Genomic DNA, 54649 nt, shown 5'->3' on the forward strand with positions numbered 1-54649 from the left:
GGCGCTGCTCGACGTGCCCGCGCCGAACTCGTACGGCTACCTGGTCAAGATCGACGACCCGGCCGGCTGCGACCGCTTCACCGCCCGTACGGTGACCGGCCTCGACCCCGAGGCGAAGTCCCCGCTCTGGCTCACGCGGCGCCTGCAGAAGGCCGGCATGCGCCCGATCTCGCTCGCCGTCGACGTCACCAACTACGTGATGCTCGAACTCGGCCAGCCGCTGCACGCGTACGACCGCTCCCGCCTGGACGGCGCCATCGGCGTGCGCCGCGCCGAGCAGGGCGAGAAGTTCACCACCCTCGACGGGGTCAAGCGCACGCTCGACGCCGAGGACCTGGTGATCACCGACAACAGTGGGCCGATCGGCCTCGCCGGCGTCATGGGCGGTGCCAACACCGAGATCGCCGACTCCGTGACCGACCCCGAGACCGGCATCGTCTCGGGCACCACGGACGTCGTCATCGAGGCCGCGCACTTCGACGCCCTGACGATCTCGCGCAGCGCCCGCCGCCACAAGCTCGCCTCCGAGGCCTCCAAGCGCTTCGAGCGCGGCGTCGACCCGCAGGCGGCCTCCGCGGCCGCGCAGCGGACCGTCGACCTGCTCGTGCTGCTCGCGGGCGGCACCGCCGAGGCCGGCGTCACCGAGCTCACCGCCCCGGGCGCCCCGCGCACCATCGCGATGCGCGCGGACCACCCGGACCGGGTCGCGGGCATGGACTACGGCCGCGAGACCGTCGTCCGCCGCCTCCAGGAGGTCGGCTGCGACGTCTACGGCCAGGACGAGCTCGTCGTCACCGTCCCGTCGTGGCGGCCCGACCTCGCCGAGCCCAACGACCTCGCCGAAGAGGTCATCCGGCTGGAGGGCTACGGGAACCTCCCGTCGACCCTGCCGAAGCTGCCCTCCGGCCGCGGTCTGACCGCCCGGCAGCAGCTGCACCGCCGGGTCGGCCGCGCGCTGGCCGGCGCGGGCTACGTCGAGGCGCTCAGCTACCCGTTCGTCGGCGAGGGCGTCTTCGACCAGCTCCAGCTGCCCGCGCACGACGCGGCCCGCCAGGTGGTCAAGCTGGTCAACCCGCTCTCCGACGAGGAGCCGGCGCTGCGCACCACGCTGCTGCCGGGGCTGCTGGGCGCGCTGCGCCGCAACGACAGCCGGGGCAGCCACGACCTCGCCCTCTTCGAGACGGGCTCGGTCTTCCGGGCCGGCCCGCAGCCGGGGGTCGCCGTACGGCTGCCCGTCGACCGGCGTCCCACGGCCGAGGAGATCGCCACGCTGGACGCCGCCCTGCCGGCCCAGCCGCGGTACGCCGCGGTCGTGCTGGCCGGTGCGCGCGAGCAGGCCGGCTGGTGGGGCAAGGGCCGCCCGGCCGACTGGGCGGACGCGGTGCAGGCCGCGCGCTCGCTGGCCGTCGAGGCCGGCGTGGAGCTCGTCGTGCGCCAGGGCCGGTACGGGCCGTGGCACCCGGGCCGGTGCGCCGAGCTGCTCGTCACCCTGAACGGGGTGGAGACGGTCATCGGCCACGCCGGTGAGCTGCACCCGCGCGTGGTCAAGGTGATGGGCCTGCCGGTCCGCACCAGCGCCATGGAGCTCGACCTGGACCGCCTCGCGGCGGCCGGCGGCGAGGCCGTGGAGGCGCCCCGGATCTCCACCTTCCCGGTGGCGACCCAGGACGTCGCGCTGATCGTCGACGCGTCCGTCCCGGCGGCCGACGTCGAGGCCGCGCTGCGCAAGGGCGCCGGCGAACTGCTGGAGTCCCTGCGGCTGTTCGACGTGTTCACCGGTGAGCAGGTCGGCGAGGGCAAGAAGTCCCTGGCGTACGCGCTGCGTTTCCGCGCGGCCGACCGCACGCTGACCGCGGAGGAGTCCACGGCCGCGCGCGACGCGGCGGTGGCGCTGGCCGGCGAGCGCACGGGCGCGGTGCTGCGCGGGGCGTGATGGTGTAACTGCCCTGCCGCTGCGGCGGATCGAGGCACTGAGGGGCGTATCCGGACCAGCGGATACGCCCCTCACTCATTTGGGTGAGAACGCCGGTGGCCCGTGTCCATCGATGCGGCGGGTCGACAGAATCGTTGCGGCCGAGGGGAGGGCCGGAACGATGATCACGTGTGGGGAGATGCCTCAGGTGCGTCGGGTGTGCGTCCTCGCATGGGGCGGCGCCGCGGTGTCCTGGGAGCTGTCCACCCCCGGGCGGCTGGGCGCCAGCCTGGCCAGCTGCGCGGCGTTCCTGTTACTGGCCACCGGATGTGCCCTGCACATCCGGCGCGCGCTCATGGCGGAGCTGCGGCGCATGCAGGAGATCGCGGGCGCGGCGCAGCGGGCCCTGCTGCGGCCGCTGCCGGGGCGGATCGAGGGCCTGACACTGGCGGCGGCGCAGCTGTCGGCGAGCCGGGGTGCCGCGGTGGGCGGCGACCTGTACGAGGCCGTGCCGACGGCGTACGGGGTGCGGGCGGTGATCGGGGACGTACGGGGGCACGGGCTGCCGGCGCTGGGCGCGGCGGCGGCGGTGCTCGGTGCCTTCCGGGAGGCGGCGTACGACGAACCCGCGCTGGGCGGGGTGCTGGTGCGGATGGAGCGGGCCCTGGCCCGGCACGTGCGGGGCGCGGAGGGGGCGCCGGAGGAGTTCGTGACGGTGCTGCTGCTCCAGATCGCGGAGGACGGCTCCGTGCTGGCCCTGAACTGCGGCCACCCATGGCCGTACCTCCTGCGCGAGCCGCAGTCGCTGGCACCCTGCGGGGCTGGTTGGCCGGCCTCGCAGGCGTTTGAGGCGCGGATCCGGGCGGAGCCCGGGAAACGGAGAAAGGGCGGGGTGGGGGAAGGCTCCGCGCAGCGGGGCGCGGAAGTGCGGATCCTCGACGGGGGTGAGACGTATCCGCCGCTCGGGGTCGTGCCCGTGCAGCCGGATCTGCAGCCGCAGGACTGCGGACAACTGTGGCCCGGCGACGTGTTGTTCCTGCACACCGACGGAGCCGAGGACGCACGGGACCCCGAGGGGCGCTTCTTCCCCCTGCGCAGCGTGCTCGCGGAGCAGCCCGCGGATACGCCCGCGCGGCTGGTCGCGGGCGTGCACGCCGCTCTGCTGCGCCACACCGGCGGACAACTCACCGACGACGTCGCCCTGCTGGTGCTGCGCAGCGACCGCGGCGACCGCGGCTGCTGACAGGGGGACCGCACACCGGGCCCGGTGGGAGGGCCCGGCGCGCGTTCCACGACCCCTGCCGGGGCCCGGCGACCAACCGGGCGCCGGCGGAGCCGGAGCGCGCCGCCCGCCTGCCATGGAGTGTCGGGCAGACAGCAAGGCGGGCGGCGCGGTGCGGGTCGTCGCACTGTACGAGGGGGAGCCGACGACCCGAGCTGCCTCTTTGGCGAGGCTCTTAAGTGAACCGCCCCCAGGGCTCCTTGCGGCAGAGTGCGTATCGCATTTATGCGCGTTCTTGGTTCACACCCCGTGTGAATCGAGGGGAAGCACACCCCGTGTGAATCAAAAGGAAGTACACCCCGTGTGAACCGCGCACCCTCTAGCCTGAGACCGAAGAGCCCTTGGAGGGGCCCATGCAGCCCAATGCCCTTCTCGACGCCCTCCTCGCCGAGGCGGGCATGTCCCATGCCGGACTCGCGGCGCACGTCAACCAGGCGGGCCGGTCCCGCGGACTCGCCCTGCGCTACGAACACACCGCCGTCACCCGGTGGTTGAAGGGTCAGCGGCCGCGCGGCCAGGTGCCCGACCTGATCTGCGAGGTGCTCGGCGGCCGGCTCCGGCGCCCGGTGTCGCTGGACGACGTCGGGCTCGGCGTGCCGGGCCAGCCCGTCTCCCCGAACGGCTCCCCGCTCAGCGGCTTCGTCGACCGGGCCGCGGCCCTGTGGCGCTCCGACGAGCAGGGCCGCGTCCAGCTGCTCACCGCCGAGGCCGTCACCGGGACGCCGGCGGTGATCCCGGTCTGGGAGTGGGAGAACCCGCCCGAGGACGCCGACGTCTCCCGCGACGGGCCGAACCGGATCGGCCCGGAGCACATCGAGATCCTTCGGGCCGCCCGCGCGCACTACGAGCTGATGTACCGCCGGGCCGGTGGGGTGGCCACCCGGGCCCGGATCATCCGCTTCCTCGGCAGCGAGACCGCGCCGATGCTGCGCGGCAGCTACCCCGACGGTCTCGGCCGTCAGCTGCACCGGGCCACCGGGTCCCTCGTGGCGGTGGCCGGGATCTGCGCGTACGACTCGGACGCCCACGGACTCGCCCAGCGCTACTTCCACCAGGCGCTGCGGCTCGCCAAGGCCAGCGGGGACCGGGGGCTCGGCGCCTACGTCATCGCGCTGATCGTCAACCAGTCCCTGCACCTGCGGGAGCACCGCCAGGCCGTCGCCTTCGCCGAGGCCGCGCTGCGCGCCGCGGGCCGGCACACCACCCCGGCCCTGGCCGCCGACCTGTACGCCATGCAGGCCAAGGCGTACGCCCAACTCGGGGACACGGCCGCCGCGTTGGCCTGCATCCGGAATGCCGAGGCGGCCGCCGAGCGGATCCGGCCCGGCACGGAGCCGGACGAGACGGGGTACGTACAGCCCGGGCTGGTCAACGTACAGGTGGCCGAGGCGCTGCTCAGCCTCGGTGACCTGCACGCCGCCCACGAGCAGGCGACGGCGGCGGTCGGGACGCCGGCGCACGACCGCGGGCGGGTCCACCGGCTGGCGATGCTGTGCGAGATCCAGCTGCGCCAGGGCGAGGCGGACCGGGCGGTGGCGGCCGCCGCCGAGATGGCCGAGAGGGCCAAGGGCATGGAGTCGCTGCGACTGCGGGACCGGCTGCGGGCGGTCCGCGAACAGCTGCTGACCAGCGGATGTTCCGGCGCGGAAGAGACCGCGCAGTTGATCGACGGGGCGCTGCGCGTTCCCCTGTGAGGCCGCGAACTGCTGCCATGTTGCCACCTACTCGAACGGAAGGTGGCACAACCGTGCAGTGGACGAACCTGAGTGAGCAGACCGTGTACAAGAACCGCTGGTTCGACGTGAATCTCGCCGATGTGGAACTTCCCGACGGCCGGCACCTGGACCACTTCGTGATCCGGCTGCGGCCGGTCGCCGTCGCCACGGCCGTCAACGAGGCCAACGAGGTGCTGCTGCTGTGGCGGCACCGGTTCATCACCGACAGCTGGGGCTGGGAACTGCCCGCGGGCGTGGTGGAGGACGGCGAGGACATCGCGGCGGCCGCGGCAAGGGAGATGGAGGAGGAGTCGGGCTGGCGGCCCGGGCCCCTCCACCACCTGATGACCGTCGAGCCGGCCAACGGGCTGACCGACGCCCGCCACCACCTCTACTGGGCGGACGGGGCGACGTACATCGGACACCCCGAGGACGACTTCGAGTCATCGCGCCGCGAGTGGGTGCCGCTCAAACTCGTGCCGGACATGATCGCGCGGGGCGAGATCCCGGCCGCCAACATGGCGGCCGGGCTGCTGCTCCTGCACCATCTGCGGCTCGGCTGACCCCGCCGGCCGCAGGTCCCGGTCCTGCGGGATCAGCCGTACGGGTAGAAGCCCGAGCCGGTCTTGCGGCCGAGGCGGCCGGCGTCGACCATCCGCTGGAGCAGCGGGGGAGCGGCGTACAGCGGCTCCTTGTACTCCGCGTACATCGAGTCGGCGATCGAGGCGATCGTGTCGAGGCCGATCAGGTCGGAGAGCTTGAGCGGACCCATCGGGTGGGCGCAGCCCAGCTCCATGCCGTTGTCGATGTCCTCGCGGCTCGCGATGCCGGACTCGAACATCCGGATGGCCGACAGCAGGTAGGGGACCAGGAGCGCGTTGACGACGAAGCCCGACCGGTCCTGGGCGCGGATCGCGTGCTTGCCCAGGACCTTGCCCACCAGGGCCTCGGCCCGCTTGACGGTCTCCTCGCTCGTGGTCAGCGCCGGGATGAGCTCGACGAGCTGCTGCACCGGGGCCGGGTTGAAGAAGTGGATGCCGATGACCTGGTCGGGCCGCGAGGTCGTGACGGCCAGCTTGACCAGCGGGATCGAGGAGGTGTTGGAGGCGAGGATCGCGTCCGGGCGGGTGATCACCTGGTCGAGGACCTGGAAGATCTCCGTCTTGACCTGCTCGTTCTCGACGACGGCCTCGATGACGAGGTCGCGGTCGGCGAACTCGCCGAGATCGGTGGTGAAGGTGAGGCGGGCCAGGGTGGCGTCCCGCTCCTCCTCGCTGATCTTGCCGCGTTCGGCGGCCTTGGTCAGGGAGTTGTGCAGCCGGGTGCGCCCGATCTCCAGGGCCTCGCCGGTGGTCTCGGCGACCTTCACCTCGAGGCCGCTGCGGGCGCACACCTCGGCGATACCCGCGCCCATCTGGCCACAGCCCACTACGCCGACTCGGGTGATGTCGGAAGGGAGGTCAGTCACTTCGTGCCTTTCGCTGCTCATCCGTCGGCGGGTCCCCCGTGCTGCCCAGTGTCACTGCGCTCCGGCGCCCGCCACGCCCCACGACGTTACCCCCGACCTTGACCTTGACGGGGGGCCGGGGCGGGCATGCTGTCAGATGCAGGGCACTGTCACGCAACGGAACGGAGTCGTCACATGGCGTACATCGGGCGTCGGGGGCTGCTGGCGGGGGCCGCCGGGCTGCTGGCCGCGACGGGCGGGGCAGGAGGGGCGGCCCCTGCGCGGGCGGCGCGGGGGCGCGGTCCGCGCGGGAAGGCGGCCGCCGAGTTCCGCGCGATGTGGATCGCCTCTGTGGAGAACGTCGACTGGCCCTCCGAGAGCGGGCTGGACGCCGGGGACCAGCGGGACGAGCTGGTCAGCCTCCTCGACACCGCCGTCGCCCGCCGCCTCAACGCCGTGGTCCTCCAGGTCCGGCCCGCCGCCGACGCCATGTGGCCCGGGGCCCGGGAACCCTGGTCGCAGTGGCTGACCGGGGTGCAGGGCGAGGACCCCGGCTGGGACCCGCTCGGCACGGCGGTCGCCGAAGCCCATGCCCGGGGGCTGGAACTGCACGCCTGGTTCAACCCGTACCGGGTGGCCAACCACACCGACCCCGACCGCCTGGCCGAGGACCATCCGGCCCGGCGCAACCCCGACTGGACGGTCGCGTACAACAAGAAGCTGTACTACAACCCGGGGCTGCCCGAGGTGCGCGCCTTCGTGCAGGAGGCCATGCTCGACGCCGTCTCCCGGTACGAGGTGGACGGGGTGCACTGGGACGACTACTTCTACCCGTACCCCGTCGAGGGGGAGGAGTTCGACGACGACGACGCGTACGCGCGCCACGGCGACGGCTTCGCCTCCCGCGCCGACTGGCGGCGCGGCAACACCGACGCGCTGGTGCACGAGATGTCCGAGCGGGTGCGGGCGATCCGCCCGGCGGCGCGCTTCGGCATCAGCCCCTTCGGGGTCTGGCGCAACAGCGACCGGGACCCGCTGGGTTCGCCGACGCAGGCCGGCGTCGAAACGTACGACGACCTGTACGCGGACACCCGCAAGTGGGTCCGGGAGGGCTGGATCGACTACATCGTGCCGCAGGTGTACTGGCAGATCGGCCACCCGACCGCCGACTACGCGAAGATCGTCCCCTGGTGGGCGAAGACCGTCGCCGGCACCGCAGTGGCGCTCTACGTGGGCGAGGCCCTGTACCGCTGCGACCGCAACAGCACCACCGCGGCGTGGCGCGATCCGAACGAGCTGTCCAAGCACCTGACGTTCGCCCGCGATTACCCCGAGGTCCGCGGCCACGTCTACTTCTCGGCGAAGCAGGTGGTCGCGGACCCCAATGGTGCGATGGCCAGGGTCGTTGCCGACCATTATCCGACGGCCGTGCCGCCGAGGTGACGCGTTGGCCGTGTCGGCCGCGTCGAGTGGGTGCAGTCACTGCGTGGGCTCCGTCGGGTGCTTCACGACGCAGTCGGGGCCCGGAGACATGACTGCCTCGTGACCGTCCGAGAAACGGACCCGGTAGGGAGGGGTGCCGTTCTCGCCGAGTACCTGAGTGATTTCACCGACCTTGTCGTGCTGGCCCACGATCCTGCCGTGCTGCACCAGCTGGTCGCCCTCGGTCGCGCGCATTTCTGACCTCCTCGGAGGCGGTCTGAATCCGGTGACAGCAGTTTACGGCGGTTTGTACTGATTAGGCCCGCTGGGTCGCGGCGATGCAGACCAGGACCGCGCAGGCGGCGGCCGGGGCGGCGGGGGAGAGGTGCTCGCCGAGCAGCGCCACCGACCAGACCAGGGTCAGCAGCGGCTGGGCGAGCTGGAGCTGGCTGGCCCGCGGCGCGCCGATCTCCGCCATCCCGCGGTACCAGACGTACAGGCCGAGGAAGGTGGAGCCGGCCGCGGCCCAGACGAGGCCGGCCAGCCCGTGGCCCGTCAGGTGCACCGGCTCGTACGCGAGCCCCAGCGCGGAGCCGGCCAGGCTGAGCGGCAGGCACAGCACCAGAGCCCAGCCGATGACCTGCCAGCCGGGCAGGACGCGGGCCAGGCGCCCGCCCTCGGTGTACCCGGCCGCGCAGACCAGCAGGGCCCCGAAGAGGTAGCCGTCGCCCGCCGAGAGCGCGCCGCCGCTCTGCGCCAGGGTGAAGCCGAGCACGACGGCGGCTCCGGCGACGGCCGCGCCCCAGAACCGGCGCGAGGGGCGGGCGCCGGTGCGCAGCGCGGACACGGCGGCCGTGGTGAGCGGGAGCAGGCCGACCACGACGGCGGCGTGCGAGGTGGTGGAGGTGGTCAGCGCCAGGGTGGTGAGCAGCGGGAAGCCGACGACGACACCGGCGGCGACGACGGCGAGGCCCGCCCAGTGCGCGCGGGCGGGCAGCGGCACCCGCCCGGCCAGCAGGAAGCCCCCCGCGATGAGGGCGGCCAGGAGGCTGCGCACGGCGACGAAGGACCAGGGGCCGAAGCTCTCCAGGCCCCAGGCGGTGGCGGGGAAGGTCAGCGAGAAGGCGACGACGCCGAGTCCGGCGAGGGCGGTGCCGCCGGTGGCCCGGCCGCCGAGACCGCCGCGGCCGCGGAGTCCGCCGGGTCCGCCGCGGAGGCCGGACCGGCGCGCAGGGTGCTCGACCGCTATCGCGGTGTGGAGAGTAGCGCTATTCTTTGCTGTCATGTACGAGCGTAGCAGCGTGGCGGAGCTGGCAGAATCCCTGCGGTCGGAGCTCGACCGCTACTCGGTGGGTGGAAAGCTCCCGTCGAGCCGGGCCCTGGTGGAGCGCTACCGGGTCAGCCCCGTCACCGTCTCCCGCGCCCTCGCGCAGCTGGCCGCCGAGGGGCTGGTCGTCACCCGCCCCGGCGCCGGGGTGTTCCGGGCCCGGCCGCGCACGGCGGAGCCCGCGCCCGGGGACACCTCCTGGCAGGAGGTCGCCCTGAGCGCGGAGGGCGCGGGTGACGTGGTCCCGCGTTCGGTGGACGCCTCCGGCGTGCTGGCCTGTCTGGCCGCGCCGCCGTCCGGGGTGATCGGGCTCAACAGCGGCTACCTGCACCCCTCCATCCAGCCCGAGCGGGCCATGGCCGCCGCGCTGGCCCGGGCCGGTCGGCGCCCCGGGGCCTGGGAACGGCCGCCCATGGAGGGGCTGCCCGAACTGCGCGACTGGTTCGCCCGGGAGATCGGCGGGGCGGCCGGGGCCGTCGGCGCCGCCGATGTGCTGGTCACCGCGGGCGGGCAGAGCGCGCTCACCACCGCCCTGCGGGCGCTGGCCCCGCCCGGGGCGCCGGTCCTTGTGGAGTCCCCGACCTACCCCGGGCTGCTGGCCATCGCCCGCGCCTCCGGCTGCCGGCCGGTGCCCATCCCGGTGGATGCCGAGGGGGTCCGGCCGGAGCTGCTGGCCGCCGCCTTCGAAGCGACCGGCGCGCGGGTGTTCGTATGCCAGCCGCTGTTCCAGAACCCGACCGGTGCGGTGCTGGCTCCCGGGCGGCGGGCCGAGGTGCTGCGGATCGCGCGGGCCGCCGGGGCCTTCGTGGTGGAGGACGACTACGCCAGGGCCCTCGGCCACGACGACGCCGGTCCGCTGCCGCCGACGCTGGCCGCCGAGGACCACGACGGGGTGGTCGTCCACGTCCGGTCCCTGACCAAGGCCACCTCGCCCAGCCTGCGGGTGGGCGCGCTCGCCGCCCGGGGCCCGGTGCTGGACCGGCTGCGGGCCATCCAGATCGTGGACTCCTTCTTCGTGTCCCGGCCGCTCCAGGAGGCCGCACTGGAGCTGGTCGGCGCCCCCGCCTGGCCCCGCCACCTGCGGGCCGTCGCCACCGAACTGCGCCACCGGCGAGACCTGCTCGCGGGCGCGCTGCGCCGGGAGCTGCCCGGGCTGACCCTGCCCCATCTGCCCTCGGGCGGCTACCAGTTGTGGGCCCGGATGGCCGAGGGCGACGACGACGCCGCCTTCGCGGCGGCGGCCCTGCGCGCCGGGGTCGCGGTCGCCGCGGGCCGTCCGTACTTCTGCGCGGAACCGCCGGGTCCGTACGTACGGCTCAGCTTCGCCGGGGTCTCGGGCGCGGCGGAGCTGAACGAGGGCGTCCGCCGGCTGCGCTCGCTCCGGGCCCCGGACACCCCCTAAATCGGTGGAGCCGCGCCCTCCACCGCCCTACCCTGCGGCCATGGACGGCATCAAGATCACCACCCTGGCCGAGCGCCCCGAACTGGCCGAGCGGCTCTGGGACATGAAGGACACCTGGCCGCAATTCGCCCAGCACGATCCGCTCGCATGGCTCCTCTACCCGCGCATGACCAAGGAGCTGGCCGACTACGTCCTGATCGCCACCGACGGCGATGCGGTGGTCGCCCGCGGGTTCAGCGTGCCCTTCGCACAGCACGCGCCCGGCCGGGACGGGGTGCTGCCCGCGCGGGGCTGGGACCAGGTCCTCATGTGGGCCTTCTCCGACCTGCGGCGCGGGGTCGCCCCCGACACGGTGAGCGCCATCGAGATCACCGTCGCCACCGACCGGCTCGGCGAGGGCCTGTCCGGGCGGATGCTGTCCGCGATGCGGGAGAACGCCCGCGCCCGCGGCTTCGCCGAGGTGGTGGCCCCGGTCCGGCCCAGCGGGAAGCCGGCCGAGCCGGACACCCCGATCGAGGAGTACGCGTACCGCACGCGCGAGGACGGCCTCCCGTACGACCCGTGGCTGCGGGTCCACGTCCGCGCGGGGGCGGTGATCGACTCGGTGGCCCCGCTGTCGATGACGATCACCGGCTCGCTCGCGCAGTGGCGGGAGTGGACCGGGCTGCCGTTCGACACGACGGGCCCGGTGCGGGTGCCGGGAGCGCTGGCCCCGGTCCGCTGCGAGGCCGAACAGGGCTACGCGGCGTACGTGGAGCCGAACGTCTGGGTCCGGCACGTGCTGGACACCCCCTGAGGGAGTCCGTCAGGGGGTGACGATCGCGAAGTCGGGGTCGGGCTCGGTGAGGTGGCCGGTCAGCTCGGCGAGCCGGGCCGGATCGCCGGAGACCTCGGCCCGGCCCCGGTCGAGCAGGTCGGCGAGCGAGGTCCGGCCGAGCAGGAGGGCGCGCAGCGCAGGCTCGTCCAGGGCGATCTCGACGTCCGGCTCGCCGGCGGCCGGGCCGAGGCCCCGGACGTGGGTGAGCACGCCGTTCTTCAGGCGCAGGGTGCTGGGCTCGCGGCCGTCGGTGAGCCGCCAGCGGACGGTGACGTCCGCGTCCCAGCTGCGCGGGCCGTCGACGCGGATCGCCAGGGAGTCGAAGAGCTGGTCGAGCGTCAGGGTGTTGATCAGGTCCTCGGAGGCGGTGGTGGCGGACGTGCCGACCGGGCCGTGGCGCAGTTCGTGGGCGCCGGTGAGGTAGGAGTTGCGCCAGGTGCCGTTCTCGCTGCCGTAGCCGAGCTGCTCCAGGGCGTCCGCCTGCAGGGCGCGGGCCTCGGCGTCGTCGGGGTCGGCGAACAGGACGTGGCCGACGACCTCGGCGACCCAGCGGAAATCGCCCTGCGCGTAGGACTGGCGGGCGCGGCGCAGCACCTCGCCGGCGCCGCCCATGAACTCGACGTACCGGGTGGCGGCCTCGGTGGGCGGGTGGGCCCACAGGTGGGCCGGGTTGCCGTCGAACCAGCCCATGTACCGCTGGTAGACGGCCTTGGCGTTGTGGCTGACGGAGCCGTAGTAGCCGTGGGTGTGCCAGGCGCGCTCCAGTGCGGGCGGCAGCTGCATCCGCTCGGCGATCTCCAGGCCGGTGAGCCCCTGGTTGATCATGCGCAGCGTCTGGTCGTGCAGGTAGGCGTACAGGTCGCGCTGCTCGGAGAGGAAGGCGAGGGCGTCCTCGCGGCCCCAGACCGGCCAGTGGTGCGAGGCGAACACCACGTCGGTGGCGGCGCCGAAGAGCTGGACGGTCTCGGTCAGGTACCGGGCCCAGTCGTGCGGGTCGCGGACCTGGGCGCCGCGCAGCGTGAGCAGGTTGTGCAGGGTATGGGTGGCGTTCTCGGCGGTGCACAGGGCGGCGTGGCCGGGGAAGTGGATGTTGAGTTCGGCCGGGGCCTCGGTGCCCGGGGTCATCTGGAACACCATGCGGATGCCGTCGACGGTCTCGCTCTGCCCGGTACGGGTGATGGTGAGGGTCGGCGGGACGAGGGTGACCGTGCCCGTCGACGTCGTGGGGCCCAGCCCCGAGCCGATCTGCCCGCGGGGGCCCTTGGGCAGGGCGGCCCCGTACATGTACGTGGCGCGGCGGCTCATGGCGGTGCCGGCGTAGACGTTCTCGCTGACGGCGTGCTCCAGGAACCCCTCCGGGGCGAGCACCGGCACCCCGGCCGCGACCTCCTGGACGCTGATCACGCCCTTGACGCCGCCGAAGTGGTCGGCGTGGCTGTGCGTATAGAGGACGCCGGTGACGGGGCGCTCGCCGCGGTGGCGGCGGTAGAGCGCAAGTGCGGCGGCGGCGGTCTCCGTGGAGATCAGCGGGTCGATGACGAGGATGCCGCGCTCGCCCTCGACGACGGTCATGTTGGAGAGGTCGAAGCCGCGCACCTGGTAGATCCCGGGGACCACCTCGAACAGTCCGTGCCCGGTGACGAGCCTGCTCTGGCGCCACAGGCTCGGGTGGGCGGTGGGCGGGCAGTCCGCGTCGAGGAACCCGTAGGCGTCCAGGTCCCACACCACGCGGCCGTCCACGTCCCAGATGCCGCTCTCCCCGACCGTGCCGACGAATCCGCGGCGCTCGTTCTCCAGGTCGCGGGTGTCGTCGAACGCGGAGTCCCGCAGCGCGGCGCCGTTGGCCTCCGCGACGACGGGTTCGGCATCTCCGGGAGAGTCCTTCATACGCGGTCCTCGGTGCTGGTCGGGTGCTGGTCGGGTGCGGGTTGCGGAACTCCGTGTTCATCTTCCCGTGCTCCGGCGGGGCCCGCAGAGTGATCATCGCGATGCTTTGCATAAACCTGCGGCGATACGTATAGTCATGCCATCGAGGAGGAGGGTCCGATGGTGGTACGTGTAGCGGTGGCCGGAGCGAGCGGGTACGCGGGCGGCGAAGTCCTGCGCCTGCTGCTCTCCCACCCCGAGGTGGAGATCGGCGCGCTGACCGGCAATTCCAACGCCGGGCAGCTCTTCGGCAGCCTCCAGCCGCACCTGGTGCCGCTCGCCGGCCGGACCCTGGAGGCGACCACGCCCGAGGTCCTCGCCGGCCACGATGTGGTCTTCCTGGCCCTGCCTCACGGGCAGTCCGCCGCCGTCGCCGCCGAGCTCGGCGAGGACGTCCTCGTCGTCGACATGGGCGCCGACCACCGGCTCAAGGACTCCGCCGACTGGGATGCCTTCTACGGAGCCCCGCACGCCGGCACCTGGCCGTACGGGCTCCCCGAGCTGCCCGGTTGCCGCGCCGCGCTGGAGGGGTCCAAGCGCATCGCGGTTCCCGGGTGCTTCCCGACCGCCGTCACCCTCGCCCTGTTCCCGGCCTACGCCGCGCAGCTGGCCGAGCCGGAGGCCGTGATCGTCGCCGCCACCGGCACCTCCGGCGCCGGCAAAGCGCTCAAGCCGCACCTGCTCGGCTCCGAGGTCATGGGATCCGTCAGCCCGTACGGGGTGGGCGGCGGGCACCGGCACACCCCGGAGATGGTGCAGAACCTGAGCCCGATCGCCGGGCAGAAGGTCTCGGTCTCCTTCACGCCGACCCTCGTGCCGATGTCGCGCGGCATCCTGGCCACCTGCTCCGCCAAGGCCCTCCCCGGCACCACCGCCGACGCGGTGCGCGCCGCGTACGAGAAGGCGTACGCGGACGAACCCTTCGTGCACCTGCTGCCCGAGGGGCAGTGGCCGGCGACCTCGTCCGTCCACGGTTCCAACGCCGTTCAGATCCAGGTCGCGTACGACGGGTCCGCCCGGCGGATCATCGCGATCAGCGCCATCGACAACCTCACCAAGGGCACTGCCGGTGGCGCGGTGCAGAGCATGAACATCGCCCTCGGCCTCCACGAGGGCCTGGGTCTTTCTTCGATCGGAGTCGCACCGTGAGTGTCACGGCAGCACAGGGGTTCACCGCAGCGGGTGTCGCGGCCGGGATCAAGGCGAACGGCAACCCGGACCTGGCCCTCGTGGTCAACAACGGTCCGCGGCAGGCCGCGGCGGGCGTCTTCACCTCCAACCGCGTCAAGGCCGCACCCGTGCTCTGGTCCGAGCAGGTCCTGCGCGGCTCCGTCGTCAGCGCGGTCGTCCTCAACTCCGGCGGCGCCAACGCCTGCACCGGCCCCAAGGGCTTCCAGGACACCCACGCCACCGCCGAGAAGGTCGCAGAGGCGCTCGGCGGCGAGCACAACGCCGGCGAGATCGCCGTCGCGTCCACCGGCCTGATCGGCGTCCTGCTCCCCATGGACAAGCTGCTCCCCGGCATCGACACCGCCGTCGCGGCCCTCTCCGCCGACGGCGGCGAGGACGCCGCCATCGCCATCAAGACCACCGACACCGTGCACAAGACGGCCGCCGTCAGCCAGGAAGGCTGGACCGTCGGCGGCATGGCCAAGGGCGCGGGCATGCTCGCCCCGGGTCTGGCCACCATGCTCGTCGTCCTCACCACCGACGCCGACGTGGACAGCGCCACCCTCGACAAGGCGCTGCGCTCCGCCACCCGCACCACCTTCGACCGGGTCGACTCCGACGGCTGCATGTCCACCAACGACACGGTGCTGCTGCTCGCCTCCGGGGCCTGCGGCCAGGTGCCCGTGTACGAGGCCTTCGCGGAGGCCGTACGGACCGTCTGCGACGACCTCGCCCGCCAGCTGATCGGCGACGCCGAGGGCGCCAGCAAGGACATCCGCATCGAGGTCGTCGGCGCGCTCACCGAGGGCGACGCGGTCGAGGTCGGCCGGTCCATCGCCCGCAACAACCTGCTCAAGTGCGCCATCCACGGCGAGGACCCCAACTGGGGCCGGGTGCTCTCCGCCATCGGCACCACCCGGGCCGCCTTCGACCCGGACCGGCTGAACGTGGCCATCAACGGCGTCTGGGTCTGCAGGAACGGCTCGGTCGGCGAGGACCGCGACCTCGTCTCCATGAAGGACCGCGAGGTCCGCATCACCGCGGACCTGGCCACCGGCTCCGAGTCCGCCGTGATCTGGGCCAACGACCTGACCGCCGAGTACGTCCACGAGAACAGCGCCTACTCCTCATGAGCGACGACAAGGCCGGGCAGCCCGGCTCCGGCACCGCGCGCAAGCACACCGCCCTGCCCAAGGCGCAGATCCTCATCGAGGCCCTGCCCTGGCTCACCCGCCACAACGGCAAGGTCGTCGTCGTCAAGTTCGGCGGCAACGCCATGATCGACGAGGACCTGAAGGCCGCCTTCGCCCAGGACGTGGTCTTCCTGCGCCAGGCCGGCCTCAAGCCGGTCGTGGTGCACGGCGGCGGCCCCCAGATCAACGCCCAGCTCGACAAGCAGGGCCTGGTCAGCGAGTTCAAGGCGGGCCTGCGCGTCACGACCCCCGAGGCCATGGACGTCGTACGGATGGTCCTGGCGGGCCAGGTCCAGCGCGAGCTGGTCGGGCTGCTCAACCAGCACGGGCCGCTCGCCGTCGGCCTGACCGGCGAGGACGCCCACACCATCACCGCCATCCGGCACACCCCGGAGATCGACGGCGAGCTCGTCGACATCGGCCGGGTCGGCGAGATCACCGCCATCGACACGGGTGCGATCGAGGCGCTGCTGGCGGACGGCCGGATCCCGGTCATCTCCTCCATCGCGCGCAGCGCCGACGACCACCACGTGTACAACGTGAACGCCGACACGGCGGCCGCGGCGCTCGCCGCCGCGCTGGGCGCCGAGACGCTGATGGTGCTCACGGACGTCGAGGGCCTCTACGCGGACTGGCCGAGCAGCGACGAGGTCATCAGCCGCCTCACCGTCAGCGAGCTGGAGAAGCTGCTGCCCGAGCTGTCCAGCGGGATGGTGCCCAAGATGGAGGGCTGCCTGCACGCCGTCCGCGGCGGGGTGAGCACGGCCCGCGTGATCGACGGGCGGGTGCCGCACTCGATCCTGCTGGAGATCTTCACCGACGAGGGAATCGGCACGATGGTCGTGCCCGACGCACAGCCCGACGCACAGGGAGGGGAACCCGCGTGACCGGCAACCAGGACTACGCCGCCCGCTGGCAGGGGGCGCTGACCAACAACTACGGAACGCCCGCGCTGGCCCTCGTACGAGGCGAAGGCGCCCAGGTCTGGGACGCGGACGGCAAGCAGTACACCGACTTCGTGGGCGGCATCGCGGTCAACGCCCTCGGCCACGCCCACCCGGCGATCGTCGAGGCCGTGACCCGGCAGGTCTCCACCCTCGGCCACGTCTCCAACCTCTACGCCTCCGAGCCGGTCCTCGCGCTCGGCGAGCGGCTGCTCCAGCTCTTCGGCCGCCCCGGCCGGATTTTCTTCTGCAACTCCGGGGCCGAGGCCGTCGAGGCCGCCTTCAAGATCGGCCGGCTGACCGGGCGGACCCACATGGTGGCCACCGACGGCGGCTTCCACGGCCGGACGATGGGCGCCCTCGCGCTCACCGGCCAGCCGAAGAAGCAGGTCCCGTTCCTGCCGCTGCCCGGCGAGGTCACGCACGTCCCGTACGGCGATGTCGAGGCCCTGCGGGCCGCCGTCACCGAGGAGACGGCCCTCGTCGTCATCGAGCCGATCCAGGGCGAGAACGGTGTCGTCGTACCTCCGGCCGGATATCTGACGGCCGCCCGGGAGATCACCCGGGCCACCGGCACCCTGCTCGTCCTGGACGAGGTGCAGACCGGGATCGGGCGCTGCGGCCACTGGTTCGAGCACCAGGCCCACGAGGGTGTCGAGCCCGATCTCGTCACGCTCGCGAAGGGTCTCGGCGGTGGACTGCCGATCGGCGCCGTAGCCGCCTTCGGGCCGGCCGCGGAGCTGCTCCAGCCCGGCCAGCACGGCACCACCTTCGGCGGGAACCCCGTCGCGTGCGCCGCCGGCCTCGCCGTCATCGACACCATCGCCACCGAGGGACTGCTCGACCGGGTCAAGGCGCGCGGGGAGCGGCTGCGCTCCGGAATCGAGGGCCTCCGCGAGGGGAACGGCCACCCGCTGGTCTCCCATGTCCGTGGTGAGGGCCTTCTCCTGGGTATCGTGCTGACCGGGCCGCTCGCACCGCAGGTGCAGCAGGCGGCCCAAGATGCCGGCTTCCTGGTCAACGCGCCCGCCCCCGACGTCGTACGGCTCATGCCCCCGTACGTACTCTCCGAGGCCGAGGCGGACGCGTTCGTCCGGGCCCTGCCCGGCATTCTCGACGCAGCCAACGGGGACGGACACACCGGGGAATGAGACGACGATGAGCCACGCGCAGGACCACGAGGAGTGGGGCTCCCCCCGGACCGAGTCCGGGGGAGGGCCGTCCGTTCCGCAGACCCGCACCGCCCGCCACCGCCGGATCGTGGACATCCTCAACCGGCAGCCGGTCCGCTCGCAGAGCCAGCTGGCCAAGCTGCTCGCCGACGACGGGCTGAGCGTCACCCAGGCGACGCTCTCCCGCGACCTCGACGAGCTGGGCGCGGTGAAGATCCGCAACACCGGCGGCGAGCTGATCTACGCGGTGCCCAGCGAGGGCGGTTTCCGCACCCCGCAGGCGCCGCTCGGCGAGTCGGCCAAGGAGGAGCGCATGCGGCGCCTCTCCGGCGAGCTGCTGATCTCGGCGGAGGCCTCCGCGAACCTCGTCGTCCTGCGCACCCCGCCGGGCGCGGCCCAGTTCCTCGCCTCGGCGATCGACCAGGCCGAACTCCGCGAGATCCTCGGCACGATCGCCGGCGACGACACGCTGATGCTGATCAGCCGTGACCCGTCGGGCGGCCAGGCCCTGGCGGACCACCTGCTGAGGCTGGCCCAGAAGGAGAGCTGACCGCCCCGGGGCGACGGATTGACGGTCAGTCCGTCAGGTCCCGTCGTCCTGGGCGGACATCCGCCTGCGCCCCCGGCGTCGCCGCAACCGTGGCCGCCGGCGCCGTGCAGCGATTCCGGCCGGTGTTCAGTAGCGGGTGACGGCGAGCGGTCCTTCCTGCGTCCCGATCGCGATGTGCGGGCGGCGGCGCGGGTCGGCCCAGCGCAGGACCGCGCGCATCGCCCGCTCCGGCACGGACACGCAACCGGCCGTCGCCCCCTTGCCGTTGACGTGCAGGAAGATGCCCGCGCCGCGGCCGTGCACCGGCTCCTCGTAGTTGAAGCCGATGACCAGCGCGTGCGCGTACTGCTTCTCGTACGTGACCAGGTGCTCCGCCTCGCCGGGCGCGCAGTCGGCGGGCAGCGGTTCGGTCCACCGGTTGTACGCGGCCGACGCGTTGTCCTGGCACCACCAGGAATCGGGCGTCACCCGGCGGTAGCGGAACTCCGTCCCGGCCGGCGCGTGCCGGATCCCGAAGGCGTAGGGGAGCTCGTACAGGCCCGTCGGCGTGGTGTTCGTGCCCTGGGTGCGGGTCGCGCCCTCGGTCAGGCCGTTCGCGCCGAAGCGCGCCTCGGCGCTGCCGGCCTCGTACCAGTGCCCCGCCCAGCGGTCCCACCAGGTCAGCCGCCCGGTGGTGGATCCGGGTGCGGGCGCGACGGCGGTGATGAGCTGGCTGCCGCCGCCGGTGTCGGCGAGGCGGGCGGGCAGCGGCGCGGACCCGTACGAGCCCTGCGCGAGCAGGCTGGTGACGATCAGTGAGCCGGTGGCGAGAGCGGTACGCAGCACATGTCAGACGGTACGGGGCGGAAGGGGCAGCGGCAGCGCAGGCAGGCCGTCCACACTCGATCCGATGAACTCCTTCTTCTCGCAGTACGCACCGAACTCCTCGTCCGTCTTGCGGCCGAAGTACTCCGCGTGGAGGGTGCGCTCGCCCTGGTACTCCATGAACGGGACGGCGTATCCGCACACATCGGCGATCCTGCGGGCGTGCACGACGATGATCGCCCGCGCCGAGGGCCCGTCGGCCGCCCCGAACAGACCGATCAGCTCACCCCAGCGGGGGTCGTCGCGGAAGACGGCCTCGCCCTCGCCGTGGATGCGCACGATGTTGGGCGGGCCGCTGAACGCGCACCACATCAGTGTGATCCGGCCGTTCTCGCGGACGTGGGCGATGGTCTCGGCGCCGCTGCCGCCGAAGTCGAGGTAGGCGAGGGTCTGCTCGTCGACGACGACGAGCGTGCCCGCGCGGCCCTTGGGAGACAGGTTGACGTGGCCGTCCCCGGCGAGCGGGGCGGTGGCGGTGAAGAAGACCGGCTGCTCCTCGATGAAGGTGCGGAGCCGGCCGTCTATGCGTTCGTAGAGTTTTCCCATAGGGATCATCATCCGGTCGGGCCGGATGCCGTGCGGGGAATTCCGAGCCGTGAGCGCATCCGGCCCATGACGTACTCGCCGGACACCCCGGTGCAGCGGTCCAGCAGGGCCGCTACCTCCGGGTCGCCCTGCGGCAGCCCGGGCGGCCGGTGGGGGGACCACAGGCTCTGCACGCGCTGCGAGGCGATCCGGCGCAGCGCCGGGTCGGCGTCCGTCGGCAGCTCCACGGAGGCGCGCAGCCCGATGGCCCCGCCGGCCCGCACCAAGGGGAGGTGCCCGCGCAGCAGGGCGTCGATCGCCTCGTCGTCGGGCCCGTCGCCGGCCATCGCGGCCGGCGCCGCTTCGCCCCACAGCCGAGCCGTCGCGGGATCCCGCTGCTCCTCGCCCGCCCGCCGGGCCGGCTCCGGGATCGATTGACGAAACATACGGAACAGTGCATAGTTATGCCTACGGCTGGATGTACCGCTGGACGCACCGTAAGGAGAAGCCCGTGACCGAGCGCGTCGTACTCGCCTATTCAGGCGGACTGGACACCTCCGTCGCCATCGGCTGGATCGCCGAGGAGACGGGCGCAGAGGTCATCGCCGTTGCCGTGGACGTCGGCCAGGGCGGCGAGGACCTGGACGTCATCCGCAAGCGCGCCCTCGCCTGCGGTGCCGTCGAAGCCGAGGTCGCGGACGCCAAGGACGAGTTCGCCGACGAGTACTGCCTCCCGGCGATCAAGGCGAACGCCCTCTACATGGACCGGTACCCGCTGGTCTCGGCGCTCTCCCGGCCGGTCATCGTCAAGCACCTGGTCGCCGCCGCGAAGAAGCACGGCGCCGGCGTCGTCGCCCACGGCTGCACCGGCAAGGGCAACGACCAGGTCCGCTTCGAGGCCGGCATCCAGACCCTCGGCCCCGACCTGAAGTGCATCGCCCCGGTCCGCGACTACGCCATGACCCGGGACAAGGCCATCGCCTTCTGCGAGGCCAAGAACCTCCCGATCGCGACCACCAAGAAGTCCCCGTACTCCATCGACCAGAACGTCTTCGGGCGCGCCGTCGAGACGGGCTTCCTGGAGGACATCTGGAACGCGCCGATCGAGGACATCTACGAGTACACCGCCAACCCCGCCGAGCCGCGCGAGGCCGACGAGGTCGTCATCTCCTTCAAGGAGGGCGTCCCGGTCGCCATCGACGGCAGGCCCGTCACCGTGCTCCAGGCGATCCAGCAGCTCAACGCCCGGGCCGGAGCGCAGGGCATCGGCCGGATCGACATGGTCGAGGACCGCCTCGTCGGCATCAAGTCCCGCGAGGTGTACGAGGCCCCCGGCGCGATCGCGCTGATCACCGCGCACCAGGAGCTGGAGAACGTCACCGTCGAGCGCGAACTGGCCCGCTACAAGCGGCAGGTCGAGCAGCGCTGGGGCGAGCTGGTCTACGACGGCCAGTGGTTCTCCCCGCTCAAGCGGGCCCTGGACGGCTTCGTCGACGAGGCCAGCCAGCACGTCACCGGCGACATCCGGATGACCCTGCACGGCGGCCGCGCCGTGGTCACCGGCCGCAGGTCGGACGCCTCGCTGTACGACTTCAACCTGGCGACCTACGACTCGGGCGACACCTTCGACCAGTCCAAGGCCCAGGGCTTCATCGAGATCTTCGGTCTCTCGTCGAAGATCGCGGCACGCCGCGACCTGGCCTGAGCCCGACTCGTTACGCAGTACGAAGTCGGCCTCCCCGTAACCTCCGCGACGGGGAGGCCGACGCACATCCACGCACGCATTCTTGAGGAGCAGCAGCTGTGAGCAGCAACAACGGTGGTGACGTCCGGCTCTGGGGCGGCCGGTTCGCCGACGGCCCCGCCGAGGCCCTCGCGAAGCTGTCCGCGTCGGTCCACTTCGACTGGCGCCTCGCGCCGTACGACATCGCCGGATCCCGCGCCCACGCCCGCGTGCTCGCCAAGGCGGGCCTGCTCACGGCGGACGAGCTCGACCGCATGATCGCCGGCCTGGACCGGCTGGAGGCCGATGTCGCCGACGGCTCCTTCACCGGCACCATCGCCGACGAGGACGTGCACACCGCCCTGGAGCGGGGCCTGCTGGAGCGGCTCGGCGCCGACCTCGGCGGCAAGCTGCGCGCCGGCCGGTCCCGCAACGACCAGGTGGCCACCCTGTTCCGGATGTACCTGCGCGACCACGCCCGGATCGTCGGCGGCCTGATCGCGGACCTCCAGGACGCGCTGGTCGGCCTCGCCGAGACGCACCACGACGTGGCCATGCCGGGCCGGACCCACCTCCAGCACGCGCAGCCGGTGCTCTTCGCGCACCACGTACTGGCCCACGTGCAGTCGCTGTCGCGGGATGCGGAGCGGCTGCGGCAGTGGGACACCCGGACCGCTGTCTCCCCGTACGGCTCGGGTGCGCTGGCCGGTTCCTCGCTGGGGCTGGACCCGGAGGCGGTCGCCGCCGACCTGGGCTTCGAGCGGGGCTCGGTCGGCAACTCGATCGACGGCACGGCCTCGCGCGACTTCGTCGCCGAGTTCGCCTTCATCACCGCGATGATCGGGATCAACCTGTCCCGGATCGCGGAGGAGATCATCATCTGGAACACGAAGGAGTTCTCCTTCGTGACCCTGCACGACGCCTTCTCGACCGGGTCGTCGATCATGCCGCAGAAGAAGAACCCGGACATCGCGGAGCTGGCGCGCGGGAAGTCGGGCCGGCTCATCGGCAACCTGACGGGCCTCCTCGCCACGCTGAAGGCGCTGCCGCTGGCCTACAACCGGGACCTCCAGGAGGACAAGGAGCCGGTCTTCGACTCCTGCGACACCCTTGAGGTCCTGCTCCCGGCCTTCACCGGGATGATGGCGACGCTCACGGTCAACCGGGAGCGGATGGAGGAGCTGGCTCCGGCCGGCTTCTCCCTCGCCACGGACATCGCGGAATGGCTGGTCAAGCAGGGCGTTCCGTTCCGCGTCGCGCACGAGGTGGCCGGGGAGTGCGTCAAGGAGTGCGAGGCGCTCGGGATCGAGCTGGACGAGCTCACGGACGAGCAGTTCGCGAAGATCTCGGAGCACCTGACCCCGCAGGTCCGTACGGTCCTCAACGTGCAGGGCGCCCTCGCCTCCCGTAACGGCCGCGGCGGCACCGCCCCCTCGGCGGTCGCCAAGCAGCTCGCGGAACTGAAGGCCGACCTGGTCATCCAGCACGCCTGGGCCACCCACAAGCACTAGCAGCCGTTGCGCCCGAGGGGCGGCGGGAGCCCAGGTTCCCACCGCCCCTCGGGCGCGCCCGTTACGCCGCCCAGCGCGCCAGGGCCCCGAAGTCCGCCCGGGTCAGGCCGATCCGCTCGTCGACGCGCATCAGCAGTGCCCGCGCCGGGTGGCGCTGGTCCACGTACTCGCGGTCCGTCGCCGTGATGTCGTCGTCGATCCACGCGAACTCCCGTGCGCCCGCGTACTCCAGGACGTACTGCGTCTTCCAGAAGGTGCCGCGCGGAGCCCGCCCGTGCATCTGCGGCCAGTCGATGTACGGGAGCCTCGGCAGGCCCAGGTGCGGGCCTATCCAGTCGTTCGCCTCGTCCTTCCAGGTGGTCGCCCAGACCAGCTCGTACGAGCGCGCCAGCGCGAGCAGCTGCGGGCCGTGGGCGTTATTCAGCCAGACCCGCAGCGGCCGCCGGCTCTCGGCCTCCGTCCAGCCGCTCGGGCGCATCCGGTGGGTGGAGTACCCCTCCGGGCGGCGCTGGGCCTGGGCCGCGTAGGGGTTCAGCGGGCCGTCCACGTCGATCAGCAGCAAGGGCTTGCGCGTCATCTCGGCAGCCTTCCGTTCCGGGCGCCCGGGGGCACCCCATTTTTCCAGTGAGACACACGCGTCTCATTCGGGGTATGCTTGTCTCATGGCCATGGATCGTGACCAGGTGCTCCGCGACGCCGCAGCCCTGCTCTCCCGCAAATCGACCGCCACGATGGACGAGGTCGCCCGCGCCGCAGGAATCGGGCGCGCGACCCTCCACCGGCACTTCGCCGGGCGCGACGCCCTCGTACGGGCCCTCGAAGAACTCGGCATCCGCCAGTTCGAGACGGCCTTCGACAACGCCCGCCTCGACGAGGGCACGGCGGTCGAGGCCCTGCGCCGGCTCGTCGCCGAGGCCGAGCGCGACGCCCAGCTGCTGGCCTTCCTCGTCACCGAGAACCAGCTCTTCGAGGGCGACCAGGTCAACGAGGGATGGGCCCGGCTCGACGCGCGCGTCAACGCGCTCTTCCGGCGCGGCCAGGAGGAGGGAGACATCCGGATCGACCTGAGCCCCGCCTGGCTCACCGAGGCCCTCTACGGCCTCATCGGCACCTGCGCCTGGGCCGTCATGGACGGCCGGGTCGCCGCGAAGGACTTCCAGTACATGATCATCGAGCTGTTGCTCGGTGGCGCACGACGGAGCGTGGAGAAATGAGCCGCACGCAGCAGCTGACGCAGGAGCAGAGGACGGAGGCGAGCGGAGCCGAGGGGAACAGGGGGAGCAGGGGGCGCTGGCTGGCGCTCTCCGTGCTCGTCCTGGCCGTCCTGCTGGTCGCGGTGGACGCCACCGTACTCGGTCTCGCCACACCCTCACTCAGTGAAGACCTCAAGCCGTCCGGCACCCAGCTGCTGTGGATCGGCGACATCTACTCGTTCGTCATCGCCGGTCTGCTCGTCTCCATGGGCTCCCTCGGCGACCGCATCGGCCGCAAGAAGCTGCTCCTGGTCGGCGCCACCGCCTTCGGCGCCGTATCCGTCCTGAACGCCTACGCCACCAGCCCCGAGATGATGATCGTGGCCCGGGCCCTGCTCGGCGTGGCCGGCGCGACGCTGATGCCCTCGACCCTCGCGCTGATCCGGAACATATTCCACGACCCCAAGGAGCGCAGCCTCGCCATCGGCATCTGGGGCGCCACCGCCTCGGCCGGCGCGGCCATCGGGCCCGTCGTCGGCGGAGCCCTGCTCCAGCACTTCTGGTGGGGCTCGGTCTTCCTCATCAACCTGCCCGTGATGATCGCCCTGGTCCTCGTCGGCATCAAGCTGCTGCCCGAGTCCAAGAACCCGGTCTCCGGACCCTGGGACCTGCTCAGCGTCGCCCTCTCGCTCGTCGGCGTCATCGGCGTCGTATACGCCGTCAAGGAAGTCGCCACCCACGGCATCACCTGGGGCGTCGCGGTCTCCGCCGCCCTCGGCGCCGCGTGCCTGTACGGCTTCGTCCGCCGCCAGTTCGCCCTGCCGTCGCCGCTCCTCGACATGCGGCTCTTCAAGCACCGCGGCTTCTCCGGCGCGGTCCTCGCCGACCTGCTGACCGTCTTCGGCCTCTCCGGCCTCGTCTTCTTCCTCTCCCAGTTCCTCCAGCTCGTCCAGGGCCGCGACCCCCTGGAGGCCGGCCTGGCCGAACTGCCCGCCGCCATCGGAGCGGTGGTCACCGGTCTGATCGCCGGCCGCTACGCCCGCCGGTACTCGGTACGGTCGATCGTCACCGGCGGCCTCGCGGCCATCGGGCTCGCGCTCGGCGCGCTCACCCTGATCCACAAGGAGAGCGGCTACCCGCTGCTCGGCGCGGCCCTGCTGGTCGTCGGCCTCGGCGCCGGCTTCTCCTTCACCGTCACCGCCGACGTCATCCTCTCCAGCGTCCCCAAGGAGCAGGCCGGTTCGGCCTCGGCCGTCTCCGAGACCGCGTACGAACTCGGGGCGGCCCTCGGCATCGCCCTGCTCGGCTCCGTCGTCACCGGCGTGTACCAGGGCTTCACCGCCCCGGCCTCGGTCCCCGGGCCCGTCGCCGACGCCGCGCACGAATCGCTGGGCGGCGCCGTCGAAGCCGCCAAGGCGGTGGATCCCGCGACCGCGCAGACCATGATCGGCGCCGCCCAGGACGCCTTCGTGGACGGTCTGCGGCTCGCCTCCGGCGTGGGCGCGGCGGTGCTGCTGGCCACGGCGGTCGCGGCCTGGTTCCTGCTCAGGGGGCAGAAGCTCCAGGACGGCGTCACGCACTGATCCCCTCAAGGGGTGGTGTCCTGAACAGAGTTGACAGCCCGTCGACACGCAGGACACCATCCCCGCGATGGAGATCAACGAGCTGACCCCGGCGGAACGCCGCGTATGGGAAGCCTTCCCGCGCGGGGAGGGCGTCGACTTCCGGGAGCACCCCGACGAGAACGGCTTCGGCGGCGCGCAGTGGGGGCCCGAGCGGACGCTGCGCGCCGAGGTGCTCAGCGCCCTGCTGCTCAGCCGGGTCACCGCTACGGGGAAGGTCCCCGGGCTCAACGTCCGGGGCGCCCGGATCACCGGCAAGCTGGACCTCAAGTACGCGGTCGTCGAGCACGGCATCCGGCTGCGCGCCTGCTGGTTCGAGCGCAAACCCCTGCTCTACGGGGCCCAGTTGCGCGCCCTCGTACTGTCCGACTCGGCGCTGCCCGGCCTGACCGCCGCCACCCTCGGCGTCGACCTCGTCCTGCGGCTGTCCTGCTGCCGCATCACGGGGCCGGTGCGGCTCCAAGGGGCCCGGATATCCGGCGGCCTCTTCCTCCAGAGAGCCGTCATCGGCGACCCGGACGCCCAGGAGGAGGCCGAGGAGCCCCTGCTCCAGTTCAACCACGCCGCCATCGGCACCGACGTCATCGCGATGGACCTCACCGTCCACGGCCAGACCCGGATCAACGGCGCCACCGTCGGCGGCCAGATCAACCTCGACGGCGCCCGCCTGCTCGCCCCCGGCGGTACCGCCCTGCACGCCGAGACCCTGTCCGTCGGCACCGACCTGCGCGCCATGCGGCTGGAGGCCCGCGGGCGGGTCAACCTCAGCGGCTCCCGCATACCCGGCCAGCTCAACCTCGCCTACGCGCGGCTCGCCAACCCCGGCGGCGTGGCGCTGCGCGCCTCCAGCTGCGTGATCGGCGAGGTGTGGCTGCGGTCCTGCGACACCATCCGGGGCGGGGTGAACCTGCGCCGCTCCCAGTTCGACCTGCTCCACATGCCGCCCGGGACCTGGCCCGAGCAGATCCGCATCGACGGGCTCACCTACCGCACCCTCGCCCCGCACCTGCCGCCCGAGGAGCGGCTGCCCGCGCTGGAGCGCGAGGAGTCCGGGTACCTCCCGTACGCGTACGAGCAGCTCGCGGCGGCCTACCGTACGGCCGGGGACGAGGCGGGCGCACGGACCGTGCAGCTCGCCAAGCTGCGCCGGCACCGGCGCACCCTGCCCCGCCACGCCCGGCTCTGGGGGCTGCTCCAGGACGCCACCGTCGGCTACGGCTTCCGGCCGCTGCGGGCGGCGGGCTGGCTGCTGGCGCTGCTGCTGACGGGGACGATCGCGTACGGTCTGCACCCGCCGAGGGAGCTCAAGGCGGGGGAGGCGCCGGAGTTCAACGCGGTGTTCTACACGATCGACCTGATGCTGCCGATCATCGGCTTCGGCCAAGAGGGCGCCTTCGCGCCGAACGGCTGGTACCAGTGGCTCTCGTACGTGCTGATCGTGACCGGCTGGGTCCTCGCCACGACGACCGCGGCGGGCGTCAGCCGGTCACTCCAGCGCCAGTGACCGCTACGCGGCTTCCTTGACCTTCGTCGCGTACATGTCGACGTACTCCTGGCCCGAAAGGCGCATGACCTCCGCCATCACCGAGTCGGTGACGGCGCGCAGCACGTAGCGGTCGCGGTCCATGCCCTCGTAGCGGGAGAACTCCATCGGCTCGCCGAAGCGGACGGTGACCCGGCCCGGGCGGGGCATGCCCTTGCCGCCCGGCTGGAGCTTGTCGGTGCCGATCATCGCGAAGGGGACCACGGGGGCGCCGGTCATCAGGGTCAGGCGGGCGATGCCGGTGCGGCCGCGGTAGAGGCGGCCGTCGGGGGAGCGGGTGCCCTCGGGGTAGATCCCGAAGATCTTGCCCTCTTCGAGGATGCGGCGGCCGGTCATCAGGGCGGCGACGCCGCCGTTGGCGCCGTCACGGTCGACCGGGATCATGCCGGACCCGGTGAAGAACCAGGCCATGGCACGGCCCTTGATGCCCTTGCCCGTCACGTACTCGTCCTTGCCGATGAAGTGGACCGTACGGTCGCACACCAGCGGAAGGATCATGGAGTCGATGAAGGTGAGGTGGTTGCCCGCCAGGATCACCGGTCCGGTGCCCGGGATGTTCTCGATGCCCTCCACACGGGTGCGGAACATCATGCGCATGACCGGTCCGACGGTGGCTTTGATGAGCGATGTACGGAACAACGTGAGCCCTCCGGCATCGAAACGCGATTTTCGCACCACACGGGGGTAGTGCAGGTGAGGACGATACTCGCGGGTCAGCTCCGAGTGCACATCGGGTTCACGAGGTGGATACGCAGTGTTGACGCACGTTTCCGCCATGTTCCCCGCAGGCCCACCCCCGCGCCACCGGCCGCTGCCTACGATCGGCATGCCCAATCGGGCCGCTCGGACCCGGAGATCCCGGGTACCGCCCGGCCCTCTCAGACGACTGGAGTGGCACTCATGACGCAGGGTGGGGCAGCACGGCGCACGGTCCTGGGGGCGGCCGTCCTGGCAGCGGGCGGCGGCATGGCCGGGCTTTCTGCGGGGTCCGCCTCGGCGGCCGGGGGGACACGAGCCGCGACGGCGGCGGAGGCCGCGTACGAAGCCGACCTGGGCCGTGGCGGCGGCTACCGGGACCTCCCCGTCCCGCTGGTCATCGGCCACCGCGGGGCCTGCGGCTACCGGCCCGAGCACACCCTCGGCTCGTACCAGCTCGCCCTCGACCTGGGGGCGGACGTCGTCGAGCAGGACCTGGTGCCCACCAAGGACGGCCACCTCGTGTGCCGCCACGAGAACGAGATCGGCGGCACCACCGACGTCGCCGACCACCCCGGGTTCGCCTCCCGCCGTACGACCAAGTCGATCGACGGGGTCGCGGTCACGGGCTGGTTCACCGAGGACTTCACCCTCGCCGAGCTGAAGACCCTGCGGGCGAAGGAACGTATCCCCTCCGTCCGCCAGCGCAACACGCTCTACGACGGCCGGTGGGACGTGCCCACCTTCGAAGAGGTGCTGCGCTGGGCCGACCGCGAGGGCAAGAGGCGCGGCAAGCGCGTCTGGCTGCACGTCGAGACCAAACACCCCACGTACTTCCGGTCCCTGGGCCTGGGCCTCGAAGAGCCCCTCGCCAAGCTGCTGCGCCGCTACGGCCGCGACGGACGGGGCGCCCCCCTCTTCCTCCAGTCCTTCGAGCCCTCCAGCATCCAGAGGCTCTCCCGGCTGGTCTCCGCGCCGCGCGTGGTCCTGCTGTCCGCCGCCGGCACCCGGCCCTGGGACTTCGAACAGGCCAAGGATCCGCGGACGGTGTCGGACCTGGTCAAGCCCGAGGGCCTGAAGTGGATCGCCGGATTCGCCCAGGGCATCGGCCCCACGATGGACCTGATCCTCCCGCGCGACGCGGCGGGCAAGCTCGGCGCCCCGACCATGCTGGTCAAGGACGCCCATGCCCAGGGGCTGGTGCTGCACCCCTACACCGCGCGCAACGAGAACACCTTCCTGCCGGCCGAGTACCGCAAGGGCACCGACCCGAACGCGTACGGGGATGCCTTCGGCGCCTTCAAGACGTACTTCGAGCAGGGCATCGACGGCATCTTCACGGACAACGCGGACACCGGGCTGCTCGCGGCCGAGGCCTTCCGCCCGGGCCGCGGCCGCTAGGGCCCCGCACCGTCAACAGATAAGCGGAATATCACGTACGGGTGGGCTGTGCCGGGTGTGGAAACCGCCGGGCACGGCCCGCGCGTCCCGCCCGGCATGGACCTGCTGAAGGACTCCGACCTCCTGAACGAACTGGGGCCGCTGCTCTCCGCCGAGGCGGCCGCGGAGGCCCCGGGCGCCGGAGTGGAAGCGGCCGACTTGGAGCAAGCCGTCTGGGTCAGGCTGCTGGAACACGAACCCGCCCCCGCAGAACCGGCCCGCTGGCTGCGCCGCGCGGTGCGGGCCGAAGCCCGGCTCGCCCGGCGCCGCGCCCGCCGCGAGATCCCGTACGGCTGCCGGCCCGGCAGCGCGGGCGCCGAGCCCGAAGACGCCCTGCTGCACGGCGAGGAGAACCGCGCTCTCCGGTCGGCCGTCGCCCGACTGCCCGGACGGTGTCCGGAGCTCATGGGGGCACTTCTTTCGCCCAGAGACCTCACCTACCGTGAAATCGCAGGAGAGTTGGGTATCTCACAAGGAAGTTTGGGACCCGTCCGTTCCCGTTGCCTGGGATGTCTGCGCAGAATGCTGGCGTCAGAGGTTGCGGCTCCTCGCCTTCGGGGAAGGGAGCGGTAGACCAATGGGCTACCAGGTGAGCGGGAGGCATGCGCACATGGGCATGAGCGTGACCATTTCGGCGGCAGCTGCCGAGGACACTGAGCAGATCCTCAAACTGCAGTACCTGGCGTTCCAGCGTGAGGCCGAGCTGTACGGCAACTACCGCATCCAGCCGCTCACCCAGACCCTGGACTCCCTCAAGGCCGAGCTGGAGTCGGACACGGTGCTCGTGGCCCGGCTCGGCGACGAAGTGGTCGGCACCGTGCGCGGCAGCGTCGACGAGGACGGCACCGGCAAGATCGCCAAGCTCTGCGTCCACCCGCGCCTGCAGGGCCACGGGCTCGGCGCCCGGCTGCTGCGCGCCGTCGAGGAGGCCCTCGCGGGCCGCGCCGAGACCACCCGCTTCCGGCTGCACACCGGCCACAAGAGCGAGTCCAACCTGCGCCTCTACCGCAATGCCGGATACGTCCAGGTCGGTGGCCGTACGGCTTCCGACGGCGTACGCCTGGTCATCCTGGAGAAGGAGGCCACCGACGCGGCCGACTTCGCGGTCAGCGCCTGAACCTCAGGGCTGAGAGCTGAGAGCTGAGAGCTCAGCGCTTGGCGCGCAGCCAGAGCATCCCGGTGATCGGCAGGATCACCGGGATGAACAGGTAGCCCATCCCGAACTGAGACCACACCGTCGAGTCGGGGAAGGACTCGGGCCGCACCAGGGTCCAGGTGCCGACGACGAGGACCCCGGCCAGCTCGGCGGCGCAGCACGCGCGCGCCGCCCTGCGGGCCGCCTCCCCGCCGCGCACCAGCGAGTACGTGATGAAGCAGTAGACGAGTGCGGCCAGGCCGGTCAGCGTGTACGGCAGCGGGGCCCGGTCGAACTCGGTGGAGATCTGGTAGACCGAGCGCGAGACCGCGCCGACCGTGATCACCCCGTACAGCCAGACCAGCAGCAGCCCGGGCCCGGAGACCAGCCGCTTGCGCCCGGCCGGGCCGGCCGGGTCCGCGGTCATGTCGGTGTCGGCGGTGTCGGTGGTGTCAGGCACCGGGGGTCCCCCAGATGTCGTAGAGGCGTACTTCGAGGACGGCGAGGACGAGCGCGCCCGCGGCCACCGTCACCGAGCCCCATCTGGTCCGCTCGCTCAGGGAGAGCAGCCCGGCGGCCGGGACCGCCGCGAAGGCGCCCACCAGGTAGGCCACGAAGATCACCGTGCCCTCGTCGGGCTTGCCGCCCTGTGCGAGCTTCACCACGCCGACCACCAGCTGGGCCAGGGCCAGCAGGGTCACCACGCCCATGCCGATGAAGTGCCAGTCCTTGGTGGGCTGGTCCCGCAGGGCGGCGAATCCGCACCAGGCGGCGAGGGCGAGTGCGGCCGCGCCGAGGGCGACCGTCAGGGCGTCGAGCATGCAGCGAGGGTATTACGGGCCGAAAGACCCGGTGCGCGCGCCCCTGGGCGCGGCCCGCCGCACCGGGATGCGGACCGTGGCCTTGACCACAGCGCACACCGCCGCCGGGCTCGGCGCGGACGTGGCCGTACGGGACCTCCCGGCCGTGTCCGTGCCGGTCGGCGGCGGGGACATCGCGGTGTCGACGGGCGGCCGGGACTGACCGATCCTGTCCGGTATGCGGTTGGATTGCGTCCGCTATTCGGACAGCTTTGATCGGTGGCGGGATACGTCTGCTTTACTTGGGCCCATGACCACGACGAGCAGCCGCACCCTTGCGACCGAGGCGACGATGACGCCCGGTGCTCGTTGTATGTGTCGAATGTGCGCCTTCTGAGGGCCCCTCTCCTGAGTCTCGCGCCCCGAAGCGAGACCCGGCCGAGCCCGTCCACACACCATGGACCGCTCCTGCCCCGCGCATGCGTCGACGCCGACTTTTTGTGACGGTTCGACCCGTATCGCGTCCCCAGATGTTTGCCCCGTGCCGGCACCCCGCTGCGCCGCGCACTCGACAGCGACGGAATTCCTGTGATCACCACATCGGGCCTCACGAAGGTCTACCAGTCCCGTGGCCGCGAGGTCACCGCCCTGGACGGCGTCGATCTGCACGTCCGCGAGGGCGAGGTATACGGAGTCATCGGCCAGAGCGGCGCCGGCAAGTCCTCCCTGATCCGCTGCGTGAACCTGCTGGAGCGCCCCACCACCGGCACCGTGACCGTCGACGGCGTCGACCTCACCGCGCTCGCCGGCCGCGGCCGGCGCGCCGGCAAGGAGCTCCGCGAGGCCCGCAGCCGCATCGGCATGGTCTTCCAGCACTTCAACCTGCTGTCCTCGCGCACCGTCCAGGGCAACATCGAACTGCCGCTGGAGATCCTCGGCGTCTCCGGCCGCGAGCGCTCCCGCAAGGCCCTCGAACTGCTCGACCTCGTCGGCCTCGCCGACAAGGCCAAGGCCTACCCCGGCCAGCTCTCCGGCGGCCAGAAGCAGCGCGTCGGCATCGCCCGCGCCCTGGCCGGCGACCCCAAGGTGCTCCTGTCCGACGAGGCCACCAGCGCCCTGGACCCCGAGACCACCCGCTCGATCCTCCAGCTGCTGCGCGACCTCAACCAGCAGCTCGGCCTGACCGTCCTGCTCATCACCCACGAGATGGACGTCGTCAAGACCGTCTGCGACTCGGCCGCCCTCATGAAGCAGGGCCGGATCATCGAGTCCGGCACCGTGGCCGAACTGCTCGCCACCCCCGGCTCCGAGCTCGCCGGCGAGCTCTTCCCCGTCAGCGGCGCCGCCACCGGCCCCGACCGCACGGTCGTCGACGTCACCTTCCACGGTGACGCCGCCACCCAGCCGGTCATCTCCCAGCTGTCGCGGACGTACAACATCGACATCTCGATCCTCGGCGCAGCGATGGACACCGTCGCCGGCCGCCAGATCGGCCGCATGCGGATCGAGCTGCCCGGCCGCTACGAGGACAACGTCGTGCCCGTCGGCTTCCTGCGCGAGCAGGGCCTGCAGGTCGATGTCGTCGATGACCCCGAAGACGCCGACGCCGAGCTCGCCCAGCTCGTCAAGGATGGTGCCAAGTGACCTGGTCCGAGATGCAGCCCCTGCTCACCCAGGGCACGTACGACACCCTCTACATGGTGCTGTGGTCCACCCTGGTGACGGTTCTCGGCGGACTGCCCATCGGCATCCTCCTCGTCCTCACCGACAAGGGCGGCCTCCTGCAGAACCGGCCGCTCAACAAGGTCCTCGGCGTGATCGTGAACGTAGGCCGCTCGCTGCCGTTCATCATCCTGCTGATCGCCCTGATCCCGGTCACCACCGCGGTCGTCGGCACCTTCATCGGCCCCACCGCGATGATCGTCCCGCTGGCCATCGGCGCCATCCCCTTCTTCGCGCGCCTCGTGGAGACGGCCGTCCGCGAGGTGGACCACGGCCTGATCGAGGCCGTCGAGTCCATGGGCGGAGGCGTCCCCACCCTCGTGGGCAAGGTGCTGCTCCCGCAGGCCCTGCCCTCGCTGGTCGCAGCCGTGACCACCACCCTGATCACCCTGATCGGGTACTCCGCCATGGCCGGCGCGGTCGGCGGCGAAGGCCTCGGATCCAAGGCCATCACCTACGGCTTCCAGCGCTTCGAGACCGGCTTCATGCTCGCCACCGTCGTGGTCCTGATCGCCATCGTCACGCTGATCCAGCTGATCGGCGACGGCGCGGTACGCCTCCTCGCCCGCCGCGGCCGGACAGCCTGAACCGGGCCCACCGCACCCCCTGAACCTCCCTCCCGAAAGCCCGCACTTGTCGTGCTTGGGCCTCCATCCGGAAAATGCAAGAAAGGCACTCTTCGTGCGTAAGAACATCAAGGTCACCGCCTTCGCCGCCGCCTCCGCCGCGCTCGCCCTCGGCCTCACCGCCTGCGGCAGCTCCTCGGACCCGTCCTCCACCAAGGCCGACGGCGGCAAGGTCGACGAGAGCAAGCCGCTCGTCATCGCGGCCTCCCCGAGCCCGCACGCCGACATCCTGAACTTCGTCAAGGACAAGCTGGCGGCCAAGGAGGGCCTCAAGCTGGAGGTGAAGGAGTTCACGGACTACGTGCTCCCCAACACCGCCACCGAGCAGGGCCAGGTCGACGGCAACTACTTCCAGCACAAGCCGTACCTCGACGACTTCAACAAGAAGAACGGCACCCACATCGTGCCCGTCGTGAACGTGCACCTGGAGCCCCTCGGCCTCTACTCCAAGAAGGTCAAGGCCCTCGCCGACATCAAGGCCGGCCAGACCATCGCCGTCCCCAACGACACCACCAACGAGGGCCGCGCGCTCCAGCTGCTCGCCGCGAACAACCTGATCACCCTCAAGGAAGGTGTCGGCACCGGCGCCAAGCTGTCCGACATCACCGACAAGAAGGGCCTGGAGTTCAAGGAGCTGGAGGCCGCCACGGTCCCGCGCGCCCTGAACGACGTGGATGCCGCGGTCATCAACGGCAACTACGCCCTGGAGGCCAAGCTCGCGCCCGCCAAGGACGCGCTGGTCCTGGAGAAGGCCGAGGGCAACCCCTACGCCAACTTCCTCGCGGTGAAGGCCGGCAACGAGAAGGACCCGCGGATCGAGAAGCTCGCCAAGCTCCTCAACTCCGACGAGGTCAAGAAGTTCATCGAGGACAAGTACCAGGGCTCGGTCGTCCCGGCCTTCGGTGCCCCGAAGTCCTGATCCCGAACCGCTGATCGGCCCCGTACGCCCCGCGGGCGTGCGGGGCCGAGCGCTGCCCGCTTCCGGGCAACCCGGCCGCCACATCCCACCGCCGATGCTGCATGCTGTGCCTACGGCCCGCACAAAGGTCCAGCAACGGCATGGAGCTGCGCATGACTACCACCTTCCCGGACGTCACCATCAGCACGGACCGGCTGGTGCTGCGCCCCTTCGACGGGGAGGACGTCACCGCGCTCGCCGAGATGATGAACGACGAGCACATCACCGCCTGGACCACCGCGGCGCACCCCTACACCCACGCGGACGCCCACGCCTGGGCCACCCGGAACTCCCACGCGGAGCGCACGGAGGGCAGAGGCATCGTTTTTGCGGTCACCGAATTCCTCACCCAGCGCCTCGTCGGCATCGTGCATCTCAAGAACACCAACTGGCGCACCCGCAGCACCGAGGTCCGCTACGTCACCGCCCCCTGGGCCCGCGGCGAGGGCTACGCCAGCGAGTCCGTGCTCGCCGCCGCCCAATGGCTCTTCCACGACCAGCGCTTCGAACGCCTCGAACTGCGCACCGCCGCCGACAACACCGCCTCCCAGCAGGTGGCCCAGAAGATCGGCTGCATCAGCGAAGGCGTCCTGCGCAATGCGTGGATGGTGCGCACACAGAACCCCGACGGCTCCTGGACGGACACCCGCACCGACCTCATCGTCTGGAGCCTGCTCCCCGAGGACATCGACGACATGGAGGAGTCGGACGGCTACAACGGCCACGACGACTACGGATACGGCCGCGGCGCCCAGGCCGGCGCAGGCGGCTACGCCGTCGGCGCCGACTGGAGCTGACCGGGCCGACCCGATGACCAGGTAGTCTCACCGTGCCTGGTGGCCCGCCCGCCGGCCCCTGCCGACGAAGCTTCGCCCGCCCCCACCCCAGGAGACTGACGACGATGGCCGACCGGGTCACGGTGATCGGCTGGGACGGCTCGCCCCTGACCGCGGCCGCCCGGTCCGCGCTCTCCGCCGCCACCCTCGTGGCCGGCGCCGCCCACCACCTCGCCCTTCCCGAGCTGCCGCCCACGGCCGAGCGCATCCGCCTGGGCAGCCTCGGCCTGGCCGCCCGCCGTATCGCCGGCCACCGCGGCACCGCCGTCGTCTTCGCCGACGGGGACCCCGGCTTCTTCGGCGCCGTACGCACCCTGCGCGCCCCGGAGCACGGCCTGGAGGTCGAGGTCGTCCCCGCCGTGTCCTCCGTCGCCGCCGCCTTCGCCCGCGCCGGGATGCCCTGGGACGACGCCCAGGTCGTCGTCGCCCACCCCCGTACGCTGCGCCGCGCCGTCAACGTCTGCCGCGCCCACGGCAAGGTCGCGGTCCTCACCTCGCCCGGGGCCGGTCCCGCCGAACTCGCCCTGCTGCTCGGCGGGGTCCACCGCACCTTCGTCATCTGCGAGGAGCTCGGCACCGCCAAGGAGCAGGTGACCGTCCTGACCTCCGACCGGGTCGCGGACCACAGCTGGCGCGACCCCAACGTCGTCATCGTCATCGGCGGACAGTCCGCCGCCGTGTCCGCCGCCCCCGCCGCGGCCGCCGACCCGGCCTGGCTGCTCGGCCAGAGCGCCGGCCACACCGGCCCGCGCGGCTGGGCCCGGTCCGGAGCCGACGGAGGCGAGGGGGAGTCGGCGCTGCTGCGCGCAGCCCAGCTCGCCCGCCTCGGCCCGCGCTCCGGCGACCTCGTCTGGGACATCGGCACCGGCTCCGGCGCCTTCGCCGTGGAGGCCGCCGCGTTCGGCGCCGCCGTCATCGCGGTCGACGCCGACCCGGGCGCCTGCGCACGCGCAACTGCCGCCGCCCGCAACCGGGGCGTACAGGTCCAGGTCGTCGCCGGGCGCGCACCGCACGTACTGGAGGACCTCCCCGAACCCGACGTCGTCCGCGTCGGCGGCGGGGGAGCCGCGGTCGCCCGGGCCGTCGCCGACCGCCGCCCCGAACGGATCGTCAGCCACGCCTCCACCCGCGACGAGGCGGAGGCCATCGGCCGCGCGCTCACCGAGGGCGGCTACACCGTCGAGTGCGCGCTCCTCCAGTCGGTTGGCCTGGACACCCGCACCTGGAGCGAACAGGACCGTTCCGTCGTCTTCCTCCTGGCAGCCGAACGCCCCGTGAACCGCTAGCGCGGAGGCCGGGGTAGGCTGGCCGATCGTCGTAGCGCCCTGGCATCTCCGGGGGTGACGACACCGCCGGACGCGCGACGTGGCGCAGTCCACAGCACACCATGCCGGTTATGGCCACCATGGTGTCTAACGGGCGCGACAATGCTTACGGGTTGTCGCACGGGACGTGCGCGCGACGGACACGTCGTACGGCAACCCCGCTCGGGCGCCGGGCGATCGAAGACGCACAACCGATGGGCGAGGGGTACGCATGACTGACACCGGCCAGGTACCGGGCGAGGGTCTCCCGGACAACGCGGGCATGGTGGATCAGCAGGGCATTCCCGCTCCGGTCCAGCACCCGGGCCCCGCCCCCGCTCCCGTCCAGGGCGGCTACGCCTTCCAGGACCTCGTGGACAACCCGGCCGAGCCGGAGGACGAGGAACTGCTGCTGATGCCGAGCGGCCAGGGCGCGTGGAGCGACCCGCAGGTGGTCCCGCCGGCGCCGGTCTTCGCGGTCGAGACCTCCTACGGCGACGCGCCCTACGCCGAGTACTCCGAGGCGCCGGCCGTGTACGCCGAGCCCGTCTACCCCGCGTTCCCCGACCCCTCCTACGGCGACGCCTCGTACAGCGCGGGCGCGCACGAGGCCGGCGGCCGCGATTCCGGCGCGCTCGACCTCGGCGGCCTCGTGGTCCCGCCGCCGGCCGCCGCCCCGGTGGCTCCGGCCGCGCCCGTGGCCGCGGCCGTGCCCTCCCGCCGGCCGCTGCACATGGGCCCGCCCGTGCCCGAGGCCACCGGTGGAGTCGTACGTTCCCTCGCCGACCGGGGTCCGGCCGCCGCTCCGGTGGCCCCCGCCGTGTCCGTGGCGCAGGTGACGGCTCCCGCAGCTCCCGTGGCCGTGCAGGCCGCTGCTCCGGTGGCGCCGATCCCTGTCCAGGTGGCCGGGCCGCCGACCGTGGGCCCCGAATACCTGGACCTCCCGGGTCCCGAGGCCGCCGCAGTGCCGGCCGTGCCGCAGCCGGCCGAGGTCCCGCCGCAGGCCGGCGCCCCGTGGACGGCGGAGCCGGCGCCGGAGCCGGTGGCCGTCCCGGAGCCCGTCGTCGTACCCGAGGCCGTCGTCGCACCCGAGCCCGTGATGGCGCCCGAACCCGTGACGGCGCCCGCGCCCGCGGTGGTGCCCGAGCCCGTGACGGCGCCCGCGGTGGTGCCCGAGCCCGTCATGGCGCCCGAGGTGCCGGCAGCCGCCGAGGTCCCCGCCGAATCCCCCGCCGCCCCGCAGGCCCCTCAGCCGGAGCCGGTCGTGGCGGTGGAGCCCGAGCCGGTCGCCGTCGCCGTGGCCGTCGTGGAGCCCGCGCCGGAGCCCGTCGCCGAGGTCCCCGCCGAAGCCCCGGTAGAGCCGGCGCCGGAGCCGGTCGTGGCCCAGGCCCCGCCGGTGGAGGTGCCGGTGGCGGACGTACCGGTGGTGGAGGCGCCGGCCGCCGAGCCGGAGCCGGCGGCCCTGCCCGCGGAAACGGTGGTCCAGTCCGTCGAGGCCGCGGCTCCCGAGGCCCCTGCGGCCCCCATCGCCCTGGACCCCGTACCGGAGGCGGTCCCGGAGGCCGAGGCGGTGGAGCCCGAAGCCGCTCCCGAGCCCGCGCCGGAGCCGGTCGCCGTGCCGGGGCCCGAGCCGGTCGCCGCCGAGCCGGTGGCCGAGGCCGTCACCGAGCACGAGTCCGAGCCCGAGCCCGTCGTCCCCCTCGTACCCGTCGTGGAGCCCTCCGCGGGCGAGGCGGCCCCCGCGTACGCCGACGCCGAACGCGAGGCGGTCCTGCGCGTCATGCGCGAACGCCGCGACATCCGCAACGGCTTCCGCACCGACCCCATCCCGCACGAGGTGCTCCTGCGCGTCCTGGAGGCCGCCCACCACGCGCCCAGCGTGGGCCACTCCCAGCCCTGGGACTTCGTCGTCATCCGTTCGGCCGAGACCCGCCGGACGATGCACGAGCTCGCCCAGCGCCAGCGCGAGGCCTACGCGAAGTCGCTGCCCAAGGGCCGGGCGAAGCAGTTCAAGGAACTCAAGATCGAGGCCATCCTCGACACCCCGGTGAACATCGTCGTCACCGCCGACCCCACCCGCGGCGGCCGCCACACCCTCGGCCGGCACACCCAGCCGCAGATGGCCCCGTACTCCTCGGCCCTCGCGGTCGAGAACCTCTGGCTCGCCGCGCGCGCCGAGGGCCTCGGCGTCGGCTGGGTCAGCTTCTTCGACGAGCGCGAGATGGTCCGCGAGCTCGGCCTGCCCGAGCACCTGGAGGTCGTCGCCTACCTGTGCGTCGGCTACGTCGACGAGTTCCCGGAGGAGCCGGAGCTCGCGCAGGCCGGCTGGTCGCAGCGCCGGCCGCTGGCCTGGGTCGTGCACGAGGAGACGTACGGGCGCCGCGCGCTGCCCGGCGAGGAGCCGCACGACCTGCTCTCGGAGACGGTCGCCAGCATCCGCCCGCTCGACGCGAAGGCGCTGGGCGAGGCATGGGAGCGCCAGAAGCGCATGACCAAGCCCGCCGGGGCCCTGGGCATGCTCGAAATCATCTCCGCACAGCTGTCCGGCCTCTCCCGCGTCTGCCCGCCGCCGATCCCGGAGCCGGCCGCGGTCGCGATCTTCGCGGGCGACCACGGGGTCCACGCCCAGGGCGTCACCCCGTGGCCCCAGGAGGTCACCACGCAGATGGTGGCCAACTTCCTGGGCGGCGGCGCGGTCTGCAACGCGTTCGCCAACCAGGTCGGCGCCGAGGTCTGCGTCATCGACGTCGGCGTGGCCGGGGACCTCCCCACCACCCCCGGCCTGCTCCCGCGCAAGGTCCGCCCGGGCACGGCGGACCTCTCCACGGGCCCGGCGATGACCCGCGAGGAAGCGATCGCGGCCATCGAGGTGGGCATCGAAACGGCCCGCGACCTGGTGGCGGCGGGCAACAAGGCGCTGCTGACGGGCGAGATGGGCATCGCGAACACGACGGTGTCGGCTGCCCTGATCTCGGTCTTCACCGGGGTCGACCCGGCGGAGGTCACCGGCCGCGGCACCGGCATCAACGACGAGACGCACGCCCGCAAGGTCGAGGTCGTACGCCGCGCACTGGAGCTCCACCAGCCGGACCCGGCGGACCCGATCGGCGTCCTCGCGGCGATCGGCGGCCTGGAGCACGCGGCGATCGTCGGCCTGCTCCTGGGCGGAGCCTCCCTCCGCACTCCCGTGATCCTGGACGGCGTCAGCGCCGGCGCGGCAGCCCTGGTGGCCCGTGCCATCGCCCCGGAATCCCTCTCGGCGTGCATCGCGGGCCACCGCAGCGCGGAGCCGGGCCACGTGGCGGCCCTGAACAAGCTGGGCCTGCGCCCGCTGGTCGACCTGGACCTCCGCCTCGGAGAGGGCACGGGCGCGTTGCTGGCCCTCCCGCTGGTCCAGAGCGCCGCCCGCGCGATGCACGAGGTGGCCACGTTCGACTCGGCCGGAGTCACCGAGAAGTAGCCCGTCACCGCCGCGCGGGGGCTTTGCCCCGGACCCCGCGCGGCGGAGCGCACGTACGGGGGCCGGGGAGCCCGGGGGTGGAGCCCCGGAGGCGGTGGCGCGGGCCGTATCGTTGGACCCGGAGAGGGAAAGCGCACGTCACCCACCCCGAACCCAGCCGCTCCAGCGCAGCAGCGGCCCGCAGAAACCGCCCGCCGCACCAGGAGCCGCACCGCTATGGCCGAACACTCCGCCTACCCCGTAGGACTCCGTCTCGCCGGCCGCCGCGTCGTCGTCATCGGCGGCGGCCAGGTCGCCCAGCGCCGGCTGCCCGCGCTCGTCGCGGCCGGCGCCGACGTCCTCCTCGTCTCGCCCTCCGCCACGCCCTCCGTGGACGCCATGGCCGAGACCGGCGAGATCCGCTGGGAGCGCCGCCGCTACCAGGACGGGGACCTGGACGGTGCCTGGTACGCACTGATCGCGACCCGCGACCGGGCCGCCAACGACTCCGCCTCCGCCGAGGCCGAGCGCCGCCGCGTCTGGTGCGTGCGCGCCGACGACGCCGAGGCGGCCACCGCCTGGACCCCGGCCACCGGCCGCGTCGAGGGCGTCACCGTCGCCGTCCTGAGCGGCAACGACCCCCGCCGCTCCGCCGCCGTCCGCGACGCGGTCGTCGAGGGGCTGCGCGACGGCTCCCTCACCGCGAACCGCACCCGCACCCCCGGCGTCGCCCTCGTCGGCGGCGGCCCCGGCGACCCCGACCTGATCACCGTCCGCGGGCGCCGCCTCCTCGCCGAGGCCGATGTCGTCATCGCGGACCGGCTCGGTCCCCGCGACCTGCTCGACGAACTCCCGCCGCACGTCGAGGTCATCGACGCCGCGAAGATCCCGTACGGCCGCTTCATGGCCCAGGAGGCCATCAACAACGCCCTGATCGAGCACGCCAAGGCCGGCAAGGCCGTGGTCCGGCTCAAGGGCGGGGACCCGTACGTCTTCGGCCGCGGCATGGAGGAGCTCCAGGCCCTCGCCGAGGCCGGCATCCCCTGCACCGTCGTCCCCGGCATCTCCAGCTCCATCTCGGTGCCCGGCGCCGTCGGCATCCCGGTCACCCACCGCGGTGTGGCGCACGAGTTCACCGTGGTCAGCGGCCACGTCGGCCCCGACGACCCGCGTTCCCTGGTGGACTGGGCCTCCCTCGCCAAGCTCACCGGCACCCTGGTGATCCTGATGGGCGTGGACAAGATCGGCCTGATCGCCGCGGCCCTGGTCCGCCACGGCCGGCCCGCCGACACCCCGGTCGCGGTCGTCCAGGAGGGCACCACGGCCAGCCAGCGCCGCGTGGACGCCACCCTCGCCACCGTCGGCGAGACCGTACGGGCGGAGGAGATCCGTCCGCCCGCGGTCATCGTCATCGGCGAAGTCGTCAACGTCGGGGCCCACGCCGCCCCCACCGCCCCCACCGCCTGAAACACCCACGCCCCGCACGGCCGTTGGCACCACACCCCGGACAAGGCAGTATCACCCTGTGGCTGATCTCATCACCGTCGAAGACCCCGACGACCCCCGCCTGCACGACTACACGGGCCTGACCGACGTCGAACTCCGGCGCCGGCGCGAGCCCGCGGAGGGCCTGTTCATCGCCGAGGGCGAGAAGGTCATCAGACGGGCCAAGGACGCCGGGTACGAGATGCGCTCGATGCTGCTCTCCGCCAAGTGGGTCGACGTCATGCGCGACGTCATCGACGAGCTCCCGGCCCCGGTCTACGCCGTCACCCCGGAGCTCGCCGAACGCGTCACCGGCTACCACGTGCACCGCGGCGCCCTCGCCTCGATGCAGCGCAAGCCGCTGCCGGCGGCCGACGAGCTGCTCGCGGCGGAGGGCGCGCGCGCGGGCCACCGGATCGCCGTCTTCGAGGGCTTCGTCGACCACGCAAACCTGGGCGCCGCCTTCCGCAGCGCCGCGGCCCTCGGCATCAGCGCGATACTGCTCTCCCCGGACTGCGCGGATCCGCTCTACCGGCGCGCCATCAAGGTCTCGATGGGGTCCGTGTTCTCGGTTCCGTACGCGCGCCTGGACCAGTGGCCCGCCGATCTGGAGAAGGTCCGCGAGGCGGGCTACCGGATCCTGGCCATGACGCCGAGCCCGAAGGCCACTCCGCTGGACCAGGTCCCGCCGGAGCGCTTCGAGCGTTCCGCGATCATGCTCGGCTCCGAGGGCCACGGCCTGTCCACGTACGCGCTGCGGGCCGCCGACGAGTGGGTCCGGATCCCGATGGCGGAGGGGATCGACTCCCTGAACGTGGCCGCGGCCTCGGCGGTGGCCTTCTACGCGACCCGCCCGCCCCAGGCCCCGGCCTCGGCTCAGGCCTCCCAGGACCTGGAAGCCGGCTAGAACTTCTGGGCGGCGGCGATCCCCAGCGCCACGATCAGCGTGACCACGACGAACACGATCAGCCGCTGGCGCATCAGCCGGGGGTCCGGCCCCGAGGGGCGCCGCCCGGCTCCCGTCGTGCGCGGGGCCTGGCGGCCCCCCGTACGCCCCGCCGTCGGCCGGGAGGACGGGCCGCCCGGGTTCCGCGAGGACGAAGGGCGCGGGGACGAGGGCCGGGAGGACGAGGGCCGCGCGTGGCCTCCGCTGTTCGGGCCCTGCCCCTGCCCCTGCCCGTGGCCCTGCCCGTGGCCCTGGTCCGGCGCCTGGGGCGCGGGAGTGCCGCCCGTACGGCGCTCCGTGCGCTGGTCCGCGTATTCATCGGCCCGCTCCGCCAGCCGTCCCGTCGGTCGGTCGGCCCGCACGCGCTGCGCCGGCGGGCGCCCGTCGGACAGCCCCTGCGCCTCGCGGGCCGCGATCTCCTTCAGCCGCATCGACAGCTGGAGCGTGCTGGGCCGCTCCTCGGGATCCTTGGCCAGGCAGGCCTGCACGAGGGGCGCCAGCGCGTCCGGAACCCCCACCAGATGCGGCTCCTCGTGCACCACGCGGTACAGCATGACCTCGGAACTGCCGTGCCCGAAGGGCGAGTCGGCGGTCGCCGCGTAGGCGAGGGTGGCTCCCAGCGCGAACACGTCGGTCGCCGGGGTGACGGCGGCCCCGCGCACCTGTTCGGGCGCGAGGAAGCCGGGGGAGCCGACGGCCGTACCCACATGGGTGAGGGTGCTCGCGCCGGTTGCCCAGGCGATCCCGAAGTCGATGATCCGGGGGCCCTTGGGGGACAGAAGAATGTTCGAGGGCTTGAGATCGCGGTGGACGACCCCCGCCTCGTGCACGGCGACCAGTCCCTCGGAGAGCGCGGCCCCGATCGCGGCGATCTGCGCGGCCGTGAGGGGACCCTCCTCGGCCACCTTGTCGTGCAGGGAGGGGCCGGGCACGTACTGCGTGGCGAACCACGGGCGCTCCGCGTCCAGGTCCGCGGCCACCAGGCGGGCGGTGCACCCGCCGCGGATCCGGCGGGCGGCGGACACCTCGCGCGCGAAGCGCGAGCGGAACTCCTGGTCCTCGGCCAGGTCGGGCCGGATCACCTTGAGCGCGACGCGCTGGCCGCGCCGGTCCGATCCCAGGTAGACCACGCCCATACCGCCGGCGCCGAGCCGTCGGTGCAGCCTGAATGAGCCGACGACACGCGGGTCCTCGCGCCGGAGCCGCATCATCGCCATGTCCACCCCGCTGACCGGTCGTCCTGTTGACGTGCCACAGCTTACGGACCATCCGCCACGAGCGCTCAGAGGCCGCGCCCTCGCCGGAAGAATCGATTGTCAGTGCGGGCCAACCCACTTGAGGGTTCCTCACCCGCACGGACCCCTGCCCGTACGGCACTTGCCCGTACGGCCAAACGGCCCTCGGGCCAAGGGGATTGGGCATCCGGTCGGGGTCGTGCGCGGGGCGCGCGGCGGGCTGGAGCGCGTGCGCCGGGCGGGCGCGCGGGGTGATCTTGCGGGTACCCCGCCGGCGGACACGCATGCGCGGGGAGTGACGGAAGTGAGCGAACTCACTACCCTCCGGTCATCCCCTCCGGGATGACCCTCAGAACGGGGGACCGGTCTCCACCCAGGGGAGTACACGCACGACGGCCCGTCATCCTCTTGGAGGCCTGCCAAGGGATACGAGGGCAGGACGCCAGGGGACTTCGCCGCGCCTAGTGTTGAAGACAAGCGGCGGGTGGCGCACTCGTCCCCCGAGGTCACAAGCCCGCCGCTGCCAACCGACAGGGAGAGGACCCATGGCGGACATCACGCGGCCCGGACGCAAGGCATTCGCGTTCAACGGCCATGAGTCCGGCACGCGCCACCCACTGGTGGCCGCGGCCATGGTGCTCCCCCTGGCCGCCCTCCTGCTCTTCCTCTTCGGAGGATTCGACCAGGTGGCGGCACAGGCGTCGTCCGTGGGCGTGATGCTGGGGCGCTGAGCGGCGCCTCGGGTCCGGGAGAGCGGCCCGGACCGGGACATCGGCCTGTCGAACCCCGTGGGGACGGGGGCGCGACGGACGGCAGGTGAAGGGTGCTGCCCGTACGACTGGGGAGTCGGACGGGCAGCACCCTTTTTCATGCCGTCCCACACCGCCGTCCGCCGCTTCATGCGCCCCCGCGGTTCCGTAACCTGCTTCCGAGACGCCAGCGACGGGAGCCGTGGAGCCGCGATGAACCAGGAGCCACTGCCCGCCGCCCTCGCGGCGTACGCCGGCGCGGGGGAGCGGGGCGCCCCCTACGAGCTGCTCGCCGAGCGCGAGGACGGTACGGTCGTGCGCTGCGGAGAGATCGTCGCCAAGGCGCACGCCGGGGACAGCGACCGCGCGGGCCTCGCCGTACGGATGCGGATCGCCGCGGACGAGGCGCTGGCCGGGGTGCTGCTGGCCCCGCTGCGCCCCGAGGTCGGCTACCTCGGTGGCCGGCCGGTGTCCCTGTGGCCGTACGGGGCTCCGGTCGACCCGGAGCATCCCGAGGACGCCCCCTGGGAGGCGGCGGGGCGGCTGCTGGCGGCCCTCCACCAGGTCCCCGTGCACCGGCTGCCCGGCCCGGTCCCCCCGATGCGCGGTCCGGCCAAACTCGCCCGCGCCCTGCGCCGCCTGTCCCGGGCCACGGCTCCCGACGGGGTCCGGAGTGCCGCCGGGGTCCGAAGCCCCGGCGGCGCCCGTGGTCCCGCAGGGCCGCGGTCCGGGGCCGCGCTCGTGCCCGGACCCGCCGAGGGCCGGCCCGCCGGCGACCTCGTACGGGCCGCTGCGCGGACCCTGCCCGCCTGGGTGCGCGGGGAGGCGCCGGCGCCCCGCGGCGGGGCCCTGTGCCACGGGGACCTGCACCTCGGGCAGTTGGTGCGGGGGCCGGGCCCCGACGGGGGCTGGCGGCTCATCGACGTGGACGACCTCGGCATCGGGACCCCCGCCTGGGATCTGGCGCGGCCCGCCGCCTGGTACGCCGCCGGGCTGCTCGACACCGGCACCTGGGTCCGCTTCCTCGACTCCTACCGCGCCGCCGGCGGCCCCGCGGCCGGGCCGCCCGGCTCCGACCCTTGGCCGGAACTGGACCTCGCCGCCCGGGCCCTGACCGTGCAGACCGCCGCCCTCGCCCTGGCCAAATCGGCGGAAAGCCGTCGCCGACTCGATGACGTGGAGAGGTTGATGGTGGAGTCCTGTGCCCGAATTGCCTCCCTCCCGCCCGACTTGGAGGCGCAGGCTCCGTCGTAGGGTGAGGTTCACGCCACCGGGCATGCATCCGGTGTCGAAGCAGACGGCGAGGAGTTGATCCGGTCATGCAGTGTCCGAAGTGTCACGCGATGATGCACACCTACAACCGCAACGGTGTCCAGATCGAGCAGTGCAGCAACTGCCGCGGGATCTTCCTCGACTACGGCGAGCTGGAGGCGCTGACCCGCCTGGAGTCCCAGTACACCGGCGGCCAGTACGGCCAGGTCCCGCCGCCGGCCGCGCCCCCGGTCCCCTACCCGGCCGCGCACGCCCCCGCCCCGGCCTGGGGCGCCCCCCACCACGGCGGCCACGGCCACGGTCACCACGGCCACCACAAGGGCGGCTTCGGCCGGATGCTCTTCTCCTCCTGAGCGGCCACAACGCGGAAGCCCCGGCCGTCGAAACGGCCGGGGCTTCCGGAGGTGGTGCGCGATACTGGGATTGAACCAGTGACCTCTTCCGTGTCAGGGAAGCGCTCTCCCGCTGAGCTAATCGCGCGGGACTACGGTGCGGAACCGCAGGTGAAGCAGGTGGTGCAGATACTGCGTGCGCGATACTGGGATTGAACCAGTGACCTCTTCCGTGTCAGGGAAGCGCTCTCCCGCTGAGCTAATCGCGCGGGGATCCTTGCGGATCAGTGGACGATACTGGGATTGAACCAGTGACCTCTTCCGTGTCAGGGAAGCGCTCTCCCGCTGAGCTAATCGTCCTTGGAGGTGGAGACGGGATTTGAACCCGTGTAGACGGCTTTGCAGGCCGTTGCCTCGCCTCTCGGCCACTCCACCATGGAGCAGGTAGGGGTTCTCGGGAAGATCCCCCACTTCGAGCGGACGACGAGACTCGAACTCGCGACATCCACCTTGGCAAGGTGGTGCTCTACCAACTGAGCTACGTCCGCAGGTCACCGTGTTCGCTCCGGGGTTCTCCCCCTTCGCTCCCTGGCGACGTGTTGAACTCTAGCGGATTCCCGGGCCAGCTCAAAAACGCGTTTCCGCAGCGTGCTGCCACTCGATCACCACCGGTCACCCGGCGGTCACCTCACCGGCGCCGCGGCGTCACCGGTCATAGACTCGCAGCCGTGCACGACCTGCTTCCCCTGGCCCGCTTCGGCGGCCTCCTCGCGACCGACCTCCGAGACGTCACCAGCGACCCCTCCGCCCTCGACTCGACGGGCTTCTGGGCGGTCGCCGCCGACTTCGAGGGACGTCTGGTCTGCGCCCGCTTCGGCGACATACGCCCCGACCCCGTCCCGGCGCCCGTCCCGGGTGCCTGGCGCGGCCCCGCCGCCGACCAGTGGTCCTCCTCCCTCGACCGCGCGGCGTACACGGCCGGCGTACGCCGCATCCGCGAGTACATCGCCGCCGGCGAGGTCTACCAGGCCAACCTCTGCCGCGTGATGTCCGCGCCGCTGCCCGACCCGGACCGCGCCGACGTCGACGCCCTCACGGCCCTGCTAGCCCGCGGCAACCCCGCCCCGTACGCAGGAACGATTCGGCTGCCGGCCCACGGCGTCGAGATCGCCACCGCGTCCCCCGAGCTGTACCTGCGCCGGGCCGGCCGCCACGTGGAGTCCGGCCCCATCAAGGGCACCGGCCGCACCGCCGCCGACCTCCTGCCCAAGGACCACGCCGAGAACGTCATGATCGTGGACCTCGTACGCAACGACCTCGGCCGGGTCTGCGCCACCGGCTCCGTCGCCGTCCCCGAGCTGTGCGCCGTCGAGGAGCACCCGGGCCTGGTCCACCTGGTCTCCACCGTCAGCGGCGAACTCGCCGAGGGCGCCGGCTGGCCCGAGCTGCTCGCCGCCACCTTCCCGCCCGGCTCCGTCACCGGCGCCCCCAAGTCCTCCGCGCTGCGGATCATCGAGGCCCTGGAGACCGCCCCCCGCGGTCCCTACTGCGGGGGCATCGGCTGGGTCGACGCCGACCGCGGCACCGCCGAGCTCGCCGTCGGCATCCGCACCTTCTGGATCGACCGCCGGCGCCCGGGCGGCCCGCGCCTGCTCTTCGGCACCGGCGCCGGCATCACCTGGGGCTCCGACCCCGATCGCGAATGGGCCGAGACGGAGCTGAAGGCCGCCCGGTTGCTCAGGGTAGCGTCGGGAACCCATGAGGTGACCGGCACCCCTGGGTGAGCGGAGGGATCGTACGGTGAGGATCTGGCTCGACGGCGCGCTGCGGGACGCCGACAGCGCACAGGTGTCCGTCTTCGACCACGGGCTGACCGTGGGCGACGGCGTGTTCGAGACGGTGAAGGCGGAGCGCGGAGCCGCCTTCGCCCTCACCCGCCACGTGGACCGGCTGACCCGCTCGGCCCGCGGCCTCGGACTGCCCGACCCCGATCCGGACGAGGTGCGCCGGGCCTGCGCAGCCGTCCTGGGGGCCAATCCGCTGCCGCTCGGCCGGATGCGCATCACGTACACGGGCGGCGTGTCCCCGCTCGGCTCCGACCGCGGCGACGCGGCCCCCACCCTCGTCGTGGCCGTGGCCGAGGAGATCCGCCGGCCGGACGGCACCGACGTGATCACGGTGCCCTGGGTCCGCAACGAGCGCTCCGCCGTGGCCGGCCTGAAGACCACCTCGTACGCCGAGAACGTCGTCGCGCTGGCCGCCGCCCACCGGGCCGGGGCCTCCGAGGCCCTCTTCGCGAACACCGTCGGGCGGCTCTGCGAGGGCACCGGCTCCAATGTGTTCGTCGTCCTGGACGGGGAGCTGTACACGCCGCCCCTCGCCTCCGGCTGCCTCGCCGGCATCACCCGGGCCCTCGTCGTGGACTGGGCCGGCGCCAAGGAGGCGGACCTGCCCTTCGAGGCGCTGGAGCAGGCCGAGGAGATCTTCCTGACCTCCACGCTGCGCGATGTGCAGGCCGTCCACCGGGTCGACGGGCGGGACGTGGCCGTGGCCCCGGCCGTGCCGGGGCCCGTCACGGCCGAGGCGATGCGGATCTTCGACGCGCACGCCGGGGCGGACCTGGACCCCTGAGACGGGTGAGCGGTGTGACGGGCGGGATGGGTGGGACGGACGGGATGGGTGGGACCGGGGAAGGGGGCGGCGCCCGAACCGCCCGTTTAATGGCTGTCGCACGGGGCCGCAGGGCGGGTAGAACACGAGTGATGACCACCACCCTGCGGCCGAGCGGGCCGCTTCAGCAGAGCACCGGGGGCGCGCGGTCGCGCCCGTACGAGATCCGGGTCAACAGCAGGCGCGTCGGCGCGCTGCTGGTCGCCTGCGACACGCCCTTCGGGCCGACCGTCGGCGAGATCCGGGATCTCGCCGTCGACGAGCCCGACCGGCGGCGCGGCCGCGCCACGGTCGGGGCGCTCGCCGCCGAGGAGGTGCTGCGCGGCTGGGGCTGCCGCCGCGTCCGGGTCTCCGTGCCCGCGCAGTCGCCGGGCGGACTGCGGATGGCCCAGGCGCTCGGGTACACCGAGTACAGCCGCAACATGGCCAAGGACCTCCCGGCCGAGCCGCCCGAGCTCCGGGCGGGGGTAGTCGGCCGACCCATGACGCAGGCCGAGTACGAGGTCTGGCTCGTCGGGGCGGTCGAGGGATACGTCGCCGACTGGACCACCCGCGGCATGCCGGAGGAGGCCGCGCGGGCGAAGTCGGTGGCCGACCACGAACGCGCGCTGCCCCACGGACTGGCCACCGAGGGCACCACCCTGTCCGTCCTGGAGGCGGACGGCGTCCGCGTCGGCCACCTGTGGGCGGCGCCGAACGGAGAGGGCGCGTACGTCTTCGACGTCGTCGTCGCCGAGGAGCACCGGGGCCGGGGCCACGGGCGCGACCTGATGCTCCTCGCCGAACGCGCGGCCCTCGCCGGGGGCCACCGCGTCCTCGGTCTCAATGTCTTCGCGGGCAACACCCCGGCCCTGCGGCTGTACGAGTCCCTCGGCTACCGGACGACGAACGTCAACTACGCCAAGGACCTGCTCTAGGGGGTGTCCGCCAGCAGGCGGTCCGTGATCTCCTCGATGCGGGCGCGCAGGCCCTCCTGGCTCTTGCCGCCGTCGAGGCGCTCGCCGTCGATGACGTACGTCGGGGTGCCGGTCACGCCGATGGCCTTGCCCTCGGCCTGGTCGGCGTCGACGATCAGGATGTGCCGGCCGTCGATCAGCGCGGTGTCGAACTCCTCGGCGTCGAGGCCGAGTTCACGCGCCACGTCCAGCAGTACGGCCTCACCGCGCTCGCCGAGCTCCGCGGTGCGGGCCAGTACGGCCTCCACGTAAGGCCAGGCCTGGCCCTGCTCGGCGGCCTCCTCGGCGGCCTGCGCCGCGGCGAAGGCGTGCTTGTGCTTCTCCAGCGGGAAGTGGCGCAGCCGGATGTCCAGCCGGTCGCCGTAGCGGGCCCGCAGGGCGCGTACGTCGTCCAGGGCGCGGTGGCAGTCCGGGCACTGGAGTTCGCACCAGACGTCGAGGATCACGGAATCGGTCATGGGTCCAGTGTCCCAGCCGCCGGTCGCGCCCATCGAAACGCACCCCTGCCGTGCCCCTGCCGCGCCCCCTCCCGGACCCCTTCGCGCACCCCCCGAGGAGGAGGCGCGACCCCGAGATCTCCCGGAGATCGGCGCCGGATCCGCTCGGGCCATGGCCGCTGCGGTGGTGCCCGGTGCAGGATGGAAGGGACAGATCGCCCACCCCTGGAGGACCGCATGCTGGCCGAGACCATATGTTCCGCGGTGTCCGCGGCGGGCCTGGGCATCGCCGCGGTGACCGCGTACCGCAAGCGCTTCCTCGCCGCCACGCGGATCGCGGCGTACGCGCTGGTGCCGGTCGCCCTGGTGCTGACGGGCCTCGTGGAATGGGCGTCCAAAATCGTCTTCGACCCGACCGTCTGGGCGGGCTTCGGGCTGCTCGGGCTCTCCTGGGTGCTGTTCATGACCACGCGCGCCATCGAGCGGCGCGGGCTCGGTGCGGGGGAGAAGCCCGCCAAGCCCGTCAAGCCGGCCAAGGCGCCGAAGGCGGCCAAGGGGAGCCCCGCGCAGGAGGCCGTGGCCCCTGCCGCGTCCGCCCCCTCGCTGGGGCAGGGCGCCCCTCCGCAGCCGGCGTCCCGCCAGGCCCCCGCCACTCCTGCGGACGATTTCTCCGACATCGAAGCGATTCTGAAGAAGCACGGCATCTGAGGTCGGGAGCGGTATCGCCGCGGGCCTGACAAGAAGGGGTGAACTCCCGCGTAAAGGCTGGCGTGTTGGGGGCTGTTCCCGTGCGCCCTGCGCGATCATCGCCCCGACATGCTCGACACATCGCAGGGCGACCCGCCGGTTCCCGCACCGGCCCCGGTCCCCGCCCCCGTCGCCGACGAGCCGCGAGGCTGCCTCTTCGCGCTCTCCCAGCCGCCCCTGATGATCTTCCTAGGAGTGATCGGCACCCTGTTGCTGCTGGCCGCCGTTCATGACCTCTTCCTGCTGTGAGCCCTACTGCGCGTCCGGCTGGGCGTCCTGCCGCTGGGCGTCCGGCTCCGGAGGGCCTGCGTCGGCCTCCTTGCGCCGGGCCCGGTACGCCGCCACGTGCAGCCGGTTCCCGCAGGTCCGGCTGTCGCAGTAGCGCCGGGAGCGGTTCCGGGACAGGTCCACGAAGGCCCGCCGGCAGTCGGGGGCCTCGCAGCGGCGCAGCCGCTCCTGCTCGCCGGAGACCACGATGAAGGCCAGTGCCATGCCGCCGTCGGCCGCGAGGTGGTCGCCCAGCGAGGCGCCCGGCGCGAAGTAGTGGACGTGCCAGTCGTAGCCGTCGTGGTCGGTCAGCTGCGGGGTGGTGCCGGCGGTCGCCACCAGCTCGTTGATGAGCCCGGCCGCGGTCCGCGGGTTGGGCGCGCCGAAGACCTGTGCGAACTTGCCGCGGACCGTCCGTACGCCGGAGAGGTCGCGGGCGCCGAGCTCGCCGATGTCGCTGATCTTGTACTCGCGTACGAATTCGCGCAGTGAGCCGACGTCCGCCAGTCCGTCGGGATGGTCCGTCTCGGCCGCGGTGTTCACCAGCGCGACGACGACGTCGAGCGCGCGACGGGTGTCGTGGGGAATCTGCACGGGGGTCGCTCCCTGGGGCCGGGCCTGCGGCGACGGACCAGTGCCGCCGCTGGGGGCCGACTCTAGCCGTGACCGGCCGGAACCGGGAGGGACCCCTGTGACGGACGCGTCACCAGTGGCGAGGTGGACCCCGCCACGCACACCGGCGCCGCCCTTGCGGACGGCTTCCGCAAGAACAGCGCCAGCACTGCCGTATGAGGTTTTCGTCCAGCCCGCACCGTCGCCCCGAGTCGGACGGTGCGGAGTGGCCCCCGGCGCGTGCCGGGAGGTGCTCCCTGAGGGCCTGGCTCAGCTTTCGGCCAGGATGTGGGAGAGCTCCTTGTCGAGGTCGAAGTGCCGGTGTTCGGTCCCGGGTGGAACCGCGGCGTCCGTCCGCTTGAGGAACGATTCGAGTGCGCGGGCGGGTGCTTCGAGCAGTGCTTCTCCCTCCGGTGAGCTCAGGGCGATGCAGACGACGCCCTGACCGTGGCTGCGGGACGGCCAGACGCGGACGTCTCCGGTTCCGGTGGGCCGGTGGAGGCCCTCGGCGAGGAGGTCGCGGGCGAAAACCCACTCGACCGTCTCCTCGGCGCCGGTGTGGAAGGTGGCGTGCACGGCGTAGGGATCGGCCGTGTCATACCGCAGGCCCGCCGGGACAGGCAGTGAGGACTCGCTCGACACAACGAGGCGCAGGTGCAGCTCGCAGCTGACCGTGGTGTTCATAAGCGCCAGGGCCTTTCGCTCAGTGTGCGCTCGGGGATTCGCACGTCGGCGAAATCGACATGCCACCTACGGTGCCGTTGTAAACCCCTCTGACCGTTTTGCGGACCTCTGGGTCCCTCGGACGGCGGATCCAAAGCGCCATTCACGTGTGCTTCCGGCTCCGGTAGATTCGGGCTCATGAATACGGGGAGTGACCGCGGGACCCAAGGGTCCGCAGCCGAGTCCGGAGCCGAGTCCGCAGCCGACGACACGACTCAGCAGACCACGCAAGAAGCGCAGCACGTATCGAAGGCTCCCGCCTTCATCAAGTCGCGCCGCACCCTGCACGTGAGCTGGCAGGTCGGCGTCTTCATCGTCGGCCTCGCCGTCATCGGCGCGGGCGTGGCCATGCTCGTCCTGCCCGGCCCCGGCTGGGTCGCGATCTTCGCGGGCCTGGCGATCTGGGCCACCGAGTTCGCCTGGGCCCACCTGGTGCTGCGCTGGACCAAGCGCAAGGTGACCGAGGCCGCGCAGAAGGCGCTGGACCCCAAGGTCCGCCGCCGCAACCTCATCCTGACCGGCGTCGGGCTCGTGATCGCGGGCGCGCTGATCGGCTTCTACCTGTGGAAGTACGGGCTCGCGCTGCCCTGGAACCTCAAGGACCAGTGATGGTCGGGAACCACCGCTGACATGGGGTAATGTTTGCGGTGCGTCCGGGCGATTAGCTCAGTGGGAGAGCACTTCGTTCACACCGAAGGGGTCACTGGTTCGAACCCAGTATCGCCCACCCGGACCAAGGGCCCGGAGACTTTCAGAGTCTCCGGGCCCTTGGCGTTTCCCCGCTCCCGCCGCTCCCGCCGCTACCTCAGCCGGCCGAGGGCCGCCCGCAGCCGGCGCGCGTCCCGCAGCCGCCTCTCGTACGTCGCCCCCACCACCAGGAGCAGCAGCCCCGCCAGCGCCGGCGGCAGCCAGCGCGGCAGCGCGTCGACGACCTGGACCACGTACGGGGCCAGCTCGTGCAGGGCGACCGCCCCGAGGGTGGCGCCGCCGAGCAGCAGCGGGGCCTGGAGCCGCCGGTGCGCGCCGAGCAGGGTCACCGCCAGCGCCGCCAGGCCCAACAGCAGCGGCCGCAGCCAGTGCGGATCGCCCCAGGCGGCGAGGAGGCTCGGCAGCAGCGTCGCGCCCAGCCCCGGCCCGTACGCCGTCCACGACGAGGCCTGCGCGTCCCGGCGGCGGCGTACGAAGCCCACCGCCAGCGCGGGCACCGTCACCGGCAGCGTGTACGCCTCCGGCACCTGCACCCCCGACGCCGACAGGCGGATCCACGTCGCCGCCACGAACAGGGCTCCGGCCGCCCAGCCGAGCCCGCGCCGCTCCGCCCGTACCGCCGCGCCCGCGCAGACCACCCCGGCCAGCGCGCACACGAGCGCCGCCCGGGCCGGCTCCCAGGGCCAGCTCGCGAGGAGCAGCGCCACCGCGCCGACCGCGCCCGCCGCGGCCTCCGCCGGGAGCCGCACCCGGCCCAGCCGCGGGCCGGCCGCGGCCACCGCCGCCGGGACCGCCAGCAGCGGCAGCGCCCACCAGGACGCCGCGAGCCCCCACAGCGCCCCCAGCGCCGCCGTCACGGCCGCCGCGTACCCGACGGCCAGCACCGCCGCCCCGGCCCGCACGGGCAGCGGAGCGGGCCGCCGCGCCGCCCCCGCCGCGCAGCCCGCACCCAGCAGCCCGAACACCACGAAGGTGGCGGTACGGCCGTCCAGCGCGGCCACCGACAGGTTCAGCGCCCCCACCACCGCGCACACCGCGGCCGCGTACCCCGGGCCGCGCCCGAGCCGTAGCGCGCACACCCCGGCCGCCGCCGTCACCGCCAGCTGGGCCGCGAGCACCGCCGCCACCGGCAGCCCGGACAGCAGCGGCGCCGTGAACAGCCCCGCCCAGCCGAGCGCCACCGCGATCACGCCCGCCTCCGGGCGCGGCAGCACCCGCGCCAGCCACCCGGCCGCCCCCGCCGCCAGCAGCAGGGTCACCGCGGCCGCCGGGCCCGGCCCGTACGCGTCCCGGG

Annotated in this window: 54 protein-coding genes and 6 tRNA genes (2 of these 60 only partly in view); 39 read left to right on the forward strand and 21 right to left on the reverse strand. The window is 72.9% G+C overall.

Features of this window, described 5'->3' with window-relative positions; translation table 11 throughout:
* From pheT to ACIQU4_RS30695, 4 genes are all read left to right on the forward strand, one after another.
* Window positions 1-1933 carry the 3' portion of a phenylalanine--tRNA ligase subunit beta gene (pheT, locus tag ACIQU4_RS30680; protein ID WP_403737492.1) on the forward strand. 596 nt of this gene lie to the left of the window's left edge, so 1933 of the gene's 2529 nt are visible here — the last part of the coding sequence; its start codon lies off the left edge, out of view; it ends in the stop codon at window positions 1931-1933.
* 196 nt (window positions 1934-2129) lie between these two features.
* Window positions 2130-3155, forward strand: a complete 1026-nt coding sequence (locus tag ACIQU4_RS30685) for a PP2C family protein-serine/threonine phosphatase (protein WP_403737495.1) — start codon at window positions 2130-2132, stop codon at window positions 3153-3155.
* A 392-nt stretch (window positions 3156-3547) separates the two neighbouring features.
* The gene (locus ACIQU4_RS30690; RefSeq protein ID WP_403737497.1) at window positions 3548-4888 is read left to right on the forward strand and encodes a transcriptional regulator; all 1341 of its coding nucleotides are present in this window, start codon (window positions 3548-3550) and stop codon (window positions 4886-4888) included.
* 53 nt (window positions 4889-4941) lie between these two features.
* Window positions 4942-5472 (forward strand): NUDIX hydrolase, encoded by a 531-nt coding sequence (locus tag ACIQU4_RS30695; protein WP_030157262.1) that lies wholly within the window; start codon window positions 4942-4944, stop codon window positions 5470-5472.
* Window positions 5473-5504: 32 nt separating this feature from the next.
* Here the strand turns inward: ACIQU4_RS30695 and ACIQU4_RS30700 are convergent, their stop codons facing one another.
* Window positions 5505-6398, reverse strand: a complete 894-nt coding sequence (locus tag ACIQU4_RS30700; RefSeq protein ID WP_385584621.1) for a 3-hydroxybutyryl-CoA dehydrogenase — start codon at window positions 6396-6398, stop codon at window positions 5505-5507.
* 153 nt (window positions 6399-6551) lie between these two features.
* Between ACIQU4_RS30700 and ACIQU4_RS30705 the strand changes: the two genes are divergently transcribed.
* Window positions 6552-7799, forward strand: coding sequence for a glycoside hydrolase family 10 protein (locus ACIQU4_RS30705; RefSeq protein WP_403737500.1), 1248 nt, complete (start codon window positions 6552-6554; stop codon window positions 7797-7799).
* A gap of 36 nt (window positions 7800-7835) precedes the next feature.
* Here the strand turns inward: ACIQU4_RS30705 and ACIQU4_RS30710 are convergent, their stop codons facing one another.
* Both ACIQU4_RS30710 and ACIQU4_RS30715 read right to left on the reverse strand, forming a co-directional pair.
* A complete protein-coding gene (locus ACIQU4_RS30710) occupies window positions 7836-8033 on the reverse strand; it encodes a DUF1918 domain-containing protein (RefSeq protein WP_403737503.1) in 198 nt (65 codons plus the stop codon).
* Window positions 8034-8094: 61 nt separating this feature from the next.
* Window positions 8095-9063, reverse strand: coding sequence for a DMT family transporter (locus tag ACIQU4_RS30715; protein WP_403737506.1), 969 nt, complete (start codon window positions 9061-9063; stop codon window positions 8095-8097).
* Between ACIQU4_RS30715 and ACIQU4_RS30720 the strand changes: the two genes are divergently transcribed.
* Both ACIQU4_RS30720 and ACIQU4_RS30725 read left to right on the forward strand, forming a co-directional pair.
* The gene (locus ACIQU4_RS30720; RefSeq protein ID WP_403737509.1) at window positions 9062-10507 is read left to right on the forward strand and encodes a PLP-dependent aminotransferase family protein; all 1446 of its coding nucleotides are present in this window, start codon (window positions 9062-9064) and stop codon (window positions 10505-10507) included. The genes ACIQU4_RS30715 and ACIQU4_RS30720 overlap by 2 nt on opposite strands.
* Window positions 10508-10547: 40 nt before the next feature.
* Entirely contained in the window at window positions 10548-11303 is a 756-nt protein-coding gene (locus ACIQU4_RS30725; RefSeq protein ID WP_403737511.1) for an N-acetyltransferase, read from the forward strand.
* A gap of 9 nt (window positions 11304-11312) precedes the next feature.
* Here the strand turns inward: ACIQU4_RS30725 and ACIQU4_RS30730 are convergent, their stop codons facing one another.
* Window positions 11313-13211, reverse strand: coding sequence for an alkyl/aryl-sulfatase (locus ACIQU4_RS30730; protein WP_403737514.1), 1899 nt, complete (start codon window positions 13209-13211; stop codon window positions 11313-11315).
* A 159-nt stretch (window positions 13212-13370) separates the two neighbouring features.
* On the opposite strand from ACIQU4_RS30730, the gene argC reads away from it, so the two are divergent.
* Genes argC through ACIQU4_RS30755 form a run of 5 tightly spaced genes read left to right on the forward strand, consistent with a single transcriptional unit; the run spans window position 13371 to window position 18279 of the window.
* Window positions 13371-14399, forward strand: coding sequence for an N-acetyl-gamma-glutamyl-phosphate reductase (gene argC / locus ACIQU4_RS30735; RefSeq protein ID WP_403737517.1), 1029 nt, complete (start codon window positions 13371-13373; stop codon window positions 14397-14399).
* On the forward strand, window positions 14396-15553 hold the full coding sequence (gene argJ / locus ACIQU4_RS30740; protein ID WP_403737519.1) for a bifunctional glutamate N-acetyltransferase/amino-acid acetyltransferase ArgJ: 1158 nt from the start codon (window positions 14396-14398) through the stop codon (window positions 15551-15553). The genes argC and argJ overlap by 4 nt, the downstream gene beginning before the upstream one ends.
* Entirely contained in the window at window positions 15550-16500 is a 951-nt protein-coding gene (gene argB, locus ACIQU4_RS30745; protein WP_403737521.1) for an acetylglutamate kinase, read from the forward strand. The genes argJ and argB overlap by 4 nt, the downstream gene beginning before the upstream one ends.
* Window positions 16497-17708: an acetylornithine transaminase gene (locus tag ACIQU4_RS30750; protein ID WP_403737524.1), complete on the forward strand. Its 1212-nt coding sequence runs from the start codon at window positions 16497-16499 to the stop codon at window positions 17706-17708. Before argB ends, ACIQU4_RS30750 begins: the two co-directional genes overlap by 4 nt.
* Window positions 17709-17715: 7 nt before the next feature.
* Window positions 17716-18279 (forward strand): arginine repressor, encoded by a 564-nt coding sequence (locus ACIQU4_RS30755; protein ID WP_385584593.1) that lies wholly within the window; start codon window positions 17716-17718, stop codon window positions 18277-18279.
* Between the two features lie 126 nt (window positions 18280-18405).
* Here the strand turns inward: ACIQU4_RS30755 and ACIQU4_RS30760 are convergent, their stop codons facing one another.
* Genes ACIQU4_RS30760 through ACIQU4_RS30770 form a run of 3 tightly spaced genes read right to left on the reverse strand, consistent with a single transcriptional unit; the run spans window position 18406 to window position 20114 of the window.
* A complete protein-coding gene (locus tag ACIQU4_RS30760; RefSeq protein WP_403737679.1) occupies window positions 18406-19101 on the reverse strand; it encodes a L,D-transpeptidase in 696 nt (231 codons plus the stop codon).
* 6 nt (window positions 19102-19107) lie between these two features.
* The gene (locus ACIQU4_RS30765) at window positions 19108-19689 is read right to left on the reverse strand and encodes a pyridoxamine 5'-phosphate oxidase family protein (RefSeq protein WP_403737528.1); all 582 of its coding nucleotides are present in this window, start codon (window positions 19687-19689) and stop codon (window positions 19108-19110) included.
* An 8-nt stretch (window positions 19690-19697) separates the two neighbouring features.
* A complete protein-coding gene (locus ACIQU4_RS30770) occupies window positions 19698-20114 on the reverse strand; it encodes a hypothetical protein (protein ID WP_403737531.1) in 417 nt (138 codons plus the stop codon).
* Between the two features lie 65 nt (window positions 20115-20179).
* Between ACIQU4_RS30770 and ACIQU4_RS30775 the strand changes: the two genes are divergently transcribed.
* Both ACIQU4_RS30775 and argH read left to right on the forward strand, forming a co-directional pair.
* Window positions 20180-21373: an argininosuccinate synthase gene (locus ACIQU4_RS30775; protein WP_403737534.1), complete on the forward strand. Its 1194-nt coding sequence runs from the start codon at window positions 20180-20182 to the stop codon at window positions 21371-21373.
* Between the two features lie 98 nt (window positions 21374-21471).
* Entirely contained in the window at window positions 21472-22902 is a 1431-nt protein-coding gene (argH, locus tag ACIQU4_RS30780; RefSeq protein WP_403737536.1) for an argininosuccinate lyase, read from the forward strand.
* Window positions 22903-22963: 61 nt separating this feature from the next.
* Here the strand turns inward: argH and ACIQU4_RS30785 are convergent, their stop codons facing one another.
* Entirely contained in the window at window positions 22964-23479 is a 516-nt protein-coding gene (locus tag ACIQU4_RS30785; protein WP_403737539.1) for an HAD domain-containing protein, read from the reverse strand.
* Between the two features lie 85 nt (window positions 23480-23564).
* On the opposite strand from ACIQU4_RS30785, the gene ACIQU4_RS30790 reads away from it, so the two are divergent.
* The 3 genes from ACIQU4_RS30790 (at window position 23565) to ACIQU4_RS30800 (ending at window position 27221) form a co-directional block, all read left to right on the forward strand.
* A complete protein-coding gene (locus tag ACIQU4_RS30790; RefSeq protein WP_403737542.1) occupies window positions 23565-24116 on the forward strand; it encodes a TetR/AcrR family transcriptional regulator in 552 nt (183 codons plus the stop codon).
* A complete protein-coding gene (locus tag ACIQU4_RS30795) occupies window positions 24113-25678 on the forward strand; it encodes an MFS transporter (protein WP_403737544.1) in 1566 nt (521 codons plus the stop codon). Before ACIQU4_RS30790 ends, ACIQU4_RS30795 begins: the two co-directional genes overlap by 4 nt.
* A gap of 67 nt (window positions 25679-25745) precedes the next feature.
* Entirely contained in the window at window positions 25746-27221 is a 1476-nt protein-coding gene (locus ACIQU4_RS30800; protein WP_403737546.1) for a membrane-associated oxidoreductase, read from the forward strand.
* A 3-nt stretch (window positions 27222-27224) separates the two neighbouring features.
* Here ACIQU4_RS30800 and ACIQU4_RS30805 read toward each other — a convergent pair whose 3' ends face one another.
* A complete protein-coding gene (locus ACIQU4_RS30805; RefSeq protein ID WP_403737549.1) occupies window positions 27225-27857 on the reverse strand; it encodes a lysophospholipid acyltransferase family protein in 633 nt (210 codons plus the stop codon).
* A gap of 303 nt (window positions 27858-28160) precedes the next feature.
* Between ACIQU4_RS30805 and ACIQU4_RS30810 the strand changes: the two genes are divergently transcribed.
* The 3 genes from ACIQU4_RS30810 (at window position 28161) to ACIQU4_RS30820 (ending at window position 30513) form a co-directional block, all read left to right on the forward strand.
* Window positions 28161-29357, forward strand: coding sequence for a glycerophosphodiester phosphodiesterase (locus ACIQU4_RS30810; RefSeq protein WP_403737551.1), 1197 nt, complete (start codon window positions 28161-28163; stop codon window positions 29355-29357).
* Window positions 29358-29453: 96 nt separating this feature from the next.
* A complete protein-coding gene (locus ACIQU4_RS30815; RefSeq protein WP_403737681.1) occupies window positions 29454-29969 on the forward strand; it encodes a sigma-70 family RNA polymerase sigma factor in 516 nt (171 codons plus the stop codon).
* A 37-nt stretch (window positions 29970-30006) separates the two neighbouring features.
* The gene (locus ACIQU4_RS30820) at window positions 30007-30513 is read left to right on the forward strand and encodes a GNAT family N-acetyltransferase (protein ID WP_053688798.1); all 507 of its coding nucleotides are present in this window, start codon (window positions 30007-30009) and stop codon (window positions 30511-30513) included.
* 31 nt (window positions 30514-30544) lie between these two features.
* Here ACIQU4_RS30820 and ACIQU4_RS30825 read toward each other — a convergent pair whose 3' ends face one another.
* Together ACIQU4_RS30825 and ACIQU4_RS30830 are read right to left on the reverse strand one after the other, a co-directional pair.
* On the reverse strand, window positions 30545-30958 hold the full coding sequence (locus ACIQU4_RS30825; RefSeq protein ID WP_403737684.1) for a hypothetical protein: 414 nt from the start codon (window positions 30956-30958) through the stop codon (window positions 30545-30547).
* Between the two features lie 25 nt (window positions 30959-30983).
* Window positions 30984-31352, reverse strand: coding sequence for a hypothetical protein (locus tag ACIQU4_RS30830; protein ID WP_134074703.1), 369 nt, complete (start codon window positions 31350-31352; stop codon window positions 30984-30986).
* Here ACIQU4_RS30830 and ACIQU4_RS30835 point away from each other — a divergent pair.
* The 9 genes from ACIQU4_RS30835 to ACIQU4_RS30875 all read left to right on the forward strand — a co-directional run bounded on the left by ACIQU4_RS30835 (window position 31351) and on the right by ACIQU4_RS30875 (window position 42608).
* Window positions 31351-31554, forward strand: coding sequence for a hypothetical protein (locus ACIQU4_RS30835; protein WP_403737554.1), 204 nt, complete (start codon window positions 31351-31353; stop codon window positions 31552-31554). The genes ACIQU4_RS30830 and ACIQU4_RS30835 overlap by 2 nt on opposite strands.
* A 365-nt stretch (window positions 31555-31919) precedes the next feature.
* Window positions 31920-32975: a methionine ABC transporter ATP-binding protein gene (locus ACIQU4_RS30840; RefSeq protein ID WP_385584556.1), complete on the forward strand. Its 1056-nt coding sequence runs from the start codon at window positions 31920-31922 to the stop codon at window positions 32973-32975.
* A complete protein-coding gene (locus ACIQU4_RS30845; RefSeq protein WP_403737557.1) occupies window positions 32972-33640 on the forward strand; it encodes a methionine ABC transporter permease in 669 nt (222 codons plus the stop codon). Before ACIQU4_RS30840 ends, ACIQU4_RS30845 begins: the two co-directional genes overlap by 4 nt.
* A 94-nt stretch (window positions 33641-33734) precedes the next feature.
* Window positions 33735-34598 (forward strand): MetQ/NlpA family ABC transporter substrate-binding protein, encoded by an 864-nt coding sequence (locus ACIQU4_RS30850; protein WP_385584549.1) that lies wholly within the window; start codon window positions 33735-33737, stop codon window positions 34596-34598.
* Window positions 34599-34750: 152 nt separating this feature from the next.
* A complete protein-coding gene (locus ACIQU4_RS30855) occupies window positions 34751-35434 on the forward strand; it encodes a GNAT family N-acetyltransferase (protein WP_403737560.1) in 684 nt (227 codons plus the stop codon).
* 104 nt (window positions 35435-35538) lie between these two features.
* On the forward strand, window positions 35539-36759 hold the full coding sequence (cbiE, locus tag ACIQU4_RS30860; RefSeq protein WP_403737563.1) for a precorrin-6y C5,15-methyltransferase (decarboxylating) subunit CbiE: 1221 nt from the start codon (window positions 35539-35541) through the stop codon (window positions 36757-36759).
* A gap of 250 nt (window positions 36760-37009) precedes the next feature.
* On the forward strand, window positions 37010-40237 hold the full coding sequence (gene cobT / locus ACIQU4_RS30865) for a nicotinate-nucleotide--dimethylbenzimidazole phosphoribosyltransferase (RefSeq protein ID WP_403737565.1): 3228 nt from the start codon (window positions 37010-37012) through the stop codon (window positions 40235-40237).
* 216 nt (window positions 40238-40453) lie between these two features.
* A complete protein-coding gene (gene cobA / locus ACIQU4_RS30870; protein ID WP_403737567.1) occupies window positions 40454-41683 on the forward strand; it encodes a uroporphyrinogen-III C-methyltransferase in 1230 nt (409 codons plus the stop codon).
* A 58-nt stretch (window positions 41684-41741) separates the two neighbouring features.
* Window positions 41742-42608 (forward strand): TrmH family RNA methyltransferase, encoded by an 867-nt coding sequence (locus ACIQU4_RS30875; RefSeq protein WP_403737570.1) that lies wholly within the window; start codon window positions 41742-41744, stop codon window positions 42606-42608.
* Here the strand turns inward: ACIQU4_RS30875 and ACIQU4_RS30880 are convergent.
* On the reverse strand, window positions 42605-43870 hold the full coding sequence (locus tag ACIQU4_RS30880) for a serine/threonine-protein kinase (protein ID WP_403737573.1): 1266 nt from the start codon (window positions 43868-43870) through the stop codon (window positions 42605-42607). The genes ACIQU4_RS30875 and ACIQU4_RS30880 overlap by 4 nt on opposite strands.
* A 557-nt stretch (window positions 43871-44427) precedes the next feature.
* Here ACIQU4_RS30880 and ACIQU4_RS30885 point away from each other — a divergent pair.
* The 3 genes from ACIQU4_RS30885 (at window position 44428) to ACIQU4_RS30895 (ending at window position 46256) form a co-directional block, all read left to right on the forward strand.
* Window positions 44428-44613 (forward strand): hypothetical protein, encoded by a 186-nt coding sequence (locus ACIQU4_RS30885; protein WP_403737575.1) that lies wholly within the window; start codon window positions 44428-44430, stop codon window positions 44611-44613.
* A gap of 231 nt (window positions 44614-44844) precedes the next feature.
* Complete coding sequence (locus ACIQU4_RS30890; protein WP_403737578.1) at window positions 44845-45885, forward strand: phosphotransferase family protein; 1041 nt, start codon at window positions 44845-44847, stop codon at window positions 45883-45885.
* A gap of 65 nt (window positions 45886-45950) precedes the next feature.
* Window positions 45951-46256 (forward strand): zf-TFIIB domain-containing protein, encoded by a 306-nt coding sequence (locus ACIQU4_RS30895; protein ID WP_403737581.1) that lies wholly within the window; start codon window positions 45951-45953, stop codon window positions 46254-46256.
* 52 nt (window positions 46257-46308) lie between these two features.
* Here the strand turns inward: ACIQU4_RS30895 and ACIQU4_RS30900 are convergent.
* The 5 genes from ACIQU4_RS30900 to ACIQU4_RS30920 form a co-directional block, all read right to left on the reverse strand.
* Window positions 46309-46383, reverse strand: a tRNA-Val gene (locus ACIQU4_RS30900).
* Window positions 46384-46432: 49 nt separating this feature from the next.
* Window positions 46433-46504, reverse strand: a tRNA-Val gene (locus ACIQU4_RS30905).
* A gap of 19 nt (window positions 46505-46523) precedes the next feature.
* Window positions 46524-46595, reverse strand: a tRNA-Val gene (locus tag ACIQU4_RS30910).
* 1 nt (window position 46596) lies between these two features.
* Window positions 46597-46670: transfer RNA gene (locus ACIQU4_RS30915), tRNA-Cys, on the reverse strand.
* A gap of 40 nt (window positions 46671-46710) precedes the next feature.
* Window positions 46711-46783: transfer RNA gene (locus tag ACIQU4_RS30920), tRNA-Gly, on the reverse strand.
* Window positions 46784-46963: 180 nt separating this feature from the next.
* Between ACIQU4_RS30920 and ACIQU4_RS30925 the strand changes: the two genes are divergently transcribed.
* The 3 genes from ACIQU4_RS30925 to ACIQU4_RS30935 all read left to right on the forward strand — a co-directional run bounded on the left by ACIQU4_RS30925 (window position 46964) and on the right by ACIQU4_RS30935 (window position 49822).
* Window positions 46964-48019, forward strand: a complete 1056-nt coding sequence (locus tag ACIQU4_RS30925; RefSeq protein WP_403737584.1) for a chorismate-binding protein — start codon at window positions 46964-46966, stop codon at window positions 48017-48019.
* 16 nt (window positions 48020-48035) lie between these two features.
* Entirely contained in the window at window positions 48036-48866 is an 831-nt protein-coding gene (locus tag ACIQU4_RS30930) for an aminotransferase class IV (RefSeq protein WP_403737587.1), read from the forward strand.
* A gap of 131 nt (window positions 48867-48997) precedes the next feature.
* Window positions 48998-49822: a GNAT family N-acetyltransferase gene (locus tag ACIQU4_RS30935; protein ID WP_403737591.1), complete on the forward strand. Its 825-nt coding sequence runs from the start codon at window positions 48998-49000 to the stop codon at window positions 49820-49822.
* Here ACIQU4_RS30935 and ACIQU4_RS30940 read toward each other — a convergent pair.
* Window positions 49819-50319 carry a DsbA family protein gene (locus ACIQU4_RS30940; RefSeq protein WP_403737594.1) on the reverse strand — a complete coding sequence of 167 codons (501 nt, stop codon included), beginning with the start codon at window positions 50317-50319 and terminating at the stop codon, window positions 49819-49821. The genes ACIQU4_RS30935 and ACIQU4_RS30940 overlap by 4 nt on opposite strands.
* 216 nt (window positions 50320-50535) lie before the next feature.
* On the opposite strand from ACIQU4_RS30940, the gene ACIQU4_RS30945 reads away from it, so the two are divergent.
* Window positions 50536-51006: a hypothetical protein gene (locus ACIQU4_RS30945; RefSeq protein ID WP_403737596.1), complete on the forward strand. Its 471-nt coding sequence runs from the start codon at window positions 50536-50538 to the stop codon at window positions 51004-51006.
* A gap of 108 nt (window positions 51007-51114) precedes the next feature.
* A complete protein-coding gene (locus ACIQU4_RS30950) occupies window positions 51115-51294 on the forward strand; it encodes a hypothetical protein (RefSeq protein ID WP_030157343.1) in 180 nt (59 codons plus the stop codon).
* A gap of 3 nt (window positions 51295-51297) precedes the next feature.
* Here ACIQU4_RS30950 and ACIQU4_RS30955 read toward each other — a convergent pair whose 3' ends face one another.
* Window positions 51298-51906, reverse strand: a complete 609-nt coding sequence (locus ACIQU4_RS30955; RefSeq protein ID WP_403737598.1) for a CGNR zinc finger domain-containing protein — start codon at window positions 51904-51906, stop codon at window positions 51298-51300.
* A gap of 288 nt (window positions 51907-52194) precedes the next feature.
* Window positions 52195-52608 (reverse strand): SsgA family sporulation/cell division regulator, encoded by a 414-nt coding sequence (locus ACIQU4_RS30960; protein WP_030011909.1) that lies wholly within the window; start codon window positions 52606-52608, stop codon window positions 52195-52197.
* Window positions 52609-52785: 177 nt separating this feature from the next.
* On the opposite strand from ACIQU4_RS30960, the gene ACIQU4_RS30965 reads away from it, so the two are divergent.
* Window positions 52786-53256: a TIGR02611 family protein gene (locus ACIQU4_RS30965; RefSeq protein WP_403737601.1), complete on the forward strand. Its 471-nt coding sequence runs from the start codon at window positions 52786-52788 to the stop codon at window positions 53254-53256.
* 46 nt (window positions 53257-53302) lie between these two features.
* A tRNA-Val gene (locus ACIQU4_RS30970) sits at window positions 53303-53374 on the forward strand.
* 73 nt (window positions 53375-53447) lie between these two features.
* Here ACIQU4_RS30970 and ACIQU4_RS30975 read toward each other — a convergent pair.
* A protein-coding gene (locus ACIQU4_RS30975) for an SCO7613 C-terminal domain-containing membrane protein (RefSeq protein ID WP_403737604.1) crosses the window boundary here: on the reverse strand, window positions 53448-54649 show its 3' portion. Its footprint extends 1165 nt past the window's final position; the window shows 1202 of its 2367 coding nt (coding positions 1166-2367); its start codon lies off the right edge, out of view; its stop codon occupies window positions 53448-53450.

It is taken from the genome of Streptomyces sp. NPDC090741 (assembly GCF_044769045.1).
Classification (GTDB): domain Bacteria; phylum Actinomycetota; class Actinomycetes; order Streptomycetales; family Streptomycetaceae; genus Streptomyces.

Bases quoted from the DNA above. Each gene is read 5' to 3' on its own strand.
- cobT (WP_403737565.1), top strand. From the start codon at position 37,010: ATGACTGACACCGGCCAGGTACCGGGCGAGGGTCTCCCGGACAACGCG.
- ACIQU4_RS30830 (WP_134074703.1), bottom strand. From the start codon at position 31,352: ATGCTCGACGCCCTGACGGTCGCCCTCGGCGCGGCCGCACTCGCCCTC.
- ACIQU4_RS30950 (WP_030157343.1), top strand. From the start codon at position 51,115: ATGCTCGACACATCGCAGGGCGACCCGCCGGTTCCCGCACCGGCCCCG.
- ACIQU4_RS30935 (WP_403737591.1), top strand. From the start codon at position 48,998: ATGACCACCACCCTGCGGCCGAGCGGGCCGCTTCAGCAGAGCACCGGG.
- ACIQU4_RS30725 (WP_403737511.1), top strand. From the start codon at position 10,548: ATGGACGGCATCAAGATCACCACCCTGGCCGAGCGCCCCGAACTGGCC.
- ACIQU4_RS30885 (WP_403737575.1), top strand. From the start codon at position 44,428: ATGGCGGACATCACGCGGCCCGGACGCAAGGCATTCGCGTTCAACGGC.
- ACIQU4_RS30765 (WP_403737528.1), bottom strand. From the start codon at position 19,689: ATGGGAAAACTCTACGAACGCATAGACGGCCGGCTCCGCACCTTCATC.
- ACIQU4_RS30715 (WP_403737506.1), bottom strand. From the start codon at position 9,063: ATGACAGCAAAGAATAGCGCTACTCTCCACACCGCGATAGCGGTCGAG.
- ACIQU4_RS30800 (WP_403737546.1), top strand. From the start codon at position 25,746: ATGGAGATCAACGAGCTGACCCCGGCGGAACGCCGCGTATGGGAAGCC.
- ACIQU4_RS30820 (WP_053688798.1), top strand. From the start codon at position 30,007: ATGGGCATGAGCGTGACCATTTCGGCGGCAGCTGCCGAGGACACTGAG.
- ACIQU4_RS30815 (WP_403737681.1), top strand. From the start codon at position 29,454: ATGGACCTGCTGAAGGACTCCGACCTCCTGAACGAACTGGGGCCGCTG.
- ACIQU4_RS30700 (WP_385584621.1), bottom strand. From the start codon at position 6,398: ATGAGCAGCGAAAGGCACGAAGTGACTGACCTCCCTTCCGACATCACC.
- ACIQU4_RS30895 (WP_403737581.1), top strand. From the start codon at position 45,951: ATGCAGTGTCCGAAGTGTCACGCGATGATGCACACCTACAACCGCAAC.
- ACIQU4_RS30965 (WP_403737601.1), top strand. From the start codon at position 52,786: ATGAATACGGGGAGTGACCGCGGGACCCAAGGGTCCGCAGCCGAGTCC.
- ACIQU4_RS30835 (WP_403737554.1), top strand. From the start codon at position 31,351: ATGCAGCGAGGGTATTACGGGCCGAAAGACCCGGTGCGCGCGCCCCTG.
- ACIQU4_RS30805 (WP_403737549.1), bottom strand. From the start codon at position 27,857: ATGCGCATGATGTTCCGCACCCGTGTGGAGGGCATCGAGAACATCCCG.
- ACIQU4_RS30790 (WP_403737542.1), top strand. From the start codon at position 23,565: ATGGCCATGGATCGTGACCAGGTGCTCCGCGACGCCGCAGCCCTGCTC.
- ACIQU4_RS30705 (WP_403737500.1), top strand. From the start codon at position 6,552: ATGGCGTACATCGGGCGTCGGGGGCTGCTGGCGGGGGCCGCCGGGCTG.
- ACIQU4_RS30890 (WP_403737578.1), top strand. From the start codon at position 44,845: ATGAACCAGGAGCCACTGCCCGCCGCCCTCGCGGCGTACGCCGGCGCG.
- ACIQU4_RS30810 (WP_403737551.1), top strand. From the start codon at position 28,161: ATGACGCAGGGTGGGGCAGCACGGCGCACGGTCCTGGGGGCGGCCGTC.
- ACIQU4_RS30825 (WP_403737684.1), bottom strand. From the start codon at position 30,958: ATGACCGCGGACCCGGCCGGCCCGGCCGGGCGCAAGCGGCTGGTCTCC.
- ACIQU4_RS30690 (WP_403737497.1), top strand. From the start codon at position 3,548: ATGCAGCCCAATGCCCTTCTCGACGCCCTCCTCGCCGAGGCGGGCATG.
- ACIQU4_RS30795 (WP_403737544.1), top strand. From the start codon at position 24,113: ATGAGCCGCACGCAGCAGCTGACGCAGGAGCAGAGGACGGAGGCGAGC.
- argB (WP_403737521.1), top strand. From the start codon at position 15,550: ATGAGCGACGACAAGGCCGGGCAGCCCGGCTCCGGCACCGCGCGCAAG.
- ACIQU4_RS30710 (WP_403737503.1), bottom strand. From the start codon at position 8,033: ATGCGCGCGACCGAGGGCGACCAGCTGGTGCAGCACGGCAGGATCGTG.
- cobA (WP_403737567.1), top strand. From the start codon at position 40,454: ATGGCCGAACACTCCGCCTACCCCGTAGGACTCCGTCTCGCCGGCCGC.
- ACIQU4_RS30940 (WP_403737594.1), bottom strand. From the start codon at position 50,319: ATGACCGATTCCGTGATCCTCGACGTCTGGTGCGAACTCCAGTGCCCG.
- cbiE (WP_403737563.1), top strand. From the start codon at position 35,539: ATGGCCGACCGGGTCACGGTGATCGGCTGGGACGGCTCGCCCCTGACC.
- argC (WP_403737517.1), top strand. From the start codon at position 13,371: ATGGTGGTACGTGTAGCGGTGGCCGGAGCGAGCGGGTACGCGGGCGGC.
- ACIQU4_RS30730 (WP_403737514.1), bottom strand. From the start codon at position 13,211: ATGAAGGACTCTCCCGGAGATGCCGAACCCGTCGTCGCGGAGGCCAAC.
- ACIQU4_RS30785 (WP_403737539.1), bottom strand. From the start codon at position 23,479: ATGACGCGCAAGCCCTTGCTGCTGATCGACGTGGACGGCCCGCTGAAC.
- ACIQU4_RS30770 (WP_403737531.1), bottom strand. From the start codon at position 20,114: ATGTTTCGTCAATCGATCCCGGAGCCGGCCCGGCGGGCGGGCGAGGAG.
- ACIQU4_RS30755 (WP_385584593.1), top strand. From the start codon at position 17,716: ATGAGCCACGCGCAGGACCACGAGGAGTGGGGCTCCCCCCGGACCGAG.
- ACIQU4_RS30720 (WP_403737509.1), top strand. From the start codon at position 9,062: ATGTACGAGCGTAGCAGCGTGGCGGAGCTGGCAGAATCCCTGCGGTCG.
- ACIQU4_RS30855 (WP_403737560.1), top strand. From the start codon at position 34,751: ATGACTACCACCTTCCCGGACGTCACCATCAGCACGGACCGGCTGGTG.
- ACIQU4_RS30945 (WP_403737596.1), top strand. From the start codon at position 50,536: ATGCTGGCCGAGACCATATGTTCCGCGGTGTCCGCGGCGGGCCTGGGC.
- ACIQU4_RS30960 (WP_030011909.1), bottom strand. From the start codon at position 52,608: ATGAACACCACGGTCAGCTGCGAGCTGCACCTGCGCCTCGTTGTGTCG.